Origin of the sequence: Pseudovibrio sp. W64 (assembly GCF_001623145.1) — a bacterium.
Taxonomy (GTDB): Bacteria; Pseudomonadota; Alphaproteobacteria; order Rhizobiales; family Stappiaceae; genus Pseudovibrio.
Genome location: NZ_LMCI01000009.1, coordinates 115343 through 173013, shown reverse-complemented (window position 1 = coordinate 173013; position 57671 = coordinate 115343). Strand labels below are relative to the sequence as shown.

53 protein-coding genes and 1 tRNA gene (2 of these 54 running past the window's edge) are annotated in these 57671 nt (G+C 51.7%); 20 read left to right on the top strand and 34 right to left on the bottom strand.

Features of this window, described 5'->3' with window-relative positions; all coding sequences use genetic code 11:
- From PsW64_RS07290 to PsW64_RS07265, 6 genes are all read right to left on the bottom strand, one after another.
- Positions 1-398: the 5' end (the start) of an S-methyl-5'-thioadenosine phosphorylase gene (locus tag PsW64_RS07290; RefSeq protein ID WP_063303210.1), read on the bottom strand. It extends 475 nt beyond the left edge of the window; 398 of the gene's 873 nt are visible here — the first part of the coding sequence; the start codon lies at positions 396-398; its stop codon lies beyond the left edge, outside the window.
- A gap of 144 nt (positions 399-542) precedes the next feature.
- On the bottom strand, positions 543-1385 hold the full coding sequence (locus PsW64_RS07285) for a cytochrome c1 (RefSeq protein ID WP_063303209.1): 843 nt from the start codon (positions 1383-1385) through the stop codon (positions 543-545).
- A gap of 18 nt (positions 1386-1403) precedes the next feature.
- On the bottom strand, positions 1404-2660 hold the full coding sequence (locus tag PsW64_RS07280; RefSeq protein WP_057463603.1) for a cytochrome b: 1257 nt from the start codon (positions 2658-2660) through the stop codon (positions 1404-1406).
- 23 nt (positions 2661-2683) lie between these two features.
- Positions 2684-3244, bottom strand: coding sequence for a ubiquinol-cytochrome c reductase iron-sulfur subunit (gene petA / locus PsW64_RS07275; protein WP_057463604.1), 561 nt, complete (start codon positions 3242-3244; stop codon positions 2684-2686).
- Positions 3245-3610: 366 nt separating this feature from the next.
- On the bottom strand, positions 3611-5449 hold the full coding sequence (locus PsW64_RS07270) for an ABC transporter ATP-binding protein (protein ID WP_057463606.1): 1839 nt from the start codon (positions 5447-5449) through the stop codon (positions 3611-3613).
- 73 nt (positions 5450-5522) lie between these two features.
- Positions 5523-5912, bottom strand: a complete 390-nt coding sequence (locus PsW64_RS07265; RefSeq protein WP_057463607.1) for a hypothetical protein — start codon at positions 5910-5912, stop codon at positions 5523-5525.
- Positions 5913-6479: 567 nt separating this feature from the next.
- Here PsW64_RS07265 and PsW64_RS07260 point away from each other — a divergent pair.
- The 4 genes from PsW64_RS07260 (at position 6480) to hemF (ending at position 9401) form a co-directional block, all read left to right on the top strand.
- Positions 6480-6935 carry a tRNA (cytidine(34)-2'-O)-methyltransferase gene (locus PsW64_RS07260; RefSeq protein WP_063300231.1) on the top strand — a complete coding sequence of 152 codons (456 nt, stop codon included), beginning with the start codon at positions 6480-6482 and terminating at the stop codon, positions 6933-6935.
- 68 nt (positions 6936-7003) lie between these two features.
- A complete protein-coding gene (locus tag PsW64_RS07255) occupies positions 7004-7582 on the top strand; it encodes a DUF1176 domain-containing protein (RefSeq protein WP_063303208.1) in 579 nt (192 codons plus the stop codon).
- A gap of 242 nt (positions 7583-7824) precedes the next feature.
- Positions 7825-8400 (top strand): DUF1176 domain-containing protein, encoded by a 576-nt coding sequence (locus PsW64_RS07250; protein ID WP_208980628.1) that lies wholly within the window; start codon positions 7825-7827, stop codon positions 8398-8400.
- An 89-nt stretch (positions 8401-8489) separates the two neighbouring features.
- Positions 8490-9401 carry an oxygen-dependent coproporphyrinogen oxidase gene (hemF, locus tag PsW64_RS07245; protein WP_063290045.1) on the top strand — a complete coding sequence of 304 codons (912 nt, stop codon included), beginning with the start codon at positions 8490-8492 and terminating at the stop codon, positions 9399-9401.
- A 74-nt stretch (positions 9402-9475) separates the two neighbouring features.
- On the opposite strand, the gene PsW64_RS07240 is transcribed toward hemF, so the two are convergent.
- Positions 9476-10066 (bottom strand): DUF2087 domain-containing protein, encoded by a 591-nt coding sequence (locus tag PsW64_RS07240; RefSeq protein ID WP_208980627.1) that lies wholly within the window; start codon positions 10064-10066, stop codon positions 9476-9478.
- Between the two features lie 215 nt (positions 10067-10281).
- On the bottom strand, positions 10282-10689 hold the full coding sequence (locus PsW64_RS07235) for a hypothetical protein (RefSeq protein ID WP_063303207.1): 408 nt from the start codon (positions 10687-10689) through the stop codon (positions 10282-10284).
- Positions 10690-10775: 86 nt separating this feature from the next.
- On the opposite strand from PsW64_RS07235, the gene PsW64_RS07230 reads away from it, so the two are divergent.
- Entirely contained in the window at positions 10776-11348 is a 573-nt protein-coding gene (locus tag PsW64_RS07230; RefSeq protein WP_063303206.1) for a TetR/AcrR family transcriptional regulator, read from the top strand.
- Here the strand turns inward: PsW64_RS07230 and fumC are convergent.
- The gene (gene fumC / locus PsW64_RS07225) at positions 11335-12741 is read right to left on the bottom strand and encodes a class II fumarate hydratase (RefSeq protein ID WP_063303205.1); all 1407 of its coding nucleotides are present in this window, start codon (positions 12739-12741) and stop codon (positions 11335-11337) included. The two genes, PsW64_RS07230 and fumC, sit on opposite strands and share 14 nt — an antisense overlap.
- 242 nt (positions 12742-12983) lie before the next feature.
- On the opposite strand from fumC, the gene PsW64_RS07220 reads away from it, so the two are divergent.
- From PsW64_RS07220 to PsW64_RS07210, 3 genes are all read left to right on the top strand, one after another.
- Positions 12984-14105: an AAA family ATPase gene (locus PsW64_RS07220; RefSeq protein ID WP_063290049.1), complete on the top strand. Its 1122-nt coding sequence runs from the start codon at positions 12984-12986 to the stop codon at positions 14103-14105.
- A 5-nt stretch (positions 14106-14110) separates the two neighbouring features.
- Positions 14111-15094, top strand: coding sequence for an EamA family transporter (locus PsW64_RS07215; protein WP_063303204.1), 984 nt, complete (start codon positions 14111-14113; stop codon positions 15092-15094).
- Positions 15095-15174: 80 nt separating this feature from the next.
- Positions 15175-15648 (top strand): PAS domain-containing protein, encoded by a 474-nt coding sequence (locus PsW64_RS07210; RefSeq protein WP_063303203.1) that lies wholly within the window; start codon positions 15175-15177, stop codon positions 15646-15648.
- 3 nt (positions 15649-15651) lie between these two features.
- Here the strand turns inward: PsW64_RS07210 and PsW64_RS07205 are convergent, their stop codons facing one another.
- Complete coding sequence (locus tag PsW64_RS07205) at positions 15652-16170, bottom strand: MarR family transcriptional regulator (RefSeq protein WP_063303227.1); 519 nt, start codon at positions 16168-16170, stop codon at positions 15652-15654.
- A gap of 133 nt (positions 16171-16303) precedes the next feature.
- Between PsW64_RS07205 and PsW64_RS07200 the strand changes: the two genes are divergently transcribed.
- Complete coding sequence (locus tag PsW64_RS07200) at positions 16304-16735, top strand: organic hydroperoxide resistance protein (RefSeq protein ID WP_063303202.1); 432 nt, start codon at positions 16304-16306, stop codon at positions 16733-16735.
- A 160-nt stretch (positions 16736-16895) separates the two neighbouring features.
- Here the strand turns inward: PsW64_RS07200 and PsW64_RS07195 are convergent, their stop codons facing one another.
- The 6 genes from PsW64_RS07195 to PsW64_RS07170 all read right to left on the bottom strand — a co-directional run bounded on the left by PsW64_RS07195 (position 16896) and on the right by PsW64_RS07170 (position 21319).
- The gene (locus tag PsW64_RS07195) at positions 16896-17948 is read right to left on the bottom strand and encodes a TIM44-like domain-containing protein (protein ID WP_063303201.1); all 1053 of its coding nucleotides are present in this window, start codon (positions 17946-17948) and stop codon (positions 16896-16898) included.
- A 173-nt stretch (positions 17949-18121) separates the two neighbouring features.
- The gene (locus tag PsW64_RS07190) at positions 18122-18559 is read right to left on the bottom strand and encodes a DUF1284 domain-containing protein (RefSeq protein WP_063303200.1); all 438 of its coding nucleotides are present in this window, start codon (positions 18557-18559) and stop codon (positions 18122-18124) included.
- Positions 18560-18561: 2 nt separating this feature from the next.
- Positions 18562-19782, bottom strand: a complete 1221-nt coding sequence (locus PsW64_RS07185; protein ID WP_063303199.1) for a CCA tRNA nucleotidyltransferase — start codon at positions 19780-19782, stop codon at positions 18562-18564.
- Positions 19779-20051, bottom strand: coding sequence for a DUF6111 family protein (locus tag PsW64_RS07180; protein WP_208860182.1), 273 nt, complete (start codon positions 20049-20051; stop codon positions 19779-19781). The genes PsW64_RS07185 and PsW64_RS07180 overlap by 4 nt, the downstream gene beginning before the upstream one ends.
- Positions 20051-20671, bottom strand: coding sequence for a CoA pyrophosphatase (locus PsW64_RS07175; protein WP_082831044.1), 621 nt, complete (start codon positions 20669-20671; stop codon positions 20051-20053). The genes PsW64_RS07180 and PsW64_RS07175 overlap by 1 nt, the downstream gene beginning before the upstream one ends.
- 27 nt (positions 20672-20698) lie before the next feature.
- On the bottom strand, positions 20699-21319 hold the full coding sequence (locus PsW64_RS07170) for a DUF1285 domain-containing protein (RefSeq protein ID WP_057463621.1): 621 nt from the start codon (positions 21317-21319) through the stop codon (positions 20699-20701).
- 455 nt (positions 21320-21774) lie between these two features.
- Between PsW64_RS07170 and PsW64_RS07165 the strand changes: the two genes are divergently transcribed.
- Genes PsW64_RS07165 through PsW64_RS07150 form a run of 4 tightly spaced genes read left to right on the top strand, consistent with a single transcriptional unit; the run spans position 21775 to position 28666 of the window.
- Positions 21775-22788 (top strand): AAA family ATPase, encoded by a 1014-nt coding sequence (locus tag PsW64_RS07165; protein ID WP_063303197.1) that lies wholly within the window; start codon positions 21775-21777, stop codon positions 22786-22788.
- A gap of 22 nt (positions 22789-22810) precedes the next feature.
- Positions 22811-23737, top strand: coding sequence for a DUF58 domain-containing protein (locus PsW64_RS07160; RefSeq protein ID WP_063303196.1), 927 nt, complete (start codon positions 22811-22813; stop codon positions 23735-23737).
- Complete coding sequence (locus tag PsW64_RS07155; protein WP_208980625.1) at positions 23734-26544, top strand: DUF4159 domain-containing protein; 2811 nt, start codon at positions 23734-23736, stop codon at positions 26542-26544. The genes PsW64_RS07160 and PsW64_RS07155 overlap by 4 nt, the downstream gene beginning before the upstream one ends.
- A gap of 37 nt (positions 26545-26581) precedes the next feature.
- Complete coding sequence (locus PsW64_RS07150; protein WP_063303195.1) at positions 26582-28666, top strand: hypothetical protein; 2085 nt, start codon at positions 26582-26584, stop codon at positions 28664-28666.
- A 58-nt stretch (positions 28667-28724) separates the two neighbouring features.
- Here the strand turns inward: PsW64_RS07150 and PsW64_RS07145 are convergent, their stop codons facing one another.
- Positions 28725-29300 carry a GNAT family N-acetyltransferase gene (locus PsW64_RS07145; RefSeq protein WP_063303194.1) on the bottom strand — a complete coding sequence of 192 codons (576 nt, stop codon included), beginning with the start codon at positions 29298-29300 and terminating at the stop codon, positions 28725-28727.
- Positions 29301-29623: 323 nt separating this feature from the next.
- Positions 29624-30028, bottom strand: a complete 405-nt coding sequence (locus tag PsW64_RS07140; RefSeq protein ID WP_063298347.1) for an NUDIX domain-containing protein — start codon at positions 30026-30028, stop codon at positions 29624-29626.
- Between the two features lie 526 nt (positions 30029-30554).
- Here PsW64_RS07140 and PsW64_RS07135 point away from each other — a divergent pair.
- Positions 30555-31490: a metallophosphoesterase family protein gene (locus PsW64_RS07135; RefSeq protein WP_082831043.1), complete on the top strand. Its 936-nt coding sequence runs from the start codon at positions 30555-30557 to the stop codon at positions 31488-31490.
- A gap of 79 nt (positions 31491-31569) precedes the next feature.
- On the opposite strand, the gene PsW64_RS07130 is transcribed toward PsW64_RS07135, so the two are convergent.
- The 11 genes from PsW64_RS07130 to PsW64_RS07080 form a co-directional block, all read right to left on the bottom strand.
- Positions 31570-32199 (bottom strand): hypothetical protein, encoded by a 630-nt coding sequence (locus tag PsW64_RS07130; protein ID WP_063298348.1) that lies wholly within the window; start codon positions 32197-32199, stop codon positions 31570-31572.
- Between the two features lie 312 nt (positions 32200-32511).
- Positions 32512-33120 (bottom strand): GNAT family N-acetyltransferase, encoded by a 609-nt coding sequence (locus tag PsW64_RS07125; RefSeq protein WP_063303193.1) that lies wholly within the window; start codon positions 33118-33120, stop codon positions 32512-32514.
- A gap of 94 nt (positions 33121-33214) precedes the next feature.
- Positions 33215-35389, bottom strand: coding sequence for a flagellar biosynthesis protein FlhA (gene flhA / locus PsW64_RS07120; RefSeq protein WP_063303192.1), 2175 nt, complete (start codon positions 35387-35389; stop codon positions 33215-33217).
- Between the two features lie 19 nt (positions 35390-35408).
- Entirely contained in the window at positions 35409-36782 is a 1374-nt protein-coding gene (flbD, locus tag PsW64_RS07115) for a sigma-54-dependent transcriptional regulator FlbD (RefSeq protein ID WP_057463629.1), read from the bottom strand.
- 31 nt (positions 36783-36813) lie between these two features.
- Positions 36814-37152, bottom strand: coding sequence for a flagellar motor switch protein FliN (fliN, locus tag PsW64_RS07110; protein WP_152986715.1), 339 nt, complete (start codon positions 37150-37152; stop codon positions 36814-36816).
- A 60-nt stretch (positions 37153-37212) separates the two neighbouring features.
- Positions 37213-37893 carry a FliH/SctL family protein gene (locus PsW64_RS07105; RefSeq protein ID WP_063303191.1) on the bottom strand — a complete coding sequence of 227 codons (681 nt, stop codon included), beginning with the start codon at positions 37891-37893 and terminating at the stop codon, positions 37213-37215.
- Between the two features lie 36 nt (positions 37894-37929).
- Positions 37930-38994 carry a flagellar motor switch protein FliG gene (locus PsW64_RS07100; RefSeq protein ID WP_063303190.1) on the bottom strand — a complete coding sequence of 355 codons (1065 nt, stop codon included), beginning with the start codon at positions 38992-38994 and terminating at the stop codon, positions 37930-37932.
- A 1-nt stretch (position 38995) separates the two neighbouring features.
- A complete protein-coding gene (fliF, locus tag PsW64_RS07095; protein ID WP_082831042.1) occupies positions 38996-40642 on the bottom strand; it encodes a flagellar basal-body MS-ring/collar protein FliF in 1647 nt (548 codons plus the stop codon).
- 406 nt (positions 40643-41048) lie between these two features.
- The gene (gene sciP / locus PsW64_RS07090; RefSeq protein WP_054784903.1) at positions 41049-41327 is read right to left on the bottom strand and encodes a CtrA inhibitor SciP; all 279 of its coding nucleotides are present in this window, start codon (positions 41325-41327) and stop codon (positions 41049-41051) included.
- A gap of 125 nt (positions 41328-41452) precedes the next feature.
- A complete protein-coding gene (locus PsW64_RS07085) occupies positions 41453-42109 on the bottom strand; it encodes a flagellar hook assembly protein FlgD (RefSeq protein WP_063290066.1) in 657 nt (218 codons plus the stop codon).
- 23 nt (positions 42110-42132) lie between these two features.
- On the bottom strand, positions 42133-44469 hold the full coding sequence (locus PsW64_RS07080; RefSeq protein ID WP_063290067.1) for a flagellar hook-length control protein FliK: 2337 nt from the start codon (positions 44467-44469) through the stop codon (positions 42133-42135).
- Positions 44470-44924: 455 nt separating this feature from the next.
- Here PsW64_RS07080 and mnmA point away from each other — a divergent pair, with 455 nt between their 5' ends.
- From mnmA to PsW64_RS07060, 4 genes are all read left to right on the top strand, one after another.
- On the top strand, positions 44925-46127 hold the full coding sequence (mnmA, locus tag PsW64_RS07075) for a tRNA 2-thiouridine(34) synthase MnmA (RefSeq protein WP_063303188.1): 1203 nt from the start codon (positions 44925-44927) through the stop codon (positions 46125-46127).
- A 364-nt stretch (positions 46128-46491) separates the two neighbouring features.
- Positions 46492-46568: transfer RNA gene (locus tag PsW64_RS07070), tRNA-Met, on the top strand.
- A gap of 236 nt (positions 46569-46804) precedes the next feature.
- On the top strand, positions 46805-50359 hold the full coding sequence (locus PsW64_RS07065; RefSeq protein ID WP_063303187.1) for a protein kinase domain-containing protein: 3555 nt from the start codon (positions 46805-46807) through the stop codon (positions 50357-50359).
- A 42-nt stretch (positions 50360-50401) separates the two neighbouring features.
- Positions 50402-51292: an SDR family oxidoreductase gene (locus tag PsW64_RS07060; protein ID WP_063303186.1), complete on the top strand. Its 891-nt coding sequence runs from the start codon at positions 50402-50404 to the stop codon at positions 51290-51292.
- Here the strand turns inward: PsW64_RS07060 and PsW64_RS07055 are convergent.
- From PsW64_RS07055 to PsW64_RS07045, 3 genes are read right to left on the bottom strand one after another with little or no spacing between them, the layout of a single operon-like run.
- Positions 51262-52623: a TfuA-like protein gene (locus tag PsW64_RS07055; protein ID WP_153042348.1), complete on the bottom strand. Its 1362-nt coding sequence runs from the start codon at positions 52621-52623 to the stop codon at positions 51262-51264. The genes PsW64_RS07060 and PsW64_RS07055 overlap by 31 nt on opposite strands.
- Positions 52624-52627: 4 nt before the next feature.
- Positions 52628-53938 (bottom strand): YcaO-like family protein, encoded by a 1311-nt coding sequence (locus PsW64_RS07050; RefSeq protein ID WP_082831041.1) that lies wholly within the window; start codon positions 53936-53938, stop codon positions 52628-52630.
- A gap of 5 nt (positions 53939-53943) precedes the next feature.
- Positions 53944-54219 (bottom strand): hypothetical protein, encoded by a 276-nt coding sequence (locus PsW64_RS07045; protein ID WP_063303184.1) that lies wholly within the window; start codon positions 54217-54219, stop codon positions 53944-53946.
- A gap of 286 nt (positions 54220-54505) precedes the next feature.
- Here PsW64_RS07045 and PsW64_RS07040 point away from each other — a divergent pair, with 286 nt between their 5' ends.
- Complete coding sequence (locus PsW64_RS07040) at positions 54506-55525, top strand: GGDEF domain-containing protein (RefSeq protein WP_063303183.1); 1020 nt, start codon at positions 54506-54508, stop codon at positions 55523-55525.
- A 633-nt stretch (positions 55526-56158) separates the two neighbouring features.
- On the opposite strand, the gene PsW64_RS07035 is transcribed toward PsW64_RS07040, so the two are convergent.
- On the bottom strand, positions 56159-56815 hold the full coding sequence (locus PsW64_RS07035) for a ChrR family anti-sigma-E factor (protein WP_063303182.1): 657 nt from the start codon (positions 56813-56815) through the stop codon (positions 56159-56161).
- Positions 56812-57405, bottom strand: coding sequence for a sigma-70 family RNA polymerase sigma factor (locus PsW64_RS07030; RefSeq protein WP_063303224.1), 594 nt, complete (start codon positions 57403-57405; stop codon positions 56812-56814). The genes PsW64_RS07035 and PsW64_RS07030 overlap by 4 nt, the downstream gene beginning before the upstream one ends.
- A 146-nt stretch (positions 57406-57551) precedes the next feature.
- On the opposite strand from PsW64_RS07030, the gene PsW64_RS07025 reads away from it, so the two are divergent.
- Positions 57552-57671, top strand: the start of a protein-coding gene (locus PsW64_RS07025; RefSeq protein ID WP_063300207.1) for an NAD(P)/FAD-dependent oxidoreductase. It continues 1221 nt past the right edge of the window; 120 of the gene's 1341 nt are visible here — the first part of the coding sequence; it begins with the start codon at positions 57552-57554; its stop codon lies off the right edge, out of view.

Below are 57671 nucleotides of genomic sequence, written 5' to 3'. Positions count from 1 at the left end.
GAAATTGGATCAGCAACGGAGACGTGCGCCACGCAGCCTGTTCCAAAGAAGCTCTTTTCGCGCGCAAACGTACGATCGATGAACTGGTCAACAAGAACGAAAGTTCCCGGTGCATATTCCTCTTTCAAGGACCCGCAGGCGCTGACGGAAATCAGGTCTGTGACACCAGCCCGCTTAAGCACGTCAATATTTGCGCGATAATTGATCTCGGTTGGAGAGTGCACATGTCCGCGACCGTGACGAGGCAGGAAAACAACCTTCAAGCCACCAATCTCGCCGATACAAACATCATCACTTGGCTCACCCCACGGGCTTTCAATCCGTTCCCATCGGGCATTTTCAAAACCAGGGATATTGTAGAGGCCAGAACCTCCGATAATGCCCAGAACCGCCTGCATATCGCTCTCTCCGCTTTGCCTGTGTCGGCGCAACCTTACCTGATTCACTGATAGGAAGTTGGCGGTACATCAAATCCAGCCCGCAACCCCAAAAAAAAGGGCTACCCGATTAGGATAGCCCTTTTTGAATTTATAAATGTGACCTTAGTGGTCAACATCTCTCCAGATCTTACGCTTTGTAAAGTACAGCAGCGATGCGAACAGGATCAGGAATGCCATCACACCAAAGCCGATACGCTTGCGTGATTCCAGATGAGGCTCAGCAGTCCACATCAGGAATGCAGAAACGTCACGAGCATACTGATCAACAGTCATTGGAGAACCGTCGGAGTACTCAACCAGCTCATCAGAAAGCGGAGGCGCCATTGCGAGCGTGGACCCTGAAATGAAGCCAGGATTGTAGTACTGACCTTCTGGAACCTCAACACCCTCAGGTGCCTCATGGTAGCCAGTTAGCAGACCGTACAGGTAATCCGGACCGTTTTCCTGATACTGCGTGGCAACATCAAGAACAAACCAAGGGAAACCACGAAGGGCAGCGCGTGCTTTTGCCATCAAAGAAAGGTCTGGTGGGTAAGCACCATTGTTAGAAGCACGTGCAGCTTGCTCGTTCGGGAATGGTGATGGGAATTTGTCGAACGGCTTGCCGTCACGCTCAAACATTTCACCTTCACTGTCCGGGCCATCTTCGATGGTGTATTCAGCTGCAAGAGCCTTCACTTCATCAACAGAGAAACCTGGTCCGCCTTCCTCAGCAAGGTTACGGAATGCGACGTAGCTCAGTCCATGACAGGCAGAACAAACTTCCTGGTACACCTGGAAGCCGCGCTGCAGCTGCGCTTTGTCAAACTGACCGAATGGGCCAGCAAAAGACCAAGGCTGCTTTTCGACGTGAGGTCCTTCGCCAGCTGCAAGAGCCGGACCAGCTACAGCAAGACCTGCAACAACAGCCAGAGCACGAGCGCTTTTGAACATTAGATTTTTCATCTTTAAAATCCCCTGCCCTTAAGCCGCATCACTGGACTTACCCAGCACTGCATCGTTGATTGAGTCAGGAACTTTCCGAGGCGTTTCGATCAGTCCGAGAACTGGAAGAACGATCAGGAAGTGTGCGAAGTAGAGAACCGTAAAGAACTGGATCCAGGCAATGTATGGCTGCTCAGCAGGCTTAGATCCAAGCCACCCCAACATGATTGTGGTGAAGAAGAAGAGCCAGAAGAAGAACCGGTAAACAGGACGGTAATTCGCTGAACGAACTTTGGAAGTGTCAAGCCAAGGCAACACGAACAAGATCGCAATCGCACCGCCCATGGCAATCACACCACCGAGCTTGGAAGGAATTGGACCAATATCGAAAGTGATCGCACGCAGGATCGCATAAAATGGCAGAAGGAACCATTCTGGAACGATGTGCGCTGGTGTCACCATTGGGTTCGCTGGAATGTAGTTATCAGCATGACCCAGATAGTTTGGCAGGTAGAACACGAACCAGGAGAACAGGATCATAAAGACAACGATCGCGAACAGATCCTTCAACGTGTAGTACGGATGGAATGGAACTGTGTCTTTATCGGACTTAGGATCAACACCAACTGGGTTGTTGTTACCAGCAACGTGGAACGCCCAGATGTGCAGCATCACAACGCCAAGGATCACGAACGGCAGCAGATAGTGCAGTGAGAAGAAGCGGTTCAGTGTTGGGTTACCAACTGCGAAACCACCCCAGAGCCATGTGGTGATTGCTTCACCAACAACTGGAACTGCAGAAAACAGGTTCGTAATAACCGTTGCACCCCAAAGAGACATCTGGCCCCAAGGAAGCACGTAGCCCATGAATGCGGTAAGCACCATGAGGAAGAACAGCAACACACCCAGGATCCATGCAATTTCGCGCGGCTCTTTGTAAGAACCGTAGTACATACCGCGGAAGATGTGGATGTACACTGCGAAGAAGAACATGGATGCACCGTTTGAGTGCAGATAACGCATCAACCATCCGTAGTTCACATCGCGCATGATGTGCTCAACGGATGCAAATGCGAGCGCATCATTCGGCGTGTAGTGCATTACCAGAACGATACCGGTAATGAGCTGAACAACGAGCACGAAAAATGCGATACCGCCGAAGGTCCACCAGTAGTTCAGGTTCTTCGGGGTAGGAAACGCAACAAAACTCCCATGTACAAGGGAGAGTACCGGCAAACGACGCTCAAGCCATTTGGCGCCAGCGTTTTGCGGTTCATAAGTAGAATGACCAGCCATAGCTGCCTCCTGAAAGGGCCTCGTCAGCCGATTACAACAACGTCGTCGCTGGAAAACTTGTAAGGCGGCACGAGCATGTTTTCTGGAGCCGGGCCTTTACGAATACGACCAGCAGTGTCGTAGTGGGAGCCGTGACATGGGCAGAACCAGCCGCCGTATTCACCAGCTTCACCAAGAGGCACACAGCCCAGGTGCGTACAAACGCCAACCATAACCAGCCAGGCTTCTTTACCTGTCGTAGCGCGGTTTGCGTCAGATGCGTCCGCACCATCTTCTAGGTTAGCATTACGTGCAAACTGGTCTGGCAGATCAGCAATAGGCACTTCTGTCGCTTCAGCGATCTCTTTTTCCGTACGTTGACGGATAAAGACCGGCTTACCACGCCAGGTCACAGTGATGGATTGCCCGACTTCAACCGCAGAAACATCAACTTCGATAGAAGCCAAAGCCAGTGCAGATGCATCGGGGTTCATCTGATGGATAAAGGGCCAAGCCAGAGCTCCCGCACCGACCGCGCCCACGGCACCGGTCGCGATGTAAAGAAAATCGCGGCGTGACGGTTCAGCCGTGTCCGTGTGTTCCAAGGTCGCGTCCTCTCGAAACAAAATTGAAAGAGAACACCTACGATCTCTTCTGTGAGGACAGGCCCGCAACCAGTCAAAACCGGTCACTGTCTATACACCGCAAAGAAGACATAGGTGAAAATGCGCTAAATACGCACTTATATTGACGGATGCTATCTGCCACCAATGGTCGCACTTGTCTAGACTGGTTAAAAATTTGCGGACTTATTGTCGCAGACAACTTGGGCATAAGAGGAAAAAAACGGGATCAATTGAGATTTTGACACGCAAATATGAGTCAAAAGTCGAGTGGTTCGGGGACCCTAGGACGCAAACTCTCCCCGAACCACTTTTAGTTTAAACCGCTTGATTCCCTGTCAGGAATCCCTATTCGGCGGCAACTTGTGCAAGGAAACCGCCAGATTGGTGGTTCCAGAGGTTTCCATAGATACCTTCGGATTTCAGAAGTTCCTCATGGGTACCCATCTCTACGATCTTGCCTTGATCCATGACAATGAGGCGATCCATTGCCGCAATTGTGGAAAGTCGGTGGGCAATTGCAATAACTGTCTTACCTTCCATCAACTCAAACAGGCTTTCCTGGATCGCAGCCTCCACTTCTGAGTCCAAAGCAGACGTTGCTTCGTCCAGAACGAGGATCGGAGCATCCTTAAGCAAGACACGTGCGATTGCGACGCGCTGGCGTTGACCGCCAGAAAGCTTCACACCGCGCTCACCCACCAGAGTATCAAAGCCAGTCCGTCCTTCTGGATCTTTCAGGCCGTCAATAAACTCCAGAGCATGAGCCCGTCTCGCCGCTTCAGTCGCCTCTTCCAGAGTTGCACCATCTTTGCCGTAGGTGATGTTCTCCAGAATCGTCCGATGCAGCAAAGACGTGTCCTGAGAAACCACGCCAACATTCTGGCGCAGGCTCTCTTGCGTCACGCCGCGAATATCCTGACCATCAATGGCAATGCGTCCACCTTCCAGATCATGGAAGCGCAGCAGCAAGTTCATCAGGGTCGATTTACCCGCACCCGAGCGACCAACAATCCCGATTTTCTCACCCGGTTTAATGTTGAGCGACAGGTTCTCCAGAACGCCACTGCCCTTGCCATAGTGGAACTTCACATCTTCAAAGCGAATTTCCGCGTCAGAAACAACAAGCGCTTTCGCATCTTGCTTATCAGTGACCTCCGTATGCCGGGACAACATGCCCAATCCGTCCTGAACAGTACCAATATTCTCGAAGAGGCCAGCAACTTCCCAAAGGATCCACTGAGACATGCCCTGCAAACGCAAGGCCAGACCAATCGCAATCGCGATATCACCAGTCGTCACCAAAGCCCTCTGCCAAAGCCAGATGGACAGAGCACCAAGAGACAACAAGAGCAGATTGTTGATCAGCGTCAGGCAGATATTCAGCTTGGTCACATTCCGCATCTGCTTATGCACGGTATCCATGAAAGTGCTCATGGAACCTTTGGCATAATCTTCTTCGCGCGATGCATGTGAAAACAGCTTTACGGTCGAGATATTCGTATAGGCATCAACGATATGACCAGTCATCACAGACCGGGCATCCGCTTGCTTCTTGGAAATACGCTTAAGCTTGGGAACAAAGACGTACATGACGAGGAAGTAGGAGAGCAGCCAACCGATCATCGGCAGGGCAAGACGCCAATCTGCGCTCACAAGCACAACAAGTGCAGCCAGAAAGTAAACAATTACATAGACAAAGATATCGACAATACGCGTAATAACTTCTCGCACAGCAAGTGAGGTCTGCATCAGCTTGTTAGCAATGCGACCTGCAAAGTCATTATGGAAGAAAGTCAAACTCTGTCGAAGTAATTGCCGGTGCCCCTTCCACCTGATCAGCATTGGATAGTTACCAACCAATCCTTGATGGAAGAACATCTCCCACACTGCTGACATGATCGGCGAAATCACAAGAAGAACAACCCCCATCCAGATCAGATGGCCCCAGTTGTCGGCAAAGAACGTTTCCGGGTCTTCGGTGCCTAACCAGTTCACCAAATCACCCATAAACGTAAAGATGACCACTTCAATTACAGCAATAGATGCAGCGAAAAAGGCGATCACAACAAGTAGTATTGAAACAGGCTTGGTATAATACCAGATAAACCCCCAAAACTTACTTGGAGGAGTCTCGATCTCTTCCATTTTGAATGGGTCAATAAGCTTCTCAAAATAAGAGAACATGACAAATCCCAATTAAGATATTTGGTTTGCGAGGTGCGCTACCACGTCAACATGGTAAGAGGATGACGGCTGCTTACTGCAGCCGCTCATCTCGATCGTAAGGATCCCGGTTATCTTTCGGAGAGCCGGAAAAAGTCCAGATAACACTGGCAATTCCAACCCCAACAGCAAAAGCTCCAACCAGGGTATCAATCAAACGTCCCTGAAACAGAGAGCCAGCCTCGTTGATTCCGTTTGCTCTTACAATTTCTACCGTAGCCAACTCTGCGTAGAGCGTTGGAATAATTGTAAAAAATGCGATACCAGCACTAATCATCAAGAACCAGAATGCGTGCCCAAGGCTTTGAGAAAACGTTCCTTTTTCAGAACCAGCCGAGCGCACATACCGGCCACCATCGACCGGAATTTGAGATGCAGAATCGTCACGGGACGCGATCTGCGCCCAGATAAATGACGTAATCATTGGAGATACTCCGACAACATATGCATGCAACCGCAGACGTAATACGTCCGTGAAGAGGGCTGCATTAAGAAAATACGAGCTAGAAAGTGTTGGAAATCCGCCTTCTAAGCGGAAACGGCGTAACCTGCGTTTTTGGCGGGATGCATAGCGCATGCGCCAGTCGCTGGGAGAACATTTACGTTCACGAGCACAAATTCAGTATTCATGTATGTCTCCCTAGTTCCAACGTTAAAAAATAGCTGATCGGGCGATCAGCAACTCGGAGAGTCTCGTCAAGTAAGATGAGGGCTCTCGGCCGGTGCGAGATGCTTATACTCATAAAGGCGGAGATATGCCTAGCCCCAAAAAATACGGAAAACCACTTTAGGATGTGGTGTATCTTTTTCGCAACATATATCACGAATTCAGATAGAACCTCTTGATTTCCATTAGGTTTCACCTACCGGAACGCCCCACCTATCAACAAACTCTATGATTTTTCTGGAGATTTTCCCCGGGTTCCTCTAGATGCCCAAGAGATGCTTCCATAAGCCAATCTTTCAGGAAACAACGCGAGCACCCGACAACATGCCAGATATTGCCCTTTACCAGCCAGACATTCCGCAGAACACCGGGACCCTATTACGGCTGGCCGCTTGCATGGATGTGACGGTACACCTGATCGAACCGGCAGGCTTCCCCCTGTCTGATCATGCACTTAAACGGGCTGGCATGGATTACATCGAACGCGCCAAACTCCAACGTCATATGGATTGGGAGAGTTTTCGTGAATGGCAGATAGCCGAAAAACGCCGACTTATCCTCATGACCACCAAAGGATCACGCCCTTATACGCAGTTCGCTTTCAAGAAAGACGACCTGATCCTGATGGGTCGCGAAAGTTCTGGCGTGCCGGAAGATATCCATCAAGTTGCTGATGCAAGACTGCTGATTCCAATGAAGAACGGCATGCGATCTCTCAACATGGCTGTTTCCACTGGCATGGTCCTGGGTGAAGCTCTTCGTCAAACAGATTGTTTTTGAATAAAACACAACCTAAACTAGTTGCGTTATTGAATGCGTTGCTTTGCGCGATTTAGGTTTTTATTGCGATGTTTGAGAGTCTTTCGAGAAAATTCGCTCATCTGTTTTGCTTTGCACTTTTGCTGTCAGTTCCACAGTCCACATTCGCAGGTGCACCGGTCGAACCCGTCCTCCATGCCAACCTGCATGACGAAGCCGTCCTGAATCGATATCTCCACCTGCTGGACGAGATATACCCCTGTGAATGGCATGATGCACACACACGAAGCGGGTATAACCTTTACGACTTCGGCAACGGCGTCGAGGTGCTCGAATTCTCTTGCACCGTTGGCATGCACAATCTGGCGAACCTCTATATCCGTCGCACCAAAAACTCAAAACAGCCTGCAAAGCTCGTCTCCCTCGATCGTCCTAAGGACCAGCCAGTCACCAGCCGGTACATTCTGTTCAACAGCTTTTGGGATCACAATCGCAGCGCTCTCACCAGCTTCACAGTGGATCGAGGTCTCTCTGACTGTGGCTCTTTTGAAATCCACCGCTTCACACCCAAAGGGTATCTGGAACTCGTGGAGTATCGCGCCAAGCGGCAGTGTGACGGCAAATTCCGTGAGCCAACGGATTACCCGTTGATCTACCCGCCAAGGTAAAAGCGACCAGCAAGTCCATTAAAGCCCGAGGCTTCTTGGTAAGCGCGATGAAACCAAGAGTTTTAGCGCAAGAGTAAGGCTGGCAAGGCATCTTCAAAGACACAGCAAGAAGACTAAAGCGCATCTCCGAAAAGTGGAAATCGGTTTTCGGATAAAGATACGCAAAAACAAAGACTAAAGCAGTTCATATGTTTCAACTTAAATGCGAACTGCTTTAGGGTTGTCCAAAGAGGAAGATCGCCGTGTTCCAAACCTTGCCCCGAACATTCACAGCCTGTTTTGCAGCAACCGTTCTCTTCGAAACTCTACTGGCAATCTCGTTACACGCCGAACCTGTCAAACCCGTCACACAGCACGATCCAACAGTCCTGAACCGCTACATAAACATGCTGGATGCAGCCTATCCCTGTGATTGGAAAGACGCCTACGACCTGTCCGGCAACAATACACTGCAGTTCAGCAAGGACGTGAAGGTGCTGGAGTTCATGTGCGCCAACAACCTTTACAACATGGCCCACCTCTACATCCGTATAGATTCCCGACAGCCCAACAACGCCAAGCTGCTGACCTTTGAACGCCCAAAACACGAAGGCAACGACAACCCCGACGTGGTCTTCAACGGTGTCTGGGACATCAAGACCGGAGATCTGACCAGCTTCACGGAAGGCCGCGGGCTTGGAGACTGTGGCACCTACGAGGTTCACAAGTTCACATCCGATGGCTACCCCCAACTGATGGAGTTCCGTGCCAAGCCCGAATGTGACGGCAACTATGTCCAGCCGGAAAAGTATCCGGTCATCCTCGACAGATCCAAATAGCTCCGTGCACCGTTCCGCCTCACCTGTACTTCTCAGTTGCGCTCCCTTACATAGAACAGCAAAGAACGCTTTGCGCTCAAGGAGGGACTATGAGCGAGACACAAAACACGCTTCCAGCAGATCTGGAAGACAAAAAACAAGAGGCATCCGCGTGGTTCAGCCAGCTGCGTGACAACATTTGCAATGCCTTTGAGCAGCTGGAAGTAGAAGTCGGGGAACTGGACGGCCCCCTCTCTGACCAGCCAGCGGGACGTTTCGAGCGGACCCCATGGGAACGTACAGATCACAGCGGCGGCCACGGCGGCGGCGGTGTCATGTCCCTGATGCATGGACGTGTATTTGAAAAAGTCGGCGTACACGTCTCCAGCGTACACGGCGAGTTCTCACCTGAGTTCCGCGACCAGATCCCTGGTGCCAGCGAAGACCCGCGTTTCTGGGCTTCCGGCATCTCTCTGATCGCCCATATGCACAATCCAAATGTACCAGCAGTGCATATGAACACCCGTATGGTCGTCACCACCAAGCAGTGGTTTGGTGGCGGAGCAGACCTGACACCTGTGCTCAGCGCACGTCGCACGCAGGAAGATCCGGACACTGTCGAATTTCATGAGGCTATGAAAGCAGCCTGCGCAGACCATCCGGGGGCTGATTACGAGCACTTCAAGAAGTGGTGCGACGAGTACTTCTATCTGCCTCACCGCAACGAAGCACGCGGCATTGGCGGCATTTTCTACGACCGCCACAACACCGGCGACTGGAATGCAGACCTTGCCCTCACCAAATCCGTCGGCAACGCCTTCCTCGACATCTATCCAAAGCTGATCCGCAAAAACTTCCTGACCCCATGGACGCTCGAACAACGCGAAGAACAGTTGGTCCGTCGTGGCCGTTACGTGGAGTTCAACCTCCTTTACGACCGCGGCACAATCTTCGGCCTCAAGACAGGCGGAAACGTCTCCTCCATCCTGTCCTCCATGCCACCCGTGGTAAAGTGGCCATAAGCCACAGCAGAATAAAAAAACTCCCCGGCCCACGGGTCGGGGAGTTTCCTGTCTCTTTGGAAGTGAAAAACAGCTTAAGCGCTCGGCCTGACAATGAACGACATGGCAGAACTGCCAGTCTCACGTTCCAAACCTCTCCCCTTCAAACGCTTGATCAGATCACGCGCTTCCAGCGGTGGTTGCTGCTCCTGCCGTCTGTAATCAGAACAATCCCGATTACGATGTAACAGCCCGAGACTAAACAGCTCACGCCTTAACAAAGCAGGGTCGGCAAAACAGTGCCCTTCCTTGAGCAGCATGTTGATCTCTTTCTCCCGAAGCGATGCACCAGCCGGAATAAGGGACCACAGCTGCCAAAGACAAAGCACCTGAACCTGCCGCCGTGACGGCCAGCTCACCAATCGCCCCAAATCATCAAACTGATTGAGGGCACGCTCAACAAGCCGATGGTCTACCGTCTCGACAACCGGCTCGGTATCGAGGCGACGACCTGCAGAATGCGAAGCTTTTAGATGCTGGAAGTTCTGGAAACCCGCCGCTTTGGCGAGCATGTTCATCAACTCCACATGCGAGGGAGCATCACCGCGAGATTTCATCTGGCGGGCAACACTACGCGCAAACGTGGAGATATCAGGCGAACGAAGAGGGACTGGGACTCTCGACATTGAAAAATCCTCTCGAGCCGCATTACATTTTCGTGGTCGCTGGCTTGCGAAGCGGCATCGGACAAGAATGTCGATTGCTGTCGAAGTGAATGGCAGGTTTAGCTCCCCTTTCGGGGCAGCGACGCCTTGGGAACTGCCGACCGATGATGACAATAAAAGCGCAAACCGCGAAATGTCAACACGCAGCAGTTTTGGGCGTCACCCATTTCAACCACTCAGGCTACAGAACTCCGCAATGCATTTGCACGCCCGGCCTTCCGCAATCCCATCGCCGCACAGCCGGCTATAATCACGAAGGAAATCCACTGCGGCATATCCATCAGGCTACCCAACTGGGTGAGGCCGTAGTAGATGAACAGCAGCGTGAACCCGCCATATTGCCCAATCACCACCCAGGCGACACCAGCGGCCAGTTCCTCTCTAAAGGCAGCTGCCAGCAACAACACACCGTTGACCAGCATCACCACCGTAATCCCGTGCCAGACCACCGACAGCACCGCGATCACCACAGGATGAAGATCACTGCCCAATACAGGATCATGGATCTCTGGCCCACCCAGAAACACATGTACCAGCATCAACAACAACGACAGGATACCAGAAGCCAACAGCCACTTATTCATAGGAATTGCCTCATCTTTGATTCCATACGGTAGCGTATGGTAGCTTAAAGCTGGACCCTGTCAATACGGCAGCGTATGGTGAAAGAATGACAGAGAAAACCAAACTCACAGCATTGGACTGGATCAAAGGCGGCTTCCGCTCGCTAGCCGCGAATGGACCTCTGAGCCTGAAAGCCGAAGCGCTTGCCAGAACACTGAAGGTGAGCAAGGGCTCGTTCTATTGGCACTTCAAGGATGTCGCTGCTTTGAAAAAAGCAATGCTGGACCATTGGGAGCAATTAGCCACACAACAAATCATCGCGCAGGTCGATGCAGGCAGCCCCGCCCCCAAACAGCGCCTCTATGATCTGATCGAGATTGCAGCAAGTGAGGTCTCATTGGAGTATGGCGCAACCGGCGTTTCCTCCGCGATCCGCAACTGGGCCCAGTTTGATGATCTCGCCGGCGCCTATATGAGTAAAATTGATCAGCGGCGTCTGGAGTACGTCGAGCAATTATTTTCTCAAATCCCCCAAACCCAAAGAAATGCAAAGATCAACAGCCAGATCCTTTATGCAACGCTCATTGGGGCTCAGCAGTTAGAGGAGGCAGACCAAAAAGCCTGCCTGAAACACACTCTGGACATCATGATGAGTGGCAACCGTCCTACCCCGGTCTGACCATTTTTTCTGGCCGGACAACACGGTCAAACTCTTCCGCAGACACATAACCAAGACGAAGAGCTTCTTCCTTCAGTGTGGTCCCGTTCTTATGCGCAGACTTGGCAATCTCGGTTGCTTTGTCATAGCCAATGGTGGGCGCAAGTGCTGTCACCAGCATCAAGGACCGTTCCAGCAGCTCTTCAATGCGCTCAATGTTTGGCTCAATGCCAACAACGCAGCGGTCCGCAAAGCTCACCATGCAATCGGCCAGAAGCTCAATGGATTGCAGCAGGCTGTTGGCAATCACAGGTTTGAACACGTTCAGCTCAAAGTGCCCCGTCGATCCGCCCACACTCACAGCTGTCTGATTACCCATCACCTGAGCACAAACCATGGTCACCGCTTCACACTGGGTCGGATTCACCTTACCCGGCATAATGGAAGAGCCCGGCTCGTTGGCTGGCAGACTGATCTCACCAAGACCGGAACGCGGACCGGAGGCAAGGAAACGAATGTCATTGGCAATCTTCATCAGCGAACAAGCCAGCGTGTTCAGCGCGCCATGTGCAAACACAGCTGCATCATGCGTGGCCAGTGCCTCAAATTTATTGACCGCCGTCACAAATGGCAGGCCTGTCACCTCACTCACGTGAGTAGCAAACGCACTGGCAAACTCTGGCGTTGAATTAAGTCCGGTTCCCACCGCTGTGCCACCCTGCGCCAGCCGATAAAGCCCCACAAGGCTCTGCTCAATACGCTCCTTGGAATACTCCAGCTGCGCCACATAACCAGAAAACTCCTGCCCCAATGTCAAAGGCGTCGCATCCTGCGTGTGCGTCCGGCCAATTTTCACGATACCCGCAAAGGCCGCCACCTTGGCTTCCATGGTGTCGTGCAGATGCGTCAAAGCGGGCAGCAGCACCTTGTTGATCTCACAAGCTGCCGCGATGTGCATGGCCGTCGGGAAGGTGTCGTTAGAGGACTGCCCCACATTCACGTGGTCATTGGGGTGCACAGGAGACTTGGTGCCGATCTGTCCGCCAAGCAACTCAATGGCACGGTTAGCAATCACCTCGTTGGTGTTCATGTTGGACTGTGTGCCAGACCCCGTCTGCCAGATTACCAGCGGGAAATGCGCATCCAGCTTGCCGGAAATCACTTCGGTCGCTGCCTGACAAATGGCCTTGCCCAGATCTTCTGACAAACGCCCCTCTTCCATGTTCACCCTGGCAGCAGCCAGCTTCACCGCGCCCAACGCATGGATCAGCGCAGGCGGCAGATGCTCCCGGCCAATGGGAAAGTTGATCAGAGACCGTGCAGTTTGCGCGCCCCAATATTTGCCAATCGGAACATCCAGCACACCAAAACTATCGGATTCCTGCCGCATACCATCAGAATTTTGATCAGACATTGACACTTTCCTCTCAAGCGCAGTCCCGAAAAAGGAACGATCCTTCTCAGGCGAGAACACACGACAACGAAACCATAAAGCAGTTTAGACAACCCTGCCATGAAGCACAGGGCTTCATCAACCACAGGCGAACAAAACGTGAATTTCCGGTGCATGAATGCCGCGGTTCAATTTACATTTGTGAGCCAACCTGCTTATTCTCAACCATACCTACCGAAGATATATCAAAAAAGTTTCACCAGATGTCTATGCCCCCTCTTTCGGCGATCGGTATTGAGAATTACCGGTCCGTACACAAGCTGTTCATGCGAGTTGGTGCCGTCAACGTGTTTGTCGGCAACAATGGCGTCGGTAAAACGAACCTCTACAAGTCGCTTGAACTTCTGCAGCAAGCCGCACTGGGCCGTATCACCCGCGCTGTTTCAGAGGAAGGCGGTGTAGACAGCGTCATGTGGGCAGGAGACCTGAAAACCCACGAAAAGAAGCGCATCATCCTGCGTGCCGATCTGGGGGATCTTTCCTACCGCATCCAGCTGGGCCTGCCCAACCCGATCTCTGATCCCGCCCTGCCCTATGAGACCATGGTGAGAGAAGAAGAACTAAACCTTCTGACAGGCTCCAAATCTGTCGTGCTGATGAACCGCAAAGGCCCAAGTGCCTTTCTGCGCGCCAGCAACGGCAGCAAGGTAACCTACGACAACGAGCTTCTGCCTTCCGAAACGGCCCTCGCCAGCATTCGCGATGGCAGCCAGTTTCCGGAGTTAGATCTGGTCCGCCGCGCAATTGCAGACTGGCGTTTCTACCACACCTTCCGCAGTGATCGGGACAGCCTGTTACGTCGCCCAAGCCCCAATGTAACCACCCCAACGCTCTCATCAGACGGCAACGATCTCGCTGCAGTTTTCGCAACGCTGAAGGAAATCCGCAAGGACACCTTCTATCTCCAGGAAGCGGTCGATGATGCCTTCCCCAACAGCAAGCTGATCATCGAAGCCAATGGGCAGGATTGCCGCTTCGCATTACAGACACCGGAAATCCGCCGCCCGTTCCCCTCTCAGGAGCTGTCGGACGGCACATTGCAATATCTCGCCCTGCTTGGCGCTATGTTGTCCTACCGCCTGCCCTCCTTCATTGCCCTCAACGAACCTGAAGCCAGCCTGCACCCTGACTTGCTGGAACCACTCGCCAAAGTCATTGCCAAAGCCTCAGAGCGCAGCCAGATCTGGCTCGTCACACATTCTGAGCAACTTGCTGATCATATTGCCAATCATGCGGGGGCATACCCAAGGCGCATTTATAAAGAAAACGGCCAGACCGGAATTGATGGCCTGAAAATCACCGGCGAATTCGTCGGAGAGGAGTAGTAAGTTTGACCCCCAAGGGCTTGATTGTCTGCCTTGCCACCATGGTAAGCTGGGCGTTTCTGATTGTCATAAGCAAAGGCTTGCTGCTTAATTACAATCTTGATCCATGGATCTTCACTATCATTCAGCTGATGTTTGGCGGCCTGTTCCTCATCGCCATCAGCCGAAAGCTGGGCGCAACAATGGATGCACTCAAGAGCCCTTACACCTGGGCCTATGGGGTTGCCCGCGTCCTCTCTGCAGCCTGTTTCACAGCCTCTCTGCTGTACATCAGTGCGGCAAACGCAGGCTTTTTCGGCCTTGTCTCCGTTCCGTTTTCAGCGCTCGCCTTTGCTCTCTTGTTTTTCCGGCTCCCCACCGCTCTGGAACTGCCCGGTCATCTGATCATTATTCTTGGCGTTGTTCTACTGATCTCCTCGCTGGAAGGCACCTACTCCAACCCCGCCGTCTATCTGATGATCTTCTCAGAATTTGCAGTGGTTGCCTCCGTTATTATCGCCGAGTTCCACCCGCAAAATCAGGGAGATGATCTGAAGGAACGCGCCTCGCTCAGCGGCGTCATGCTGGTGGCCAGCGCACTGATCATGCTCATCGCCCTCGCCGCCCTCTCTCTCATCACCGATGGCCCTGCAGCAACACAGCAAGCAACGGACTGGACCAGCAACCTGCCGCTCATCGACCTGACACAGGTCTGGAGCCCAACCATGTGGCTCGCGGCCATTTGTGTCGGCATAACCCTGCGTGGTGTGTCCATGTTCCTGTCCATGCAGGCGATTAATCTGGTTGGCAGTCAGAACTACGTTGCCACAATCGCCGCCCTGCCGTTCACCTCATTGCTGTTTGAGCTCATCGCCGACAAAGCTGGCTATCTGCCTCAGACACGACTAGATCCAATCGCCATTCTGGCAGGCGTCATCATGACAGCCGGTTCACTGGGCATTCTCTGGGCACGCCAGCGCAAGTTCAAAACAGCCGCTGCATTCTCATAGCTTTAGAAAACCCGCATATTTCTGAAAGCAATTGCTTACTCGCCTTCGCTAAGGTTTGAGCGAACAGCGAGTAAGCAAACATGACTGACAACAAGAGCGAACTGCCGGAAGTCACTGAACAACGCATTCTGGAAGCGTGGAGACTGTCAGGCTGGGCTGACCGCTTGCTGGAGGAAGCAGGCATCGGTGTCACCATCATCGATAAAGACGGCAAGCTGCTCTACTACAACAAATGGGCTTCAGAAAATCTGGATCGCCAGCCCCGCCACATCGGGCACAACGTAAAGGAAAACCACCGCCGCACCATCACCAACCCGCGGTTCGATGCGATGCTGCAGCTGTTCAAAGATGGCCGCAAAGACCCGGTGCGTTATGTGGCCAATCCATACGGAACCACCACCATTCTCGTCACCGTCTCCCCAATCCATATTGACGGAGAGCTCGTCGGCTTTTCTCAGTTTGTCTTGTTAAAGGAAGAAGTGCAGGACCTGTGCTGTTTATATGATCAGCATGGCCGCGATCCCTTTGAAAAAGCGATGCTGCCCGACAGCTGATCTTTAGCTGGAAACCTTCTCTTTGGCTTCCGTCAGCATCTCCTGAATTTCATTAAGCTGCTCAACCAGCTGGCCAATGGTTTCTACCGGCACATCCAGATTCGAAAAGGCGCAGTGCTGTACGTCAATCACGCCATCACTCAAATCACGCCCTTCTTTCGTCAGGCTAACAATAACCTGCCGCTCATCTTCTTTGGAGCGCGCACGAGCAAGAAAGCCCATTTCTTCAAGGCGCTTAAGCAACGGTGTCAGAGTGTTCGACTCAAGGAACAGGCGCTCCCCCAACTCGGAGACGCGCTGATGGTCTTTTTCCAAAAGAGCAAGCAAAGTGATGTACTGCGGATACGTGACCCCAAGCTTCTTCATCACCGGTTTATAAAACCGATTGAAGGCGTGGTTGGCCTTATAGATGGCAAAGCACAAATGCTGATCTAAACCAAAGCCTTGAAATTCTTCAGATTTCTTCTCGGCCATTATCGTATTCCAGTCCTGAGTAACATCTTCTTTCTCCGTTCTACCCATCAGGATAAAAGCCGTCAAACTAAATCGTACACGATTAATTCACGTTTTGATTGACAGCACCCTATATTTCTCCTTACCTATATCGTATAGGATTTAATCGCGCACGATACATAACAACAACGAGGAATACCAAATGCCAGTTAACGTTCTTTACGAAACAAGCGCAGTTGCTACCGGTGGCCGTGACGGCACTGCAAAAACAAAGGACGGTGCTCTGGAACTGACACTTGCAACCCCAAAAGAACTGGGCGGCGCAGGTGGTGAAGGCAACAATCCAGAGCAGCTCTTCGCTGCTGGATACGCCGCATGTTTCATCGGAGCTATGAAGTTTGTAGCGTCTCAGCAATCAGACATCGCTCTGCCTGCAAACGTAAACGTAGAATCAACCGTTGGAATTGGCCCACGTTCAGAAGGTGGTTTTGGTCTGGAAATTGCTCTGGCTGTTACCGTACCAGGCATGGACAAAGCCAAGGCAGAAGAGCTCGTCGCTGCGGCGCATGAGGTCTGCCCGTATTCCAACGCAACCCGCAACAACATCGATGTAAAGCTTTCTGTCGCAACCTAAAGCATGTCTTCGAAAATTGAACACAGGTGATACGCAAAAGCTAAAGCAGATCAGACGTTTCAGTTAAAACGCGAACTGCTTTAGCGGCACAAGACCCATCGAACCATTAAAGAGAAAGGGGCCCATGAGGCCCCTTTCCAATTTCTATTATCTGCTCTGTTTAATCAGCTTGTTGAATAGCTGAGAGCTTCCAGTTCTCATCGGCATCGCGAACAAACGACCAGATCTCGGTCCGCTCTTCCGGCACATCCGGATTGCCTTCAACCACTTTGTTGTTGGCCCGCTCACGCATCACATCAATGGACTCATAACGCATTGCGACAGACGCGTAGTCCTTGTCGCCTTCCCGCCACGCTTCACTCAGGTCGCCCTGAAGCAGCTTGATACCGCGCACTTCATTCACAAGACCGTTGGATGCAGCCTTGCCAAGTTCCTCAGCAAAGTAGCCCATGATCTCAGGCGTCGCGATTTCGCGGATCTTACCGTAATCCTCGGAGCCGTAAGCAGTCCAAACGGTTGTCAGCAGCGTCTCAAACGCATCAAAGTCATCTGCAGTCAGTCCGATCTCATCATCTGCTTCGGTAGAAAAGACGGGCTTTTCCTCAAACTGCGACGCCTGACCACCACCAAAACCGGTGTTCGGAATGCCAGAAGATCCTGAACGACGCGGCGCATCCTGCGCACCCGCATCATTAAAGCTGAACGACTGGTTCTGCTGTGGCTCCTGCTGGTATCCATGGGCAGCACCAGCGGCCTGTGGCTGTTGGCGTCCCCGCAAGAAGCGCATCAACAACATGATACCACCGCCGATCAGCAACACCTGCATGATCATGCCGAATAACCCGGCCATACCGCCGAACCCGGAACCGAACAACATACCCAGCAATCCACCTAGCGCCAGACCGCCCAGCATGGAGCCAAGGAAACCACCGCCAAACAGACCACGACGCTGACCAGCAGCTGCCTTGGAGGCTGCAGCCGCATTTTGCTGCTGCGCACCTGTGTTGGTGCCGTTGTTAGGTGTCATGGTCCGCTGAACCGGAGCTGTCTTTGGTGCAGTCTTGGTCGCTTTTGGAGCTGAGTAACTGCGTGAACCGCGGCTACCGAAACTGAACCCGCGCTTTGCCTCTGCAAAGTCAGCCGTCACAAAGATCAGACCGATCGAAAACACCAAGAGTGTGAGAAACTTTGGAAACTTATTCAATGCAAGCATGTAACCCCTAAACCTGCCCTTAAACTCATGTTGCCCTCCATATTGGGGCATTCTGTTAAAATTTGAAGACCAAAGTGCATTCCCGAAAAGTGGAAGCCGATTTTCGGACGAAAATACGCGCCAATGAAAAATACTGAAGCAGTTTAAGTTCCTCAAAATAAAGGCAAACGACTTCAGAGTTTCATTGAATTGCGAAGACGGACTTTTTGAAAGCCAGATGAGGAGATTTCATCACAAAACTGCACCCACTCGCAGTTTTGGCAGGCTGTCTTAAAAACACCCTCAGCATATGCCTTCCGCATTTTGGTAACCAAATGCGAACTCAGCACAAGCTCATCTCCAATATGCAGCTCAGTCCCAAGCAGACGAGAGATCAACGTCACAGCCGCTTTATCACGCTCCACCACACTGCAATTAAAGCAATGCGGCTGCTCTTCTTCACTAATCAGAACCGCACAAATCTCATCTAGCCCTTCGACCAGTAGAACAGCCTCACCCGCATTCAGGCGCTTCACCACAGCCTCATAGTTCTTGGCAAACGCAGGAGAATAGCCGTGCCCAATAAATGTAAGTACGCATAGCAAGTGATGACCACGCAGCTTGACACTCATGATCACTTCACCTCATCAGCCAGCAGCACTTTCACCTGCTCCAGCAAACTCTCGGCAGATTGCTGGTAATCCGCATCAGCCCAGATCTGCTGTGCCAGCCGCATCGCCTTGCCCATATCAGGTCCGGCAGGAATACCGCCAGCAATCATCATCTTACCAGTCAGCGGAAAGTTCGGTATCACCCAGTTCTGCGCAAAGGCCAACAGCTCTTTCAGCTCCGCCTCACCCTGCACGATGTCGCTCATCCAGGCAGTCAAAGCACCATCAACAACAGCATCCGTACCATGAGCAACCAACAACGCTTTCAACTGCTGCTTGCTCTGCCCGCGTAAACGCAAAGCTTCTGCAATATCAGCAGCAACCTCAATCTGCTTCTTCTGCGCATTAGAAAGGCGCAGGCGCTCAGCAACCTTCGGCCCCGCAACACCACCAAGCCGTAACACTGGCTGGAGAGCTGCCTCAGGCAAATCCTCAAGGTCCAAAAGGCGCGCCAAGCGAGAGCTCGCAGCCTCTCCACCCAAAATGAGCTGCAATATTCCGCCCTGCTCCATCAGAAGCAAAGAATCGAGAGCACGCGGTGCAGACAGCGTTCTCAGAACTTCCTTGGTGATACGCTCCTTGGAAAGGTGAGAAAGGCCATCTTTCAGCTCAATACAGGCAGCATAACCATCCGCGTTGATCTCCCCTTGCCCGTAGGTCGCGAAGAACCGGAAGAACCTTAGGACGCGCAGATAATCTTCGCGAATACGCGCACGCGCATCTCCAATGAACCGCAGATGCCGGTTGAGGCAGTCATCCAGACCGCCCAGCGGATCAAACAGTTCACCATGACGGTCCACGTAGAGCGCATTCATTGTGAAATCGCGACGCTGCGCGTCTTTCGTCCAGTTCCGCCCAAACTTAACCGTCGCATGGCGTCCGTGCGTTTCAATATCCTCACGCAGACAGGTCACTTCAATTGGCTGGCGATCAATAACCAGCGTCACCGTTCCATGGTCAACACCAGTTGGGATGGCTTTGACACCAGCAGCTTCCGCTCTGGCAAGCACCACATCCGGCAAGGCAGTGCAGGCGATATCAACATCATCCACCACTTCACCAAGTAGGGAATTGCGCACAGTTCCACCAACTGCACGCGCAACATCACCGTCTTGTTCCAGAACGTCAAAAGCCCGCTGAACAGCAGCACTGTCCAGCCAGCCGCTCTGTTGTAATCTGGTCATTTTTGAGGAGTCTCGTATCCACCTGGAACGAACTCACCATCCACCACCTGCGCTGGTCTGTATTGCGAGCCAAGAGGTGCGCGGCTTGTTTCTGCAAGCAGCATCAGGCTGGCGATGACAAGAGCTATTCCGCTGATGCTCAACCACAACATCGGGCCATCGCGAAATCGCTTGTCTTTCTTTGCCTTACGTACCACCATCACCCACACTGCGTAGGCGATAAAAGGAACAAAGAACAACAACCCATGTGTCAGGAGCATTCGTATCATCAGGCATAAACCCTATTGTAAAGCACGCGCAGGATGCCAGCGGTGACACCCCATATGTAACGCTGCTTAAACGGCATGGCATAATAGTAGCGCGTTTTGCCTCTGAATTCTCCGCTTTTTTTCTGGTGGTTCTCAGGGTTCATCAGAAAAGACAAAGGCACTTCAAATACTTCATCCACCTCTGCCGGATTGGGAGAGAGGATCAACGGAGGTTTGACTGTCGCAAGAACCGGCACGACCCGATACCCAGAGCCCGTGTAGTAATCGCCAAGATCACCTAAAATCTCTACTAAGTCAGAGTCCAGACCAACTTCTTCGTGCGCCTCTCGCAAGGCTGCACCCACAGGCCCGTCATCATCCTCATCAATTTTGCCACCAGGAAACGCAATCTGCCCTGCATGAGAACGCAGGTGTGCGGTACGCTGGGTTAAAAGAATGGACGCCTCTGTCCCCCGGTCAACAATACCGATCAGAACAGCAGCATCCCGTACCTGCTCCAGATCCTCACCATAATCAGGAATATCCGGATTGAGGATGTGATCTCCTGCAGGCTCATGGGCTTGACCGGCCAACCGGTCCATCACCCGAGATCTGAAATTCTCTGCTGTAAACTCAGACAAGATAATACGCCGTCCTAATGTCTCTTCCTAAAATCCAAGGTTCTGGACCGTATCCACCACAAAGAATGCACCATGGCTTTCAATGCCAACAACCCGTCCACCCTCGCCTTCACGCTCTTGCAAATGCGGCGCGAGCTCATGAACCAGTGTCCGCGCAAACAATGCTTCCAATCGGTCACGCACAAGGATGTAAGGCTTCAGCCCGCCATCTTCTTCCTGCTGTACAAAACGGATAGGATTGTCAGGCCCAGCTTCAACCACGTCACCGCAATTGGTCCGGATCGTAATCACCTGCTCTCCGTCCTGCTGGTGAATATCCATTTCCACGCCTACAAACGGCGCATCTTCAACGGTTAGGCCAATCTTCTCAACGGGCGTTACAAGATAGTACTTCCCATCTTCTTCCTGCTTCAACACAGTCGAAAACAGGTGCACCAGAGCCTCACGCTGAATAGGCGTGCCCATGTAATACCAGGATCCATCCCGCTTGATCTGCATATCCAGATCTCCGCAAAACTCCGGGTTCCAAAGATGGATAGGAGGCAGGCTTTTGGATTTTCCCGCACGCGAAATCAAAGCCTGAAGACCTTTCGGCATCTCCTTGATTTCCGGAATGCTCTTTTCTGTTAGTTCGCTCACCACGGTCATTCTACCAATACATCGGAACACACCACTATTGGGGTAATATGGTGTCACGCAAGCTCTAACGCTACCCTCCCTCAAAGCCCGCGCCAAGTTATACCTTTGCGATAAGCATCGACGCAGCAAAATAAGAGACGTCATTGGTGGTCTCTATTAAGGGCGCAATGCTCTCAATTCTCAGGGGCAAACGGAATCTCAGCCCTCAGACTCACTATCTGTTCACAGAAATGCCGTTAGGGTAGAGCAAACCAAACTATAACCCAGGGATGCTCTGACCCCGATCATATCAAAACATTTTGAAACTGGCTTTCGCGCCTTGCATTGCACTTCTGCCTGCATAGTCAGCCTATTGCTGAAAAGTACAGGCCTATAAATTTGCTAGGGATCGCCTTTTTTAAAACCGAGTATGATGCAAAGGTGAGCTAGGCAGGGTTGCAACGCGCGACGAAAAGAGAGCAGCGATGAACACCAATATGACAGGCATGCCCCCCAAACCAGAGGATATAGTCGCACGCACAGAGGCGGCTTGTGAGAAAATCCGACAGGCAAAAGAGGAAATCGCCCGTTCCATATTTGGTCAGGAAAGCGTCGTTGAACGCACATTGGTGACGATTCTCTCCGGCGGGCACGGCCTGCTTGTTGGTGTTCCCGGTCTTGCAAAAACCAAACTGGTGGAAACTCTGGGCACGGTGTTTGGTCTCGATTCCAGCCGTATCCAGTTCACACCAGACCTGATGCCCTCAGACATTTTGGGTTCTGAAGTGATGGAGGAAGCCCCGGATGGCAAACGCTCCTTCCGTTTCATTCCCGGCCCGGTCTTCGCCCAGCTACTAATGGCAGACGAGATCAACCGCGCCAGCCCGCGAACCCAATCCGCTCTCCTGCAATCCATGCAGGAATACCACGTCACAATCGCAGGCCATCACCACGACCTGCCTGCCCCCTTCCACGTACTGGCCACTCAGAACCCGCTTGAACAGGAAGGTACTTACCCTCTGCCGGAAGCCCAGCTCGACCGCTTCCTCATGCAGATTGATGTCCATTATCCGGACATGGATGCAGAGCGCCGCATTCTGCTCGAAACCACAGGTGCAACGGAAGCCAAATCCAAACAGGTGCTGCAACTTGAAGAGCTGCGTGAGATGCAACAACTCGTGCGTCACATTCCGGTCGGCGAAACCGTCATGGACGCCATCCTGAAACTGGTCAGAGCAGCCCGCCCTGGCGAGGCCGATGGCTTTGAAGACCTCACGCCCTATATCGCATGGGGTCCTGGTCCGCGCGCCAGTCAGGCACTCATGTTGACTGTTCGCGCCCGCGCTTTAGCGGACGGGCGCCTGTCTCCAAGCGTTGATGATGTCATGGCACTGGCAGAACCTGTGCTGCAACACCGCATGGCACTCACCTTTGCCGCCAGAGCCGACGGAAAAACCATTCCACAACTGCTCAAAGACATAAAAGAACGCATCGCCTAACAACAAGCCGACAGGATCGCATATGTTATCTTCGAGGACCGCTCCTCAAGACAGACAGGAAAACATCTTCGGCTTAACGGGCGAAGCGCAATCCCTTGCTGATACCCTGCCAGAGCTGCTGGTTGAGGCAAGACGCATTGCATCCAATGTCACCTCTGGCTGGCATGGTCGCCGCCGAGCAGGCCCCGGCGAAACCTTCTGGCAGTTCCGCCCTTTCCTTTCTGGGGAAGCCGCCCAGCAAGTTGACTGGCGCCGCTCCGCCCGCGACGACAATCTGTATGTACGTGAGCGCGAATGGGAAGCAGCCCAAACCATTTGGGTCTGGGCAGACCTCTCCGCTTCCATGCGCTTCCAAAGCAGACAAGCCACCGCCTCCAAACGCGACCGCGCCTTGCTGCTCATGCTGGCTCTGACTTATGCCCTGAATGAAGCTGGCGAACGCGTCGGTCTGGCTGGCCTGACAAGGCCACTGGCCAGTAGAAATTCAATGCAAACCATCGCAGAAACTCTGGTGCACGAGAACCCTGAGGCAACGCTACCCAACCCTGAAGGAATCCGCCGTTTTTCTGAGATTGTACTCTTCTCAGACCTGCTCGACCCACCGGAAAAGCTGGAAGCGTGGATGGCCAACATCGCCGGCACAGGCGCTAAAGGCCACCTCATCCAGCTTCTGGACCCGATTGAAGAGACATTCCCCTTCACAGGCCCAACCCAATTCGAAGACCCGGAAAACGGAGAGCAGCTCAAAGCAGGCCGCGCACAAACCTGGCAACAGGAATACCTGCATCGTCTGGCCGCGCATAAGGATCAGATCAGCTCTCTCGCCCGCAAGTTCGGCTGGAGCTATACCCTGCACCACACAGACCGCCCAGCGGTCGAACCCTTGATGCTGCTCCATTCCCGTCTGGCTGACGCCCCACAGCACAAAATGAGGGGAGACCTGCGATGATCGGCTCTCTTCTCCCAATTGGGTTTGCAGCACCGTGGGTTCTCACCGCACTCGCAGCTCTTCCCGTTCTATGGTGGCTGCTCCGCACCACACCACCTCAACCTGCCCACGTTAAGTTCCCACCTCTGCGCCTCCTGCTGTCTCTTCGCAACAAAGAGGAAACCCCACAACACACCCCATGGTGGCTGATCCTGCTGCGCCTTATGCTGGCTGCGGTCCTGATCATCGCTATGGCTGGCCCCGTCTGGAAACCTCTGGATATCGCAGAGCCCAAAACAGGCCCACTCTGGATCATCGTCGACAATGGATGGGATGCCTCAGCAGATTGGGACCGCCAAATCCGTATGGCGGAACTCATGGTAGACGGCGCAGCGCAGAACAACAGAACCGTCATGCTGGTGACAACAGCAGATGGCCCTGCCCAGCCCTTGCGTTTGTCCAGTGCGCAGGAGGTTGCCGACCAGCTTCGCGCACTGACACCTCAAGGCTGGCAAGCTGCCCGGTCAGAACTCATCCCTGCCCTGCAAAAGCAAGCAGAGCAAAACGCGCCCGGTGCAATCCTCTGGTTTTCATCACCGCTTGAGGAACCATCCACCACAAGCTTTGCAAGGGGATTGGCCAGCATTGCCAGAGCGTCAGACGTGCGCGAAAGCTCTTTCCTTATCTACCGCTCCGACACCCCGGTCTACGCACTCAAACAATTGCAAAACAGCGCCGGCGCCATGACAACCACAGTCCTCCGCCACCCAGCACCACTGGCAGAAACATTGACAGTCCGCGCCTTCGATCGCAAGCAACGCGCTATTGCAGAACAAACCATCGAGATGAAAGCAGGCCAAAGCGCCGCCGAAATTTCATTGGAGCTGCCGTCAGAGCTGCGCAACGACATCACCAAACTCGCAATTCTTGGTAAGTCCAGCGCTGGCAGCACGGTGCTCGTGGATGAACAATGGCGCCGCCGAAAAGTCGGCCTGTTCGCAGGCGGTTTCGCCGACCGCTCCCAGCCTCTGCTTTCACCGCTTTACTATCTGGAACGTGCACTAGCCCCTTTTGCAGACCTTCCGCCAGCAAAAAGCACAGATATCACCACAGCCATCTCCGACTACTTTGACAAAGGCATCTCAGTCCTCGTCCTCGCGGAAGTCGGCACACTGCCAAAGACCACAGAAGCTGACATTGCCAGCTGGGTCTCCAAAGGCGGCACACTGATACGCTTCGCAGGCCCGCAACTCCCGGAAAAACAAGACTCGCTCATCCCTGTTGCTCTCCGTTTGGGTGACCGTAAATTGGGTGGCTCTCTCTCCTGGAAGGAGCCACAGGCACTCAAGTCTTTTTCAGAGAATAGCCCGTTCCGTTCTATCGTTCTTCCTAAGGACGTCACCGTAAACCGTCAGGTGCTTGCAGAACCAACCGCAGACCTGCCTGACAGAACATGGGCCTCACTGGAAGACGGTACGCCTCTCGTCACAGCCAAGAAACATGGCAACGGAACCATTGTCCTGTTCCATGTCACCCCTGATACCAAGTGGTCCAACCTGCCTCTTTCCGGTGGGTTTGTGGATATGCTGCGGGCCATCACAAGCATCTCCTCAACGGCAGTCTTCAATCCGGATGATGAAGCTGACGGCACAACATCAGCCTCCGCCCTGCCTCTGCTCAAAATGCTGGATGGCTATGGCAAACTCACACCGCCTTCTGCCAGTCACAAACCTATTCTGGAGCGCGATTTTGCAACCACCCATCCAGGCCGAGATACCCCCCCAGGTCTCTACGGGACCGACGATGCAGCACGCGCACTCAACCTCATGGAAGATGAGGACAATCTGATCCCGTTAGACCTCAAACCACTGTCCATGGCAAAGATACTCGACTACCCCTCAGAAAAACCGCTGGACCTTCGTGGCTGGTTCTTCTCTATCGCAATCCTACTGGCTTTGCTGGATACGCTCGCCCTGCTCTGGCTCTCTGGTAAACTACGCCGCAGCCAGTTCACACAGGCCGCTATTCTCTTGCTCATCGCCTCCAGCCTGAGCCTGACAGGTGCTGATAAAACGCAGGCACAAGACAACGCAGAACAGTTCGCCCTCGACGCTTCATTAGACACCCGCCTCGCCTATGTAATGACAGGCGTGCCGGAGGTGGACGAAATCAGCCGAGCCGGACTGTTCGGCCTCACCAGATTACTAACCGACAGAACAGCATTGGAGCCTGAAGCTCCGGTAGGGCTGGATCTGCAAAGCCACGAGCTGGCCTTCTTCCCAATTATCTATTGGCCCATTGATGCAGGCATGCAGATGCCAAACCCTGAGGCTATGTCGCGGATCAGTGCCTACATGCGCAACGGCGGCACAATCCTGTTCGACACCAGAGATGCGTTTGGAACAGGCTCAAACTCCCCGAACAAACTGAAGCTTCAGCAACTCTTGCGCGGATTGGACATTCCTAGTCTGGAACCTGTTCCGCAAGACCACGTGCTGACCAAAACCTTCTACATTCTGGATAATTTCCCCGGCCGCTACAATCAAAGCCCCATGTGGGTACAAGCCAGCGCGACCACCTCAGATGGCAGCCGCCCAGTCCGCGCAGGGGATGGCGTGTCCCCCATCATGATCAGCGGCAACGATTTCGCTGCAGCATGGGCCATTGATACGCAAGGAAACTACCTTTACCCAACCATTCCTGCTGATGGCAACCAGCGCGAGATGGCGGCGCGGGTGGGCATCAACATCCTCATGTACACCATGACAGGCAACTACAAGGCAGATCAGGTTCACATCCCTGCGCTGCTGGAACGTATCGGCCAATAATAAGCCAGCAAACAAGACGCGGAGCACAGCTACACACATGACATGGTCTCTTTCCATCGACCCGCTTTTGCCCCTTCCGGCAATAATCGCGCTTGGAGTGATCATAGCTCTGGTCTGTGCCTACCTCCTCTTCGTCGGTATGCGCGGCGCCCTGATCCGTTCCGCCGCCTTGGCTCTGCTGGTTCTGGCCCTGCTCAATCCGGCGGTCTTACGAGAAGATCGGGAGTACCTCCCAAGTACCGTTGTTGTCGTCTCAGACAACAGCCAAAGCCAGCAACTGGAAAACCGTGCAGAGCTGACTGAGGCAGCGCGAGAGGGTATCGTCAATCAACTTAAAGCCCTTGACGGCATTGATCTGCGGCAGGTCTCTCTCAATGATACTTCCATGGAAAGCGGTGATGGCACCCGCGCCTTCACCGCAATCTCCAATGAACTGGCTGATGTCCCGCCAGAGAGAATAGCCGGAGCCATCGTGATCACCGATGGTCAGATACATGATGTACCAGCCACTGCAGAAAAGCTCGGCTTCTCAGCTCCGGTCCATGCGCTCATCACAGGCCGTGAAGGCGAATTTGATCGCCGTTTGAAAGTCGCCAAAGCCCCGCGCTTTGGTCTGGTTGGCTCAACACAGGTCGTCCAGCTGGAATTGATTGAGGAAGGCACTCCGCAGCCCTTCGGCAATCGCGCTGAAATCATAGTCCGCCGCAACGGCGATATCCTGTCCAAGCAGTTTATCTCTTCAGGCTATCCGGCAGAAATCGCAGTTGAGATCGAACATGGCGGCCAGAACATCTACGAGTTTGAGGTGGAGGCACTCAATGGCGAGCTGACACCACTGAACAACCGCGCCCTCGTCACCATTGATGGCGTTCGTGAAAATCTCCGCGTCCTGCTGGTGTCCGGCTCTCCTCATGCAGGTGAGCGCACATGGCGCAACCTGCTCAAATCAGATGCCTCAGTCGATCTCGTCCACTTCACCATTCTGAGGCCACCGGAAAAGCAGGACGGAACCCCAATCAACCAGCTGTCTCTGATAGCCTTCCCAACCCGTGAGCTGTTCTCCGTCAAGATCGACGAATTCGACCTCATCATCTTCGACCGCTACGAACGCCGCGGCGTCCTCCCCCTGCTCTACTTCGACAACATCGCCCGATACGTCAGTGACGGCGGCGCAGTCCTCATTGCAGGTGGTCCTGACTACGCAGAAGTCAACAGCATCTTCCGAACCCCGCTGGGCCGCGTGCTACCAGCCGCACCAACTGGTGAAGTCTTTGAAGAACCCTTCTTTGCCAACGTCTCAGAACTCGGCCTGCGCCATCCAGTAACTCGCGATCTGCCCGGTGCAGGTGAAAGTCCGCCCCAATGGAGCAAATGGTTCCGCCTCGTCGGTGCAAATGTGCAAGAAGGCCAACCCATCATGACTGCGCTGGGCGATAAGCCCCTACTGGTTCTTAGCCGCGTCGGCAAAGGCCGCGTTGCCGCCCTGCTGTCTGATCATGTCTGGCTCTGGGCAAGAGGCTATGAGGGTGGCGGCCCACACGTCCCGCTTCTGCGCAGGCTGGCTCATTGGCTCATGAAGGAACCTGATCTGGAAGAGGAAGCCCTGCGCTTGTCTTTACGCGGTTCCAATCTGCTGACAGAGCGACAAACCCTTGCAAATCTGGTTGATCCGGTCACGCTTACAACGCCCTCCGGCAAAACTGAGCAGCTGGAGCTGATAAAGGACACATCAGGACATTGGACCGCCTCCGTCAAAGTGGAAGAACTCGGCCTTTATTCAGCAACCGATGGTGCACATACAGCACTGATTAATGTCGGCCCGCCAAACCCGAGAGAGTTTCTGGAAGTGGTTTCAACGGCAGACAAACTCTCTGGCATCACAGAACAGACAGGCGGTACAGCTTTGCGGATCGGCGACGACGACGGCGCATCCTTGTCCCTGCCCAACGTCATCGCACAGCGTTCATCCGCTCAATATCATGGAAACGGCTGGATCGGCATCAAACGAACCGACGCCAGCATCTTGAATGGCATAGACCGCTATCCGCTTCTCATCGGCTTCCTCGGCCTTGCCTTGCTGTTAGGGCTGCTGTCCTTCACCTGGTATCGCGAAGGACGATAGAAAACATCTTAAATGGAAGAATGATCCGCAGGATGATTTAGTTCTCCTGCTCAGCCTTTCATCTCGCCATTGCCAGCGAGCCCTGCATCATGTCAACCAGCTGGCTCTCACTCTGCTTTGTGCCAACCAACGCAGGCTTCACATAGCCACCAACCACAGTGCCAGTCGGCATCTGCCCTCCTTGCAACTTCAAAACAAGCAACCGGTCTGGATCAACAGGTCCCGGCAAAGTGATCTGGCCATGCGGCACCTGCTCATAACCGTGAGGCCCATAATAAGGATGATCACCAACCAGCAGGATGGATTGAACGCCCTGCGCTTTGGCCTCAGCCGCAACTGTCGTCAGCAGAAGACGACCCAGCCCTTGCCCTTTATAAGTGGCTTTCACGGTCAACGGCCCCAGCAACATGCTCTGACTATTGCCAATCATGATGGGGGTGAGTTTCACAGACCCGGCAATCTCACCGTTGAGTTCTCCAACAAAACATAACTGAGAAGCTTGTTGAACGCCTTCACGGATCTTGAACGCTGTCCGCTCAAAACGCGCAGGGCCAAACGCCTCTGCTTGCATCTGCTCAATCTCGGAGAAATCTGCTGGGGTTTCCTGCCGCACCAGCCATTTTGAAACTATCATGTCACATACCACAAATCGAAGGAGGAAGACCGTCGATCCGTGTGGCTCGGGCAGTTAGACCGATGTTGGGAGCACACTGAGAGAAGGACGGCACGATGCACCACGCGAGAGCAAGTCCCGCGCGTTCATTCGTCGTCGCTGTTCCCAGCAAATAGCCATAAGGCCCGTACCCCAATTTCTCGGTTCATCGCATGCCAGCGCACACGAAATATAATTTCATCTGACTAACTAACACGCAAATTTTCTGTCGTAAAGCACAAAACTAAGTGCAGATGCGTATTCGTTAGTTGTAGGCCACCGGCACGTAGGCCCTTGAAAAACAACTACCAATAGGGATCAGGCTCAGCTTCACCCGCAATTTCCTGCAGACGACGCAGCGTCGCCGGGCTCACATCATCAGGCAAAGCATCCAACGCAAATAGTTGTAGATCTGAGATTTCCAGAGCCGGTCTTTTCCAGTTCTGATCTTGCTCAGTCAAGCTCACCTTAAAGAGGCCTACATGGTCCCGGCCTGTTCCACCACGGTTAAGATGCATGGAAAGCAATGCCACATCTGGTCCGCATCCATACCCCGTTTCTTCTGCCAGCTCCCTGCGAGCGGCCTCCGCCATCGTCTCCCCGGAATCAACACCGCCACCAGGAAAGTACCAGCCCGGCAGATATTGATGACGCACGAGAAGGACTCGGTTTTCAGCATCAAATGCCGCAACGCGCGCGCCCATCGTCATTCCACGACTCAAAAGAGCCCCGGATTGCACCAGTATATTGATAATTCGCGTCTTTAAGCTTGCCACGTCTGGCCTCACAATCAATATAAAACATTGATATAACAGCACTATATTCTGAAATATCATTCATGCAAAAAGTGCATACCACCCTTGAAAAACTAACACTACACAACCCACAGGATAGGCGTAGAAAGAGATCAAAGAATAAGCATACGCCCAAAAATTAATCAGGGCGGCCCCATCACCTACTTATAATAGACACCCAATCCGCGTTTCCCAGATCGCAGGAGTAACACGTCATGCTTACTAAAGTTCTCGCTCGTTTCCGTCGTACAAAGCGCTTCCATTGGGCACCTGCAGTCAACTCTGCAAACACCCACGACACTGCTGTTTTGCGTCCGTCTTCTTGCCTTTAAGGCAAATTGGAAGTCAGCGTTGCCGATCTGTTAAAGGCGCTTGAGGGTAATTCTCAGAATTAAGGAAAACTCCTTGACCTCAGGCGCAATGCAGCGATGATGCGCAGGCTATGTTTAAGCTTGTACACATATCTGACCCACATCTGGGTCCATTGCCGGACGTTCAGCCAGTCCAGTTGGTCTCGAAGCGCATTCTTGGCTACATAAATTGGCGGCGCAACCGCGCCCATGCAATGACCAACTCTTATCTTGATGCACTGATACGCGATATTCACGCGCAGCAGCCGGATCATATCGCGCTTTGCGGAGACCTGGTCAACATTGCTCTGCCCAAAGAGGTTGCTGGAGCCAAAGACTGGCTCGCAACCGTGGGCTCTCCCGAGACTTTATCCCTGACACCAGGCAATCACGATGCCTATGTCCCAGGCGCTTTAAAGCAAGCCTACGGCGCTTGGCGTCCATACATGCAAAGCGATCCGGGCTTGGGGCTGACACCGCCTCTGGGAACTGATCCGCACTTCCCATTTGCCCGCAGACGAGGCAACGTCACGATTGTTGGCCTCTCCACTGCCAAAGCAACGGGCCCTTTCATGGCCACAGGCCACATCAGCAGCAACCAGCTGCGCGAGCTGGCTGACCAGTTGCGACGTGCAAAAGAGCGCGGTGATTTCCGCGTTGTCATGCTGCATCACCCACCTGTGCGCAACGCGACAGCGTGGTACAAGCGTCTGGTAGGCTCCAGCCGTTTCCGCAACATCATCGCAGAACATGGCGCGGAGTTGGTTCTGCATGGCCACACCCATCGGGCGACCCGTATGGAAATCAACGGGCCGGAAGGTCCGGTGCCTGTGATTTGCGTTCCATCCGCATCAAATGGCCTGAGTGGCCATAAGCCACCTGCTCGCTATAATCTCTTTACCATTGAAAAAGATGGCGACGGTTGGTCATGCATTATGGAAGAACGCGGTTTTACAACAGCAGAAGAAGGCGTGCATCACATCGCACAGCATGATCTGTCCATACCCAGCTTAAGGCAAGCAGCGTAAATCCTGAGCCTAAAACGTGGGGCTCGTTTTCAGATTAAAAGACAGAGAGGCATACTGATGCCTCTCACAAAGACAGCGCTTAGCCCGCAAAAGGGTTCGCATATAAAGCCAGCGCCACAAGACCCGCCGCCCCGATAACAGTTCCCAGCAAAAGCCCGCAGATCAGAATAAAGAAGTCACGCGCTTTATTGCGTTTGACCGCAACAGCTCTGCCTGCATTTTCCTGTTTAAGCTGGTCCAGCCTCTTACCAGTTGGAACATCCTGCTGGCGAATGCGATTGAGCATCCAGTCTGCTTCCAGCGCACGTTCCTTTTCAATAATCCGCTCGGCAATATATTCGGTAATGCAGTCCGCCATGTCGTCGATATCGGCAGTCTCAAGCAACACCATCCGGCCCAGACGGGTCTCCTTCACAAAGCGGTAAGAATGGCGATCACGACCCATTAACACATGACTGGTCATGTCGATCCATAGGCGAGGCTGGGTACCGGGAACGATCTGAAAGGCAAACTGGTCGTCGTCTTCAGGAACTTCCTTGAACACATCAATCAGCTCTTCGCTGAGCAGTTCAAGGCGTGCTTTCTCGCTCTCCTGAAGGCTCACAACAACGTCTGTCCGTTCCATCTCCGCAACACGCACTTTGCGAATACTATCTCTCAGCGACCGCACCTTTTCATGAGGCACAACGTTGTCATGTAGTTCTGACATGGCAGCTCCCGAATATTCGGTTGAACACACCCCGTTTCAACCGCCCCCCAACCTACGTACAACCAATCGGTTTGCGTGCAGCCCTCACACATCTTCCACGATTAATCAAAGGTACATGGTAAAAGGAAACTAACACATCCTAGATAAAACTCTAATGAAACCTCATTAACTGTCCCGTTTTGGGGCACTTTTCCAACACCAACCCTGAGGGGTTTCTGCCGCACAACTCCAAGGTTAGGTGAGAAAACCAATGCAAGCATATGCGTGTCTATCAAGCGAACCGAAAGGTCCAGCCCATCAACCTGCTCTGCCCTATGGCAAAAAAGGAATGTGAGGAGCGCAGGATCGATCAAGAATCTCATTCAGACGCGGATCATCAGCAACTTCAATGGACCGCTTGAATGGCTTAAAGCCACTGCGCAGATAAAATTGCAGTGCCTGTGGGCTATCCCCAGTACATGTGTGTAACCAGAAGCGCTTCACTTCAGGACGAGAGAAAGCCTTGCTGATCGCATGGTTCATCAGCCAGCGGCCAGCACCACCGCCAACAGCGTCTGGTACAAGCCCGAAATAGCTCAGTGTAACTTCATCTTCCTTGGCAACATCCAACTCAAGCATCCCCACAGGCTCACCGTTCTTCATAGCCCAGTAAAACTCATTGGTCGGCTTGCTCAGCGTCGCTTCCAGTTCAGCGTCATTCATCACCAAACGGCCAAACCAAAGCCACGACTCACCCACACGTTTAAAGAGGGCTCTATATTCGGTGATGTCGATCTTGCCGGCCCGTTCCAGCGTAAGGTCAGGACGATCAATCGGTTTGAGAGCAGGCTTCTCCAACATCTCCAGATGCGTCACCACAGTCGCGACTTTGCCTTCTGGCAGGTCTGTGTATCCATCAAGATCCAGTTGAATATGCGCCATACCACTCTCTCAAATTAGGAAGAAACAATGCACTCTGGGTAGCGGGAAGAAGAAAAGGCTGCAAGTGTTCCAATCTCACGAAACACTTGAGATCCTATATGGTTGCCACTGTTTTCAGTCGCGCACGCGGGTGAACTTCGTTTTGGCTCATAACAAACGTATGCGCTCTGAAACGCTCAACAATGGAACGCACGAATGGCCGCGATTGAGCTGAGCATAACAGCACAGGAACTTCACCCTGATTGGCCGCCGCATCATAAGCATCACGAACCAAACCAACGAACTCCTGCAGCTTGGAAGGTGCCATCGCTAGCTGGCGATCATCCCCATCCCCGATAATGCTTTCAAGGAATGCAGACTCCCATACAGGGCTCAGGCTGATCAAAGGCAGATAACCACCGGGCGCCTGATTGGCAGAGCAGATTTGGCGTGCCAGACGAGTACGAACATGCTCCGCAATGGCATTCGGGTTCCGCGTTGAACCAATCGCCTCCGCAATCCCTTCCAGAATTGTTCCCAGATCACGAATGGAAATGCGCTCTTCCAGCAGAGCCTGCAGCACACGCTGAATACCAGAGATGGAAATCTGGGTCGGAACGATATCTTCCACCAGCTTGGATTGCTCTTCATCCAGCTTTTTCAACAGAACCTGAACATCTGCGTAAGTGAGCAGCTCGGAGATATGAGACTTGATGGTCTCCGTCAGGTGCGTAGAAATAACCGTTGCAGGATCAACCACCGTATACCCAAGCAGATTGGCTTCTTCGCGATACTGCGCTTCCACCCAGGTCGCAGGCAAACCAAAGGTTGGCTCTGTGGTATGCGTCCCCGGCAGGCGAACCTGCCCACCAGCAGGGTCCATCACCATAAACTGGTTCGGGAACAGAGAGCCGCCGCCAGCATCCACTTCCTTCACCTTGATCATGTAATCATTCGCGCCAAGCTGAATGTTATCAAGGATACGCACTGACGGCATGATCACGCCCATATCAGAGGCAATCTGACGACGCAGCGCTTTGATCTGCTCGGTAACCTGATCTGTTTCCTGCTTATTACGCCCATTGATGATTGGCAGCAGCGCATAGCCAAGCTCAATCCGCAGCACATCCATTTTCAAGCTGTCGGAAATCGGCGCTTCCTGCGGCTCATCCGGCACTTCAGCTTCAACTTTTGCAGCCACTTCCACCGCTTTTTCGCGAGCATGCTTCTTACTTGCCTGCCGCGCCAGATAACCAGCAGCACCTGCCAATGCCAGGAACGGCAACATCGGCATACCCGGCAGGAACGACAGCACGACCATCACAAACGCAGACATGCCAAGCGCTTTTGGGTAACCAGTAAACTGCCGGACAAGAGCCTTATCGGCCGCACCCTCAACACCCGCTTTAGAAACAAGAATACCCGCAGCAGTGGAAACGATCAGCGCGGGGATCTGAGAAACCAGACCATCACCAATCGTCAGCAGCGTATAGTTTTCGGCAGCTTGAGCGAACGTCAGGTTCTGCTGCATCACACCAATAACGATACCACCAATCACGTTGATGAACGTGATCATCAGACCGGCAACCGCATCACCACGCACAAACTTGGAGGCACCATCCATGGAGCCGAAGAAGGTGGATTCAGATTCCAACTCTTTACGACGGGTCCGCGCAGTCTCCTCATCAATCAGGCCAGCACCCAGATCCGCATCAATCGCCATCTGCTTACCGGGCATTGCATCCAGCGTGAAGCGAGCAGAAACTTCTGCGATACGGCCAGAACCCTTTGTAATAACGATGAAGTTCACAATAACAAGGATTGCAAAGACGATAATCCCGATCACGAAATTACCGCCCATCACAAAGCTACCGAACGCTGCAATCACATTGCCGGCTGCGTCAGCTCCTTCATGCCCGTGCGCCAAAATCAGTCGCGTCGACGCCATATTCAACGACAGTCGCAACATGGTCGCAATCAACAACACAGTCGGAAATGCGGAAAATTCCAGCGGTTTCTGAATGAACAGCCCCACCATCAGGATCATCACGGAAAAGATGATCGAAATCGCGAGAAACATGTCCAGAAGCATCGCAGGCATCGGAACAATGAGCATCACGAGGATGACCATCACACCTGCAGCAAGCCCAAGGTCGCCTTGCTTTATGGCGCCCCAAAGGTCTTGGAAAAAGGCTGAACCACCAGCTGCACCTAGTCCGGGCACGCGAGCAGCAGAAGGAGCGTTGTCGCCTCCCCCTTGAGCTGCCTTTGTATTTGTCTCTTCAGACATCGCCGCGCCCTATCCGTTCTTATGCGTCTGCAGTGCCAGCACGTGCTTCGCCTGGCCCTGGAACCTCAACACCTTCTTTGGTGTAAAGGTTCAACTTGTTGCGAAGCGTGCGGATCGAAATGCCAAGGATCTTTGCAGCATGCGTACGGTTCCCCAGACAATGATCCAGCGTATCCAAAATGAGATCACGCTCCACATCAGCAACAGTACGCCCGACCATATCGCGCGAAACGGCTTCAGCTGCATGGGCCGCGCGCGAAGCCGTTTGCTGTCCAGCCCCCATGGCAATTGGAGATCCATCCGGCATGCGAATAGCGTCTGCATCAATCTCGCTACCAGAGGAAAGAAGAACAGCGCGGTGCATGGTGTTTTCCAGCTCGCGTACATTTCCTTTCCATTGGTTGGCCAACAGAAGCTGACGACCTTCCTGAGAAACCGGCAGTGCCTTAGTACCATTCGCCTTGGCATAAATTTCAATGAAGTGACTTGCCAGCTCCAGAATATCTGCTGGCCGCTCTCGCAGCGCCGGCAGTTTCAGGTTCACCACGTTCAGGCGGTACAGCAAATCCTCGCGGAAGCCACCATTGCGCACTTCCTCAGCCAAATCACGGTTGGACGTCGCGATGATGCGAATATCGACCGGTACCGGACGACTGCCTCCAACACGGTCAATCACCCGCTCCTGAATAGCCCGCAACAACTTGGCTTGCAGACGAACATCCATCTCGGAAATCTCGTCAAGCATCAAGGTGCCGCCATTGGCTTCTTCAAACTTACCAACACGGCGCGCAACAGCTCCGGTAAAAGCACCCTTCTCGTGGCCGAAAAGCTCGGATTCAAGAAGATGCTCAGGAATTGCAGCGCAGTTGATGGAAATAAACGCCTTATCAGCACGACTGGACTTGCTGTGCAGGAAGCGGGAAATCACTTCCTTACCGGATCCGGACTCACCCGTAATCAGAACCGATGCATCAGATGGAGCCACCTGCTCTGCCAGCTTGATCACACTCGCCATGGCCGCGTCGCGATAGATCAGGTCTTCGCGCTCTTCCGTAACAGCCGCCAGCACAGCAGCAATCAGCTCCGGATCAGGAGGCAACGGAATGTATTCCTTTGCTCCAGCCCGAATGGCAGACACAGCCGCGCGCGCATCCGTTCCCAACCCGCACGCAACGAGTGGCACATGGATACGCTCGCGTTCTGTCAGTTCCACCAGCTGACCAATATCTTCATTGACATCAACCATCAGGAGATCCGCACCCTGACCAGAACGCAAGACTTTCATGGCCTCAGGAACGCCAGGCGCATGGGTAACAGATGCTCCCCGCTCCATCGCGATCTTGGTTGCGGTCGTCAGCTGACCGCCAAGGGTCCCAACGATCAAGAGCCGCATGTCAGTTCCTTTCCAGTACGCCCCATGACAATCACTTATCCGCCTTGATGATTTCAGTCATGGTGACACCAAGCTTATCTTCCACGAGCACAACTTCTCCGCGCGCGATCAGCCTGTTATTCACGTAAACGTCGATTGCCTCGCCCACCTTCCGGTCGAGTTCCATAACGATCCCGGTATCCAAATGCAAAAGGTCGGAAACCTTCATCTTTGTATGCCCAAGCACAGCAGCCAGTTGGACCGGAACATCAAAAACAGCTTCCAAATCCTCAGCTGCTTTAATGCCGCCTGCACCTTCTTCATCCAGGCCACCAGCGCGCTGGGTACTCTGGTGTTGGTCCAGCACCATTCCCTGTTCATCACTGCTCATAATAAACCTTTCTGATCCCGCACCGGCCATAGCCAGCACGGTCATAGGCAAAAACTAAAATCACGCTGCTCGACTGGCCCGCTCGCGGGCGTCGAAATGAGATTTTATGACTTGTTCAATATGCTCAACCGTCTTCCGACGATCACGAATAATCCCGCCATCCGGCCATTCAATCCGGCAATCACCGCGCGACATGCTCTCTGACTTCACAACATGCACTTTGCCCTCAAAGCTGCTGTTCAAAACCAGACCGTCAACCATGTCTTCCAGCGCATGCGTATCTTCTGTCGGCACCTCAATCAAAATCTGAGGGATCTTGCGCAGAGGAGCCAAACATTCAGCAAGCAACGCCACAACTTCAGCAAGCGGCTCACGCGCAATAAGGTGACTACAAAGACGGCGCGCAATCAGAAAACACATAGAGACCAGGTTCTGCTCTTGAGCGCGGATCTGGCTTTCAAGATCACCCAGAGCAACTTCAAGTCGCTCCCGCAACACCACCAGTTCTTCCTGTGCACTCAGCTTCTGTTGCTCGGCAATGGCCTGCCGGGCCTGCATCTCACCACGAACAAACGCAGCCTCTTCAGCTGCTTTTAAAAGCTGCTTGTGCTCAGCAACTGTAATAGTAGGCTCCAGCGGAAGGACGTCTTCGACTGTTGCTGCGGTCTCAGCCTCATCGATCGATTTAGTATCAAACAAAAAGCGTCGCCGCACAGCACCTTGAGGCATCACAGTAACCATCAGCGAGCCTCCGGAGATCGCGAAGAAAAGGAACGATTAGTAAACAAACTCTTCCTCTCCTTTCTTCTTGTTAATGCTGATTTCACCAGTGGCTGCCAAATCTTTCGCCTTCAGTACAAGTGAGCTTTGCGCCTCATCTACATCGTGTAATCGAACTGGTCCCATACCTTCCATGTCCTCCTGAAGCATTTTTGCTGCACGCGATGACATGTTGGCCGTAAAGAACACAACAGCAGTTTCAGAAGCTCCTTTGAGAGCCATGGCCAGCTGATCCTTCTCAACATTGCGAAGCAAGGTCTGACAGGCAGCGGAATCTAGTTTCAACAGGTCCTCGAAGGTGAACATCAAATTGCGGATACGCTCTGCAGACTCACGGCTATCTTCTTCCAGCGCGGCCAGAAAGCGGCCTTCGGTCTGCCTGTCGAAATTATTGAAGATGTCGGCCATCATCTCGTGGCTATCACGACGGCTGGTCTGAGACAGGTTCGACATGAACTCGACCCGCAATGTCTGCTCAACCTTCTCCAGAATATCCTTCTGAATAGACTCCATGCGCAACATGCGGTTCACCACATCCAGCGCCAGCTCTTCATTCAGCAGCGCAAGAACGCGAGCCGCATGGTCACTTTGGATTTTGGAAAGAACCACTGCAATGGTCTGCGGATACTCATTCTTCAGATAGTTTGCCAGAACGTTTTCAGGAACGTTGGAAAGCTTCTCCCACATGTTCCGACCTGCAGGACCTCGAATTTCCTCCATAATGATCGCAACACGATCAGTTGGCAGGAAAGAGTTCAGCAGGCGCTCTGTAACGTCTACGTTGCCGTTCAACGCGCCACGAGTGGAAAGCCGCTTTAGGAAGTCTACAAACAACTCTTCCAGCATGGTCGGTGTAACAGGACCCAAGCTCGCCATTGCGCTGGAAACCTGACGCACTTCAATTTCATCCAACCCAGCCCAAATGGCCTTCCCATACTCCTGCCCAAGCGCCAAGAGCAGAACGGCTGCGCGCTCTGCTCCTCCAAGCTCTCGTTCAGCTATTCCGGATGAGACTGATAAGGCTTGTGCTGTCGATTCCTGCTGCTGTATCTCCTCACTCATCCTACGCTGCCTCGTTCAACCAACCGCGAACGATATTGACCGCTTCGCTCGGAGAATCTTCAATCAACTCACTTATTTGCTGAATTGAGCTTTGATGGAGAGCTGCCTGCATTTTGGCATCTTCAATCCATTCTGCTGTTGGCATTTCAGAAGGAACCTCCTCCATTTCACCAACAACACCTCCAATTTGCGCAGGGCCCTCAGCGACCAATGTGCCATCTGGCAGCATCTGAACACCGCCTTCTGCCGCCGCCGCTCTCTCTTCTTCTTTAGCAAGAATACGCTTCATCAGCGGAGAGACTGCGAAGATCAACAGCAAGATGGTGATCACAAACAGAACACCCAACTCAGCAAATTTCATGATGTCAGCACGTGTAAAGTCGAACAGCCCACCTTCGCTATCACCAAAGTCCTGAAGAGGAGCTTCGACAAAGCGCATGTTGACCACTTCAACATTATCACCGCGATGTTTGTTAAAGCCAACAGCAGTTCGAACCAGAGTAGCAATTTGCTCCAGCTCATCTTTACTGCGCGGTTGATAGGTCTGCGTGCCATCCTCGCTGGTTGTGTAGGTACCATCAACCAGAACCGCTACAGACAGCCGTTCCAGACCACCTGCTTCATAGATCTCCGTCACTGTACTCTTGGAAATCTCGTAGTTCAGGATTTCCTCAGAAACATTCGAGGCATCCTTGGACCCGGTTGCACTGCCAGCTGCGTCTGTATTCGGCAGCTGGTTGCCAACAGAAACCGTCTCCTCACCATTGGTGGAAGATGCATTCTCTTCTTTACTCTGAGAAGAACGCAACACCTGCCCATCAGGATCATACAGCTCCTGTGTCTCAGTTTTGCGGTTATAGTTGATTTCTGCAGCAACCCGAACACGAGCGCGACCGGTTCCAACGACGTTATTGAGGATCTCTTCAACCTGTTGCCGCAGGCGAGCCTCCATTGTCGAACGTCGTTCATCCAGCGAAGAGCCACCAGCAAGCCCTTCTTTATCGCCGGTTCCGCTGGCAAGCAAAGTGCCGCGCTCATCAACGATAGAGACGTAGGAAGGTTCCAGTCCTTCAACTGCCGTCGCAACAAGATGCTGAATGGCACGGATCTGCCCACCAGACAAAGAACCCTGCACCTTAATTGCAATCGAAGCTGTTGGCGGTTCCCGATCACGCTGGAACAACTGCTTTTCAGGGATCACCAGATGAACACGCGCAGAAGAAATCCGGCCAATGCTGCGAATGGTTCTAGAAAGTTCCCCTTCAAGAGCTCTGAGGCGGTTCAGGTTCTGCACAAAACTGGTTGCACCGAGCGTATCTGTCTTGTCGAAGATTTCATAACCAACACCACCGCCGGATGGCAGGCCAGCTTCCGCCATTGTCATACGCAGACGATGAACGTTCTCCTGAGGGACAAGAACACTACGTCCGTTGACACCCAACTCATAAGAAACACCTTGAGATTCAACCTGACTAACAATCGCTGCAGCATCTTCAAGAGTAAGGTCCGTGAAGAGTGGCACCATCTGCGGTGCTGTCGCGCGAACAATGATGAAACCGAACAGACCGATCAACGTAACAGCCATCGCCCCCATCGCTGCCAGTCGCGCGGGCCCAAGTCCTTTCAAGAAGTCAAGGATTCCACTCACAGTTGCCGCCCCGTACGTTCAAATCGCTCATTCAAAATGTACCAGCAATACTCTCAACACCTTGGAAATCGGTGTGAATTGCCCCTGATTTGCTGGTAGGTAAAAATTGCCCGCCTTAGAGTTAACAAAAGGTTAATAAAACCCTAATAATCGGTAAACGGGAAATCTACCCACAAAGAAGCACTGTGGAATATCGCAGGAAAGGCCTTTGACTAGGCTTTTGAAGAGTCGAATGAATCTTGTGCGGCCTGTTCGGCAAGTTTTGCCGAAGCAGTTAAGACATCATGGTTAATCTGTAAAATTGTACAAAATGTGGCTTCCACATACAAAAAGGCCGGCTGAGACAGCCGGCCTTTTCAGAACCTCAAACCTGTTTGGGTATTACACCCTTTTTGCCTGAAGCTTACTAGTTGCTGCGATAGTCCTGAACGCGTGTAGCGCGCAAGCCGGCTAAACCGTGTCGGTCTATCGAGTTCTGCCAAGACAGAAACTCTTCAACCGTCAAAGTATACCGGTTACATGCTTCATCCAGAGACAACAAGCCTCCACGCACAGCCGCAACCACTTCAGCTTTTCTCCTGATAACCCACCGCTTAGTAGAGGTAGGAGGAAGATCCGCTATCGTCAGAGGGCTCCCATCGGGGCCGATGACGTATTTTACTCGTGAACGTATATGTTCGGTCATTCTACTCTCACACAAACCATGACCAAGCTGAGGATGAGAATAGAACAAGGCGCTTAAAATTTGGCTAAGCCCCCATCAATGTTTTGGTAAGATTCATAACCGGGGATCTTAGTGGATATTAACTACTACAGAATTCCATTGACTCCAGTGACCTCACCCACGGGAATTTTAAGATCCCCCATGTGCAGAATAATATCGCCAGTGCTGAAGTCCACGGCGTCCACTTTCCCTTTCACTTCGGTCTGAACAGCGAAAGGCTCGCCATTGGCATCCTGAGTAATAATATCAATGGAATAGGCGCCATCACCAGCTTTTGTGCCGTTTGTCGCCACACCATCCCATTCAAAAGTGTTGTCACCTATTTTCAGATCAATCTCTTCCTGATAAACCTCAGCACCCTCACTATTTTTAACAGTGATGGTCGCCTTGCCTGCAGAAACGGCATCAAGATTCCAAGAAGCTTTGTCATCCTTGAGCTGCGCAGTCGCGCTCTGAGCAGTCACTTCCTTACCGATATAGTTTACAAACTGACTCGCACTTTGCGTTTTGAGCTGAGTCAGCTGCTCCTCTAATTTCTCAGTAGTTGCAACCTGTTGCTCAACCATCGTGTATTGAACCAGCTGATTCGTATATTCAGCCGAATCGAGAGGCTCCAACGGATCCTGGTTTTGCACCTGCGTGGTCAGCAATGAAATAAACAGATCAAAGTTTGCATTGATGCTGTTCTGGGTGCTTGCGCCAGAGGAGTTTGCATTCGGTGTCAGTGCATTAATTGTAGTCATTGTCTATTTCCTCATGCGCGGCATCAAACCGAGATATCCAGTCCACCAGCGCGGGCAGCACTATTTAAATTATTGTGTGCGAGATAATTTTCTTCTGGCAACTCAGCACCTTCTGACGCTCGATCCAGCTGTCCGACATTTGCCTGTCGGTTCTCTTGCTGATCTGAAGTCTGCGAGCCACGCCCTCCAAGTGAGAACTGAAGAGAGCTCTTATCGCTTTCGATTCCAGCTTCCTGAAGAGCCTTCTCCAACCCGCGTTGATCTCGCTGCAGAAGTTCAAGAGTTTCAGGCCTCTCAACGATCAGATGCGCGCGTACGCGGCCATCCTTGCTAAATTCCAGAGAAACATCGACCCCACCCAACTCTTTTGGGTCAAGCCGGATTTCAAAACGATCAACGCCGCCACTTGCCTGTCGGGCAATCTCAGGCCACACAGCATTCGCAACATTCCTCAGCGTAGAGGTTGGCAGAGAGCCCATTGAACGGAATGCAGTGTCAGAACGTGCAGCAGTACTGGAGATTGCTTCAGAACTTTCCCAATCAAGCTCAGCTTCAGATCCATCCAACGGACCAGCTGCAAGCCCCCAACCGATTGCCGTTGTTGAAGCAACCTGCTCATTTGCCTGTGGCACCTTCACCTGAATGCTGACAGAGGGCGTAGTACTTTTCTTGTCAGCGGATACTGCCTGCTCTGTAGGCTTGTTCAGTGCATTGGTAAGCTCATCGGCCTCTGGAGCATCATTAACCTCCGTGACGGATTCAGTGCTCGCTGTCGCTTGCACAGCTCCGCCAGCAGTTTTGTCTTTCCCAACCAACGGGGTCGCAGCAGTCGTCACAGCACCAGTCCGGCTCACCTGTTCCGCAGAACGGACACCCGCTTCATTCTCTTGAACAGAAGATACATCAACAACCTTTTGTACCTGCGAAGCTTGGCCAATCTTTTCTGAAGGCACATCAGGCTTGGAAGTCACATTCGGGAAAATGATATCACCATCACCTTCAACAGATGCGGTCTGCACCGCACGCTGTTGATTGCCGACAAAGCTTGAACCAGCACGATCAGTCTGCCGGACAAGCACAGGCTTTTCTAAGGAAGCGTCTGCATCACCTTCAATGGCATCAACAAGAACATCCCCGCGAGAAGACTGAACAGCTCCCTTAACCTCTACAGATTGCGGCTGAACAGGTTCGGATTGAACTTTGACGCTCTTCACGTCTTGCGCTGTTGCTAGCTCACTGACCTGACGACCAACAACAGGTTGCGATGACCGAACATCCGCTTCACCCGCGGCACGATCCGGTACAGCGGTCTTTTCGGCAGGAGCGCTGACTGAATTAGCGACAGTGTCGTCGCTACCGCTCTCTGAAGCCGTGATAACACGATTACCAACTGCATTGGCGACTTGCTCTACCTTAGCCCCATTGCTCGCTGGCTGAACTTGCGGTGAAGCAGCAGAACTCTGGGACTTCTCAGATACGCCTGAAGAACGTGCAATCAGCTCAGGAGAAACCTTAGCCACTTGACCTGAATTCGGGAGTTCCAGTGCATTTAACTGAGGCTCAGTTGAACCACCTTGCTTAACAACAGCACCCTGCTGATCGGACGTCACACGCTGCTGCGTATCTGAAGCATTGCGAGCGTTTCCTTTAGATTCCTGCACAGTTCCAGCGACGTCAGTCTCTTGAGCAACAGCTCCAACCTGAGCCGTTACCTGTCCATCATCCGCCTGCGGCAAGATCTGCCCACCACGCTCGGCCTGCTGTAAAGCACCAAGATTTACAACAGCACTCTCTACTGTCTTGGAAGAGATGGCCTCGCCCTCACCCACAATAGGAGAAGCGTTTTGAACATTAGCGACCGGCTGAGTAACTTTCGCTTCGCCTGCTTTCTCCGCTAAGGCTGGCTGACTGCCTGCCTCCTGGACATTTTGTGGCAAGGCAACAAAAGGCGCTTTCGCTTTCCCTTCGCCGCCATTGAGAAGAAGCGCTTCATCATTAGTTGTCGCAACTGCCCCCAATCCCGGAACCACACCAGGCACTGGCAACTGAGAAACAGTGGAAAGCGGCAGTTCACCAGCCAAACCAACAACCGCACTCTCCCCATTTTCATCCTTGATGAGATTTGGGCTCAAAACCGAGAGATCACCGCCAGTCGTTAAAGCTCCAGAAAAGAGATCCACCGCAGTTGCCGCTGCACCATCTCCCTCAGAAGCTTTGGCGAGAAGACCGGAGAAAGTATCGGCATTTTGGCCGAGCACACTCTCACCAAGCAGCGCATTACCACCTTGCCCCACAACGGGGCCTAAAGGCGTTTGCGGCTGAACAGGACCGGCTAAACTCAGCAAAGCAGATTGCGACATATATTCCTCAAACTACGCAGCACACGCCATCAGCAACGATGGTCAAGACATCTTGCGCGCAGATATGCAATTAGCGGGCCAGCCACAAAATCAAAAATATATAAGCATTTTCAAATAGATAAACTCAACTCAACATTTCAAAGAACAGGCCACAAGATCACTTATTGCCCCCGCCTCGGCAACAAATGCCCAGCAAGTAAAAACATCAATCAAAAAGATTGGCCTTCCGTCGAGTTTTAGGTATATTCCCGCCAACTAGCACGCTCGAAGCGTACGCATGCGAAGCGTTTAAAAGAGAGCCCGCGTTTAGCCATCGCCAGAGCGCAGCAAGCACTAAGCAAGCAAAAGAAACTAATCTGCGCTTCAGACTTCAATGTCTCCCAGGATTGAAATCTGCTCGTGATGTTATAGATACGGCTCTCACTTAAACGCGCCTACAGGATGAGGTAATTGGAATGCTAAACAGTCTTGGCCTGCCCGGCCGCCCAAAAGACACACGGGTGGTTGTTGCCATGTCAGGCGGCGTTGATTCATCGGTTGTTGCCGGAATGATGAAACGCGAAGGCTATGATGTGGTCGGCGTCACTCTACAGCTCTACGATCATGGCGAAGCAATCCAACGCAAGGGCGCTTGCTGTGCCGGGCAAGACATCCACGATGCCCGCCGTGTCGCAGAAAAACTCGACATTCCGCATTACGTGCTGGATTATGAATCCCGCTTTAAAGAGCAGGTCATCGAACGCTTCGCGGACAGCTATATCAATGGCGAAACACCGATTCCATGCGTAACATGTAACCAGACCGTCAAGTTCAAAGACCTACTGGAAACGGCAAAGGATTTGGGCGCTGATGTTCTGGTCACAGGTCACTATGTCCGTACAGGCGTGGAAGGCAATCAGCTTGCCATGTTCCGTCCTGTCGATCTGGACCGTGACCAAAGCTACTTCCTGTTCGCAACAACCCAGGAACAGCTCGATTTTCTGCGCTTCCCACTAGGTGGCATGACCAAACCAGAAGTCCGCGAACTTGCACATGAGTTTGGATTGGCAATTGCTGACAAGCATGACAGTCAGGACATCTGCTTTGTGCCAGAAGGCCGCTACACAGACGTTATTGCCAAGCTTCGCCCACACGCGGCAGAACCAGGTGAAATCGTGCATGTAGATGGCCGCGTTCTTGGCCGGCACAACGGCATCATCCATTACACCATCGGTCAGCGCCGCGGTATTGGTGTTGCAACAGGCGACCCTCTCTATGTTGTGCATCTGGATGCAGATGGACGACGCGTGATTGTCGGTCCGCAAGAAGCATTAGCAACCCACAACCTGCTGCTGCGTGAAGTGAACTGGATTGGCCCAGGTACGCTGGACGATCTGCCGGAAGACGGCATCACAGTTTATGCAAAGGTGCGTTCTACCCGCCCACCGACAGAAGCAATTTTGCGCAAGAGTGGCGAAAATGTTTTTGTCGAGCTGGTAGCAGGCGAATTCGGCGTAGCCCCAGGACAGGCTTGCGTCTTCTTCGACAAAGACGGCCAGGAAGCGCGTGTTCTCGGCGGCGGTTGGATTCAGCGTGCTGAAAAGCAGGAAGGCGCAGAAGCAGCCCTCAAAGCACTACTCGGAAAAGGCTGGGAAGCAGCAGGCTTTCCTGCAGGCTAACGCATTGCCAAACTGACCGAATTATTCAAAACGCCCCGCCTGACCTGATCGTCACCGGGGCGTTTTTTTTTGATCTCTCAAGCCTGTACCTTGCACAGCTTCAATACAACACCGCTCCACAAATCCCAGAAAAGCCACTCCGACATTTCCAACTTGGTAAAAAATGAGATTTTCTTGTTCCTGACAACTGCAACTGGCAGTTATTGCTCTATGAAATTGGCATTAACCCTAGGTTTTCATGGAGTTTTTCACAAGAGATCATATTTCCACAAAACTTACCCAAGAACGCTTGACGCCACCCCTCTGGGGCCTTATACACCCCTTCACAGCGCGGCGGTCAACACCGCAACATAGCGCACCGGATGGCGGGGTAGCTCAGTTGGTTAGAGCAGCGGAATCATAATCCGCGTGTCGGGGGTTCAAGTCCCTCCCTCGCTACCATCTCTCTTCAAAAGAAGATTGAGACGAGAAGCTACAATTACCTCAAGATATGATGTGACAAACAGCTTCTTCACTTGTGCTCTCTCCATGTACACTTATCGACCTTGTTTTATCGCCATAACGTGCAATCAGCATGCTATTTTACCGGCCAAATTCAAACATTGATTAAAATATCACATCGATAAAGCCAGATAATATTGATATATTACATCTGAACCTCAGCAATAGATACTCAGATGAATCAAAAAAACAATCAATTAGGCCCTTACAGAATAATCAAGCAGATAGGGCAAGGCAGTAACGGGGTTGTTTTTGCTGGTAAAAATACAGTCACCGGCAAGCATGTCGCCATCAAAATGGCCACCAAACGCGACGCATCTAAGCTAAACCAACTCCGTCGCGAGATAAGGTCTCTCGCAAAGCTTAAGCATCCTGGAGTTATTCAGATTCTCGACCATGGCATCTCTAATGGCCTCCCATGGCATGTTATGGAAGTAATAGAAGCACCTACGCTTGCCAACACGATTGACAAAATTTGGTCAGATCACCGAGCTGCGACTTCCACCTCCACTACCCAGGAGTGGTTCGCAGCAGAATACAGCCCCGAGACAACTATCTCCGGTTTTGATGACATTAATCTAGACGAAAATATCACGTACCCTGACCACGACGTCCTGTTAGATCGTCACAATATTGCAGCTTCCGGCCAACTCGAAGATGCCCTTACGCTTGTCTACGGCATTTGTGAGGTTCTTGCCTATGTACATGGCTTGGGAATTATTCACCGCGATCTAAAGCCCAGCAACGTCTTCATCCTTAAAAGCAAGTTTCCCATACTAGCTGACTTTGGCCTTGTCACTGAAGTACGTGGCTCAGTCGGTCGAGAGGTCGTTGAAAGCGCCCAAGTCATCAGCGGATCCCCTCATTTTATGGCACCGGAGCAAATTCGAAACGAAACTCTCGATGCTCGCTGCGACTTATATAGCCTTGGATGTATTTTATACGAACTTGTGACTGGATTGAAACCCTTCAACGGCTCGCGAACTCAGGTGTTTCGCGGTCATCTCGAACGCCTTCCGATCAATCCATCTGATCTTGTTCATGGTGTTCCCAAAACACTAGATGACATGATCATGTCGCTCCTATCAAAAACCGCAGACCAACGCATCGGCTACGCAGAAACTGTTTTGCAGTCGATTGAAGCACTCGGCATAAAGCGGCCAAAGTGGCCAGTAGCGGCTCCTTCAGCAAAGCCGTATCTTTATCGCGCGTCCTTTATTGAAAACTTCAAGATACAGGCAAATATAGAAAGTCATCTGAGCAACGCCAAAGATGGAATAGGCCAGATCCATATTGTCTTCGGTGAAAGCGGACTGGGTAAAACACGTCTCGTCTCAGAGATTGCCAGTAAGGCTAAGAAATCAGGAATGTCGGTTGTCAGTTGCGAGTGCGCCTCTCAAGTAAGAGACAGCACTCAAACTAAGCCAGTTAGCCAACCACTCCAACCTTTCTTACGATTGTTGGATCAGATCGCTGACACTTGCATCGAAGGGGGAAAGGAGAACTTTGAAATACTAATAGGGAGATATGCCGCAGTATTATCTCAATACTCGACCAGCATAAAATCTCTCCCTTGGGCGAAGCACCTTCCTACTTCACCAAAGCTCGAACCAGAGCAAACGCTCATACGACTATTCGAAGCCTTGCGTAGTGTCCTGACCGCTTATTCTCAAACTTGCCCTTTGCTGATGATCCTTGATGACCTGCAATGGGCCGACGAATTAACCCTGGCATTTCTAAAACACCTTGCTGAAGAAGGCATGGACGGCATCTCCGGACTTTTGCTTGGAACTATGAGATCCGAAGAGCGAACCAAAGAGATAAATGCTATTTTGCCTTTTGATGATGTCAGTGATGTCTCCTTGGAAAGAATGGGTACCCATGACATTGAAAAATTAGCTAGCGGCATGCTGGCGATAAACCGGCTTCCTGATGCATTCGCAGAATTCCTTTTAGAGCGTAGCAATGGCAACCCGTTCTTCATTGCTGAGTATCTTCGTACAGCAGTGGCAGAACAGGTGCTCCGGCGGGACCAATCTGGCAAGTGGGCCTTCGCGCACAAAGCACTATCCGATACAACCCACTTTGAAAAACTCCCACTGCCGAGTTCATTGAGTGAGCTGATCACCCTCCGCATTGGCCAGCTTAGCCCAGACGCACGCCGTTCAGTTGACTGCGCCGCACTCATTGGCCGTCAGTTCGAAATAGACCTCATCGCCTCTGTTAAAAAGCTGAACGAAGAGACGATCGGCCATGTGATTGACGAGTTGGTTGAACGCCAAATCTTAGAAGCCGACGAAAAAGATGGCTTCCGCTTCCTTCACGATAAAATCCGGGAGGTAACAGAAGCCCAACTTTCCGCTCACCGTCGCCGCGAACTGCATGAGAGAATAGCGACTGAACTGGACAAAGTAAGTGCGAGTGAAAAAGGGTCCGATAATATCGACGCGCGCCTAGGCTATCATTGGGCCTGTGCAGGCGTTCCCGGTCGAGCAGCCCGACATTTGCAACTTGCAGCAGATCACGCTCATCGCCACCACGCAAATGATGAAGCTATCAAACTCTATCAAACCGCCCTGTCGGAAATCCAGAAGGCCCGCACCCTTGAACCAGAACGCAAAGAGGACTGGTCTAGGGAAAGCATATCAGTTAACGAAGCTCTGGCAGGCCTGTATTCGCTCAAACGAAACCATGACCTCGCCCGTAGTGCATTGAAAAGCGCTCTGGACCAAAAGCCAACCAACCTGATCACGCAGGCCCGCCTGTACAGACTGAGGGCCAAAACCTATGAAGCAGAACATAGGCATGAAGAGGCGCTGACAGCTCTGGATGAAGCCGCGCGCGTCTTGATAACAGATAAGCGCACGCTGACTGCAACACGTGAGGAATACATAGAAATCAAGGTTGCTCGCTTGTGGACACATTACTGGGCCGCAAATTATCACAAAATGGACCAAGAATTTTCTGAGACACAAACTTTAATCGAGCACAGCGGCAACCCCGACCATCACTACAAACTGTACCTTTCGCTTATATACAGAAATCTGCGCCGCGATCGCTACAGAGTCAACGAAGCAACAGTTGAGTTAGGGCAACAGCTGTTGAGATCGGCCATTGAAACAGGAAGGCACATAGAGATTTCCGTCGCACAATTTGAACTTGGATTTCTTCTATTATTTGCCGGAAGGCTTGAAGAGGCGAAGTCAGCTCTACTGAAGGCTCTGGAGATGACCAAGCAAATCGGCGATACCAGCGGCCAAGTTCGCACGCTTTGCTACCATGTCATACTATTAAGAAGACTGGGAGACCTAACTGCAACCGAGATTGCAGCGCTGGAGCTACTGGAGGCAGCAAAAAAAGCTCAGATGATGGATTACGTTGGTGTCGCGCATGCATCATTGGGATGGGTGATGCTCAAGCAAGGAAACGTTGCTTCAGCAAAAACAGAAACCCAAAAAGCAATGAAGGTTTGGTCGGCCCTCCCCTTTGAATATGCAATGAAATGGACAGCCATACTAATTGATCTGAAGATCGCTTGTGAAGCAGGCGACCTAGAAGCGCTGAACAACTGCGCGCAAACTTTAAGACATGAAGTTCAGCTGAGACTCCCCGATCAGGTAGATTTTCCGTTGGAGGGCATAATCACGAGCTTCTCCACAAAGGATTATCGCAAAGTAATGAGCTGCGCAAAAGAAGCATTGCTTCAAGCCGAAACCAGAGGATTCTTGTAATATACATAGTTAGAATCACGTAATCATTTTGAGGGAAATAAAATGATCCTTGTTGTTGGAGCAACCGGTGTGCTCGGCTCTAAAGTCTGTAAAGAACTACGAGCCAAAGGGCACCAGGTAAGAGCAATGGTGCGAAGTAGCAGCAGCCAAGAGAGCGTCGAAAAGCTTAAAAATCTTGGTGCTGAAGTTGTTCACGCAGACCTTAAAGACCCCACAACAATTCAAACTGCCTGCCAAGGCGTGAATGCAGTTGTCTCTACAGCGACATCTGTTTCAAGGCCCGTTGAAGGTGACAGCTTTGAGAGCGTTGACCTGAAAGGACAGTTGGATTTGGTCACGCTCGCGAAAGAGAACGATGTAAAGCATTTTGTATACCTATCATTCCCCCAGTTTGGTCGAACATTCCCGCTCCAGACTGCAAAACGGGCGGTCGAAGATGCCCTGCGAAGTGGTGAGATGGATTATACCATCTTGCAAGCGCCTCATTTTCAGGAGTCCTGGCTGGCAGCGCCAACCGGTATCAATCCTGAAACAAATGCAATACTTACTTTTGGCGGCGGTAAAGGTGCAATTTCCTGGATCTCGATAGATGATGTGTGTGCGGCCGTCAGAGCCACTTTGGAAACACCTGAGGCTCGGAACCGCACCTTGAAAATCGGCGGTGCCGAAGCGCTCAGTCAGGAAGAGGTCATCTTACGCTGCGAACAGCTCGCTGGCAGACCATTGCAGCGCGAAGACATGCCAAAAACACAGCTGGAAGCAATGTCCTCATCTGGCGACCCAATGATGCAAACATTTTCCGGTTTGATGAGTGTGTGTGTTGAGGACGGCTGTATCGTTGACAATGAAGAAGCTGAAAAAACATTGGGCTTCCGCCCACGACCACTCAATGACTATCTAGCTCAGCTGGTAGCCTCACTCACAACGACTTGATGCGCTGTAGACAACGCAGTCTCATGCAAATAGTCCATGACAAGGGTCTGGAGAAACGCCTTTCGGCTCTTCAGGCCCAATCCAGCGATGTGACTATCTATATGAACAGGAACGGGAGTCTTCAATCGCTCGGTAAAGTGCCAGCTTAAGAGCTGTTCCTCAGTAGGGTTGTCGTCGTTTAGAAAAAACCCTTCCAGAACGTCAGATGGGACCAACGTCTTCTTGCTTTCAACCTTCTGGACAAGAGAGCCATATTTCCCGGCAGCGCGCAGCACATCTGGAAGTGCTTTGCGAATATCAGTATCGAAACCATCTCTGATGGTTTCGATACGTTGCTCACGCTTAATCAAAGAAATCAGGTCTTCAGAGCTGAGTTCCTGCTCATGCAGCCAGTCCTGAATTTCCGATCCCTCAACAAGATTACGCCTCACAAAGAAGGAGTGGAGCTTTAGCTGAAATTTCTCTGGCTGCTCCTGTAAGGCAACTCGATCCGCTTCCTTCAGCGAAAGAGCTCGTGCAATCGCACCATCGACAATCTGAGCATACAGCTTTGGATCAAGACGCAACTCATCCAGCAGATCATCAATATTCACTGGGTCTTCTGAAGGGGCGATCTGCCGGATTAACTTTTCCCATGTGTCCGTATGCGCAAAAGCAAACGACACCTTCTTTGGCTCTAAAGCCCCCGCTTGCTGCGAAGCCATGGTTTGGAGCATCTCCAAGGCATCATCACGCTTAACATCCACCTGCTCAGCTAAAAGCCAGCCTCGAAATGTCTCGATTTCATCGCAATCTGCCTGGCCTTCTATAGAGGACAACAGACGTTTGTAAGAACGCTCAGGAAAGTGAGAGGATTTTGCGGTTGCCTCACAGAACTCTCGAAGCTCTTTGCAAATGACATGCTGGCTCTCCGCCCGATCCAGCGTTGCACGGATGTTGACCATAGCCTCAGACAGTTTTGGATACCCCAACTCTGCCGGCCCATGAGCAATGGCAACCTCATCATCATCTTCAAGCCGCCCCTCATGATAGGCCTGAAACACCTTGCCGACGCCAGTCATCCCAAAGGTAGCCAACTCAGCAGCTCGCAATGCGCCCATACTCGCAGCCCCATAAACATGAACGCCTCGCGACATAGCCCATAGGATTTCCTTGTGCCAAACAGAAGGAACTTGCTCGAAATACCCGTCGATTATTCCGATCATACGGGCACCATCTTCAACAGCACGATAAACATCACCTTGCGAAGCTGGCGGAAGATAAGTCGCATCCAAGACGGCCTGAGCATCAGATAGAGCAAGGCTTGGACCAAGAAAAACAAAAACAGACATAGCTTTATGCACCACCAGCTAAATCGAGACTATGCAACTTCAATCGCTTGCCGGGGACATAGCCCGGAGCATCATGCAAACCTTCAAGACCGGGAATGACAACACGCACGACCTCAATGCCGTCAACATACCCTCCTAAATTCACCAGTGCGACCTGCTCAATTCCAACCGCCCGAAGTTGCGCAATTTGATGTGTAATGTCCTCTTCAAAGCTTTCCCCATCAAAGCTTGGCACGTCCTTGAACGAAAGGCCTTGAAGCTCAGCGCACTTACCTATTCTTTTCCTTATAGTCTCCACGCGATCGCGATTTCTGGAAACCTCAAAAAAGTCGCGGTGAGCATCATCCCTAGCTCCAGCAATAAATGTTAGTCGAGTTTGGGCAGCTTCCGTCAAGGCTCTCAAAAGGGCTATCTCACGCACTGAGTGGCATCCACTGCCATCGCTTGCATAATATTGTCCAAGATGGTTGGGAACGAAATCGGCGATCGTACAAGCAAAAGTTGGTAGCCCGATATCGGTCGTAATCGACCAAACACCGACAGCCTGTCCTGCATCGCGCAGCATCTTAATCACCTCAAGACAATCCGGATCATCAACACTAGATAAATCCAGAGCACCCTTCGGATCCGCTGTCGCCCCTCGAGCAGACCAAAGTGCGAGCGCATCGCGTTCCACCAGCTCACAAATCCCATGACTAACCGCTTCCTGCCAGCAGTTGCCACTGGAAAGTCCGTTAGAACTCATCTGAAAGTGGCCGCTGCTGCCGGACAGTGGCAGCGTAAAGTTGGTGTGCACCATCTCATAGGGCACCCAAACCGAACAATCAGACACCAGATCACGCCCCTCACACCATAGAATCTGCCGGTTCAGATCCAATGATCGAGCGCTATTGTGCGGTAGGCGTCCAACATCAAGCACAGCCCCGTCCTGAGAGATCTCAGAGAAACTTGCCAGACGAAGTGGGAGCTTTACATGTTCTGCGTGATAGCCTTCAATCGCCTCCATTATGCCAGAAGCTTTGGCTGCCGCCAGGTCTAAGCCTTTGCCTTGAGATACGGCCAGCGACCGCGCATTAGGTCGGTAGACAGCAACCACAGGCAAGCCGATCTTATCAAGGTCGGTGATATTCGCGACACGGGTAATCCCAAAAGACTGCAAATAGGGCTCAATCCGCTCAACCGTCTGGACAGGTGAAACGAGCCGATGCGTGCCTCTACGGTATGTTTTCTCCACTAACGATGTTTCAGAGGCATGACTTCGTTGTAGCTCTTCACCACTCCGAAAACACGCCTCCGCCGCTTTATGCGGAGCCATATCTATTAATAACCGCCTTTAATCACATCGATATTCAGGAGAAAGCATGTCCCTCCAACACTGCTCGGTGAAATTTTCTCTTCAGAACCTTTCTCCTCGTAGTTTGGAATTGAAGCAACTGCTGCACCAAACTTCACCAGCTCTTCCACTCTCATGTGCTCAGAAATTGGCTCAGGAGTTTTGTCTTTCCACTCAGCCTCAGAGATCCGATATACTTCATCTTTCCAGACAATCAGTACATCCTGATCATATTCAACTTTCTCACTGTTATCTGTAGACATAATTTCTTACCCTCAATTAAGAATCAAATATATTTACGTAGTTTTTATTATCACTCATGCATACATTTACAATGATAGTTTAGTGTAATATATTTTAAAGCAATTTCCGCGCTCATCACACAACACTAACGAGCACTAATGCCCCATAATCCAATGTTAGGGGTTTTGGCTAACTCGAGAGTGTTAACGATCAAAGCAGAAAATGCGTGCTAACTGATAAATCCGAATACCGTGACGGCACAATAGTCTGATAGCTTCGGAAAATAAGAAATGGCCGGGGCTCCAAATGAACTGTGATGATTTGAAAATTGGAAAGACCGAGAATTCAGTAGATCAGGCAAGTGAGTTGGGACAAGGATCAGATGAGACAGTTCAATTTGATCACCTACAACTCCCTGTTGATCTAGCAAGTCATTCAGGTCAGAACGACAACTCCCAGCCTGGCATTATGTTTGTTAGTGGTAACGAAACTGGGCAAGTTCATCTTCTGACTGCTCCAAGGGTTCAAATTGGTCGTTCGCCAGACTGCCAAATAGTGGTTAGAGACGCGAGTGTTAGCCGTCAGCATCTTCTTTTGGAAACAACGCCAGAAGGCGTTCAAGCGATTGATCTGAAATCGCGTAATGGCGTGTTTGTAAATGGGAACAAGATCAAAAGATGCTGGATATCTCCCAATGATGTAATTCGCATCGGACCAAAGATAATATTGCGATACTCTCTTTTTTCCAATGTAGAGCTCGATGTACTGAGAAAAATGCATCGAGCATCAACTATGGATCCACTTACACTTACTTACAACAGGAAGTACTTCAGTGGTCACCTCAAGCAACTCCAAGAACTACCTGCGAAAAAAAAGCGAAATTTATCGCTCATCCTGATAGATATTGATTATTTTAAAAGAATTAATGATACCTTCGGTCATCAATTAGGTGATCAAGCCCTAAATCATATAGCAACAATCATTCGTACTACTGTAAGAAGGGATGATATTGTCTGCCGTTATGGCGGAGAAGAATTTACAATATTACTCAGTGACACATCTAATACTGTATCAACAGAAATTGCCGAAAGAATTCGCGATCGAATCGAGAGTAATCCATTACGCCGAGATGGCAATATAATTCGCTTAACTGTTTCAATTGGCGTCGCAATAGTTGAAGAAGCAAACGGCAATCTGGACAATTTATTCAAGTTAGCTGATGCTCGCATGTACGCAGCAAAAAGACGTGGTCGAAATCAAGTAGTAAGCTTGCAAAGTTTAGATGATAACGTCCAGCATCCATTTTCTTACACCCCCGACACTTAAGAGCGCAACGAAATGATAGTTCCCTCAGTTATTGAAGGCTCTCACAGCAAAGCTACGCTACCAATTTTGATTTTGGCCGGGCGTGACGCCACCTGTGACTATGTTGGACCTGCGTCCCCCTAATAAATCAATCCAAATAAGGGATAATGTTTCCACTAATCTTAAACGGATAACTACTCATGAAATTCAAATAATAATAGTGTGAAAAATACTAGGTCGAGTACTCGCATATCTTGCACTGGATACTATTGATCATGCTCTCTGGAGCAATACGACAAATAAAGGGGTCTGCCCACATTCTCACTCCTCTTGTCGTGATTATGAAACAAAATCGCTCTCTCAAATCTACCCCCAAAGAAGTCAGAGATATATCCTCGAACATCCTTATTGAAGAAGAGATTTGGGATAGCACTCATTACCCCAATCGTAGTGACGGTTAAGACCAAGTCATCTAGACATAATTGCAAATTGCAGAGAAGAGTAATGCTGGCCGAAACTGGCAACATTACCCTCCTGTCAGAGGGATACTTCTCGCTGTCTGGACCATCTCTCTTAAAATTAAACTTTAGATGACAAGACTCCAAGGGCCTTGCGCATAAAGTAAATCGTCAATTGTGTCCCATACGCATACTATTACATCCGAATAAATGGCTGCAGAAGTTTGGGAAAGAAGCCTTTGAAGTCCAGCGGTGCGTCAGTCACAGCAAGGCAGATGCAGTCTTCTTCTGTATCTGCAATTGGCTGATGATGCACATGCTCGTCTGCTTCCTGAACATCGCCAATCTTATAGCGTCCGGTTTCATCGCTAAAAGACCCCTGCAACACCAGCGTCATTTCTGATCCGTGGTGAGAATGCTCAGGCGTGACGAAACCCGGAGACAGTTTCAGCAAGCGAGCACTTTCACCTTCGCTCGACTTAATCGGCAAAATGAACTGTCGGATCCCCGGACCAACCATCTTCCATTTGATGCCGCTGTATCCATGCCCCAGCACATCCCACAGCGCCGATGGCACGCCTTTCTCAGGCTTGGGTTCAGCCAGATAGGCACCCATCGAAAGTGTTGGCTCGTTCTCAACCCGAGCCATCAGAAGATCGAACATGTCGTCAGAAGGTTTTTGTTGCTCGCCCGTTTGAAGCATAGCACCTGCAAGAGCTTCCGCTTCAGCTACGCGGGTCTTGCACCCTTGGCAAAGCTCCAGATGACAGGAGACAAGCAACGCATGCCCTGCCGGCAAAGAGCCAGTCGCATAAGCCCATACAATTTCATCGCTGAGGTGATGGTTGATCATAGGTCCACCCCTTCCAAAAGTTTCCGTAAACGCGCCAGAGCCAGCCTCATCCGAGATTTGACAGTTCCTAGCGGCAATTCCAAGTACTGAGCAATTTTCGAGTGGCTGGCATCTTCATAAAACGCCAATTTGATAATGGTCGATTGCTCCGCCGGCAAAAGGGGAAGAGCTTTCTTCACCCGTTCGCTGAGCTGTGATTGGTGATAGTCGTCAATCTGGGTCTCTTCTCCAACCAACTCATTGGCAAAAAATTGGTCATCTTTGTAAAGATACCGCCGCTCTTTACGAAAACGATCAATCCGAAGGTTACGCGCGATCGTATAAATCCAAGTCGATGCGGAAGCCTTACGACTGTCAAACATCTCGGCCTTCCGCCAAACGATGACAAAAGTTTCCTGAACCAGCTCCTCCGAAAGCTCCGAAGTTGCTCCACCTTTCAGAAAGTAAGTCTTGAGACGCGGAGCGAAAAACTCGAAGAGCTGTCGGAAGATCTCCCGCGAACGCTCTTGACCGAGAGATAAAAGCAATGCGCTTAAATCTGCGGAAGTCAGGCTGTTCTCGCTCTCACCATCATTGTTTTGAAGCTGCATCGTAATCATCGCTCTGCAAACCGCCAAATTGTCTCATATAGCCTTTTTACCAAACAGTTTGTCAATTGGATCACTTTTTCCTGCCTAAGGTGATCCATTTCCAATCAACGCTCCTAAAAAGAGAAACTTTGGATTGGATGTGAGCTATGAAAATTGCAGTTATTGGGAGTGGTATTTCCGGTCTTTCCGCAGCCTGGCTTCTCTCTAAAAATCACGATGTAGATGTCTACGAGAAAGATGATCGTCTCGGCGGTCATGCCAACACG

What these genes read in the sequence shown, in the direction of transcription:
- PsW64_RS07210 (WP_063303203.1), top strand. Translation starts at nt 15,175, where the DNA reads ATGACTGACAACAAGAGCGAACTGCCGGAAGTCACTGAACAACGCATT.
- PsW64_RS07235 (WP_063303207.1), bottom strand. Translation starts at nt 10,689, where the DNA reads ATGAATAAGTGGCTGTTGGCTTCTGGTATCCTGTCGTTGTTGTTGATG.
- PsW64_RS07130 (WP_063298348.1), bottom strand. Translation starts at nt 32,199, where the DNA reads ATGTCAGAACTACATGACAACGTTGTGCCTCATGAAAAGGTGCGGTCG.
- PsW64_RS07220 (WP_063290049.1), top strand. Translation starts at nt 12,984, where the DNA reads ATGTCTATGCCCCCTCTTTCGGCGATCGGTATTGAGAATTACCGGTCC.
- sciP (WP_054784903.1), bottom strand. Translation starts at nt 41,327, where the DNA reads ATGACCGAACATATACGTTCACGAGTAAAATACGTCATCGGCCCCGAT.
- PsW64_RS07055 (WP_153042348.1), bottom strand. Translation starts at nt 52,623, where the DNA reads ATGTCTGTTTTTGTTTTTCTTGGTCCAAGCCTTGCTCTATCTGATGCT.
- hemF (WP_063290045.1), top strand. Translation starts at nt 8,490, where the DNA reads ATGAGCGAGACACAAAACACGCTTCCAGCAGATCTGGAAGACAAAAAA.
- PsW64_RS07265 (WP_057463607.1), bottom strand. Translation starts at nt 5,912, where the DNA reads ATGATTACGTCATTTATCTGGGCGCAGATCGCGTCCCGTGACGATTCT.
- PsW64_RS07190 (WP_063303200.1), bottom strand. Translation starts at nt 18,559, where the DNA reads ATGAGTGTCAAGCTGCGTGGTCATCACTTGCTATGCGTACTTACATTT.
- PsW64_RS07080 (WP_063290067.1), bottom strand. Translation starts at nt 44,469, where the DNA reads ATGTCGCAATCTGCTTTGCTGAGTTTAGCCGGTCCTGTTCAGCCGCAA.
- fumC (WP_063303205.1), bottom strand. Translation starts at nt 12,741, where the DNA reads ATGTCTGATCAAAATTCTGATGGTATGCGGCAGGAATCCGATAGTTTT.
- PsW64_RS07125 (WP_063303193.1), bottom strand. Translation starts at nt 33,120, where the DNA reads ATGGCGCATATTCAACTGGATCTTGATGGATACACAGACCTGCCAGAA.
- PsW64_RS07160 (WP_063303196.1), top strand. Translation starts at nt 22,811, where the DNA reads ATGTTATCTTCGAGGACCGCTCCTCAAGACAGACAGGAAAACATCTTC.
- flbD (WP_057463629.1), bottom strand. Translation starts at nt 36,782, where the DNA reads ATGCGGCTCTTGATCGTTGGGACCCTTGGCGGTCAGCTGACGACCGCA.
- PsW64_RS07040 (WP_063303183.1), top strand. Translation starts at nt 54,506, where the DNA reads ATGAACTGTGATGATTTGAAAATTGGAAAGACCGAGAATTCAGTAGAT.
- PsW64_RS07205 (WP_063303227.1), bottom strand. Translation starts at nt 16,170, where the DNA reads ATGGGTAGAACGGAGAAAGAAGATGTTACTCAGGACTGGAATACGATA.
- flhA (WP_063303192.1), bottom strand. Translation starts at nt 35,389, where the DNA reads ATGTCTGAAGAGACAAATACAAAGGCAGCTCAAGGGGGAGGCGACAAC.
- PsW64_RS07105 (WP_063303191.1), bottom strand. Translation starts at nt 37,893, where the DNA reads ATGGTTACTGTGATGCCTCAAGGTGCTGTGCGGCGACGCTTTTTGTTT.
- PsW64_RS07195 (WP_063303201.1), bottom strand. Translation starts at nt 17,948, where the DNA reads ATGCTTGCATTGAATAAGTTTCCAAAGTTTCTCACACTCTTGGTGTTT.
- PsW64_RS07145 (WP_063303194.1), bottom strand. Translation starts at nt 29,300, where the DNA reads ATGATAGTTTCAAAATGGCTGGTGCGGCAGGAAACCCCAGCAGATTTC.
- PsW64_RS07185 (WP_063303199.1), bottom strand. Translation starts at nt 19,782, where the DNA reads ATGACCAGATTACAACAGAGCGGCTGGCTGGACAGTGCTGCTGTTCAG.
- PsW64_RS07030 (WP_063303224.1), bottom strand. Translation starts at nt 57,405, where the DNA reads ATGCAGCTTCAAAACAATGATGGTGAGAGCGAGAACAGCCTGACTTCC.
- PsW64_RS07155 (WP_208980625.1), top strand. Translation starts at nt 23,734, where the DNA reads ATGATCGGCTCTCTTCTCCCAATTGGGTTTGCAGCACCGTGGGTTCTC.
- PsW64_RS07165 (WP_063303197.1), top strand. Translation starts at nt 21,775, where the DNA reads ATGAACACCAATATGACAGGCATGCCCCCCAAACCAGAGGATATAGTC.
- PsW64_RS07200 (WP_063303202.1), top strand. Translation starts at nt 16,304, where the DNA reads ATGCCAGTTAACGTTCTTTACGAAACAAGCGCAGTTGCTACCGGTGGC.
- PsW64_RS07255 (WP_063303208.1), top strand. Translation starts at nt 7,004, where the DNA reads ATGTTTGAGAGTCTTTCGAGAAAATTCGCTCATCTGTTTTGCTTTGCA.
- PsW64_RS07260 (WP_063300231.1), top strand. Translation starts at nt 6,480, where the DNA reads ATGCCAGATATTGCCCTTTACCAGCCAGACATTCCGCAGAACACCGGG.
- PsW64_RS07280 (WP_057463603.1), bottom strand. Translation starts at nt 2,660, where the DNA reads ATGGCTGGTCATTCTACTTATGAACCGCAAAACGCTGGCGCCAAATGG.
- PsW64_RS07140 (WP_063298347.1), bottom strand. Translation starts at nt 30,028, where the DNA reads ATGACGATGGGCGCGCGCGTTGCGGCATTTGATGCTGAAAACCGAGTC.
- PsW64_RS07045 (WP_063303184.1), bottom strand. Translation starts at nt 54,219, where the DNA reads ATGTCTACAGATAACAGTGAGAAAGTTGAATATGATCAGGATGTACTG.
- PsW64_RS07180 (WP_208860182.1), bottom strand. Translation starts at nt 20,051, where the DNA reads ATGATACGAATGCTCCTGACACATGGGTTGTTGTTCTTTGTTCCTTTT.
- PsW64_RS07150 (WP_063303195.1), top strand. Translation starts at nt 26,582, where the DNA reads ATGACATGGTCTCTTTCCATCGACCCGCTTTTGCCCCTTCCGGCAATA.
- mnmA (WP_063303188.1), top strand. Translation starts at nt 44,925, where the DNA reads ATGCTAAACAGTCTTGGCCTGCCCGGCCGCCCAAAAGACACACGGGTG.
- fliN (WP_152986715.1), bottom strand. Translation starts at nt 37,152, where the DNA reads ATGAGCAGTGATGAACAGGGAATGGTGCTGGACCAACACCAGAGTACC.
- PsW64_RS07085 (WP_063290066.1), bottom strand. Translation starts at nt 42,109, where the DNA reads ATGACTACAATTAATGCACTGACACCGAATGCAAACTCCTCTGGCGCA.
- PsW64_RS07100 (WP_063303190.1), bottom strand. Translation starts at nt 38,994, where the DNA reads ATGAGTGAGGAGATACAGCAGCAGGAATCGACAGCACAAGCCTTATCA.
- PsW64_RS07270 (WP_057463606.1), bottom strand. Translation starts at nt 5,449, where the DNA reads ATGTTCTCTTATTTTGAGAAGCTTATTGACCCATTCAAAATGGAAGAG.
- PsW64_RS07240 (WP_208980627.1), bottom strand. Translation starts at nt 10,066, where the DNA reads ATGTCGAGAGTCCCAGTCCCTCTTCGTTCGCCTGATATCTCCACGTTT.
- PsW64_RS07230 (WP_063303206.1), top strand. Translation starts at nt 10,776, where the DNA reads ATGACAGAGAAAACCAAACTCACAGCATTGGACTGGATCAAAGGCGGC.
- PsW64_RS07285 (WP_063303209.1), bottom strand. Translation starts at nt 1,385, where the DNA reads ATGAAAAATCTAATGTTCAAAAGCGCTCGTGCTCTGGCTGTTGTTGCA.
- PsW64_RS07035 (WP_063303182.1), bottom strand. Translation starts at nt 56,815, where the DNA reads ATGATCAACCATCACCTCAGCGATGAAATTGTATGGGCTTATGCGACT.
- PsW64_RS07170 (WP_057463621.1), bottom strand. Translation starts at nt 21,319, where the DNA reads ATGACCGTGGTGAGCGAACTAACAGAAAAGAGCATTCCGGAAATCAAG.
- PsW64_RS07050 (WP_082831041.1), bottom strand. Translation starts at nt 53,938, where the DNA reads ATGGCTCCGCATAAAGCGGCGGAGGCGTGTTTTCGGAGTGGTGAAGAG.
- PsW64_RS07060 (WP_063303186.1), top strand. Translation starts at nt 50,402, where the DNA reads ATGATCCTTGTTGTTGGAGCAACCGGTGTGCTCGGCTCTAAAGTCTGT.
- PsW64_RS07135 (WP_082831043.1), top strand. Translation starts at nt 30,555, where the DNA reads ATGTTTAAGCTTGTACACATATCTGACCCACATCTGGGTCCATTGCCG.
- PsW64_RS07065 (WP_063303187.1), top strand. Translation starts at nt 46,805, where the DNA reads ATGAATCAAAAAAACAATCAATTAGGCCCTTACAGAATAATCAAGCAG.